Raw genomic sequence first — 57,671 nt, 5'->3', positions numbered from 1 at the left:
GCTCATTATGGTCAGTTCAACCACGGTATACCCAACCAAGCCGGGTGTGTTGAACGAACTGGATGCATCGCTAGCCCTTTCAACCTCAGATAACGAGCACGCGTCTTTATTTTCCGATAACGCGCGAATCATGCTGCAAGCTGAACAGTCAGTGATTGATTCAGGTATCGACTACACCATTCTTCGTTTTAGTGGGTTAATAGGCCCAAGCCGTCACCCATCACGCTTTGCAAGCAAGTTAAAACAAGTCAGCACCCAAGCTCCAGCCAATATGCTGCACCTTGACGACGCGATTGACGCTGTCGATTTCGCTATCAGTCAACTGCACAACGAAGTGGTTAACGTGACAACACCAAACACAGTAAGTAAGGCGGAATTTTATGCCGCAGCACTGAAAAGCGCCAACAGCAGTGAGCCTCTACCCGCTGTTGTTGATACCCCAGACAAACTGATCTCTTCAAAAAAGATTCTCGACTTAGGTTATTCGTTTAAGTTTGAATCCACATTGGACGCTCTTCATGACTAAACAACCATCAAATAAGCTGCACCGTTCGATCGATACGCTTTGGAATTTCATGTCTATGGGTCATGCGGTCGAGCCTTCAGACTGTATTTTTGTGTTGTGCAGCAACGATACAAGAGTCGCGGAATATGCGGCCGAGCTTTATCACAAAAAAATCGCCCCATACATCGTTTTTTCCGGTGGTGTTGGACGCTTCACTGAAGGCAATTTTGAACGTTCAGAAGCAGAAACCTTTGCCGCGATAGCGCGAGACTGTGGCGTGCCAGATTTAGATATTGTCATTGAAAAACAAGCGTCTAATACTGGAGAAAATGTCCGTTTCACATACGAGTTGCTTAGTGAGCGAGGCCTATCACCAAAGAGGATGACCTTAGTGCAAAAGCCGTTTATGGAGAAACGAACCTACGCTACCTTTAGCAAACAGTGGCCTGAAGAAACGACAGAAGTCACGGTGACTTCAAAATGGCAGGATTGGGTTGATTACTTTAACGAAGAGTTGCCGTTAGACATGGTGTTAGGTGCATTAATTTCTGATTATGAACGAATCAAATCCTATCCAGATAAAGGGTTTCAGATTGAAATGCCAATACCCGACGACGTTGATCACGCTTATCAAGCGTTGAAGAAGCTCGGATTCGAATAAATCAAAAGCTCTGATTGGAATAAAGAAACAGCACTGGCTCAATAAACAAAAACGGTGACACTTGGTCACCGTTTTTCGTTTTAGCTAGCTGAACTATAAATCGACTTATTTACCTAACGCTTCTTTGTAGTGCAGGCGGCAAACAGAAACGTATTTGTCGTTACCACCAATAGCCACTTGGTCGCCTTCAGCAATCGCGACACCGTGCTCATCGGTACGGATTACCATGTTCGCTTTACGGCCACAGTGACAAATTGTTTTAAGCTCAACAAGTTTATCTGCCCAAGACAGTAAGTAACGGCTACCTTCAAACAGTTCACCCAAGAAATCGGTACGTAAGCCGTAACAAAGTACAGGGATGTGCAGTTTATCAACCACTTCTGTTAATTGGTACACCTGCTCCTTCGATAAAAATTGGCACTCATCGATCAAAACACAATGACGCTTTTCTTCCTCATTAAGCTTTTTGATCGCATCAAACATGTTGGTGTCATTTTTAAACAGCTGAGCTTCAGATTGCAGACCAATTCGTGAGCTCACTTTACCGATACCATAACGGTCGTCCAACGCTGCCGTAAAGATCACTGGCGTCATGCCACGTTCTTGGTAGTTGAATGAAGATTGAAGAAGCGTTGTTGATTTACCCGCATTCATTGCCGAGTAATAAAAATACATCTGAGCCACAGAAATATTCCTGTTAATTAAAAGTTGAAGATAGAAAGGTGAAAATAGAGAATTCGTGCTAGAAAAAAGGGCTGAAAATCAGCCCTTTTTATAAGATTTACTTACGACGCCAAGTCGTACCTTCTGGGCCATCTTCCAGAACAATACCCAACTCGTTTAGCTTGTCACGTGCAAGATCGGCGTTTGCCCAATCCTTTGAAGCACGAGAGTCGTTACGCAGTTTGATCAACGCTTCGATTTCAGCCACTTCATCGTCATTACCTGCCGCATCACCTTGTAGGAAGGCTTCTGGCTCTTGGTGAAGAATACCGATGATGTCTGCTAGTTCACGCATCAATGCACCAAGTCCACTCGCTTTTTCGATGCTTTCAGGCTTGATACGGTTGATTTCACGAGCCATTTCAAACAGTACTGAATAAGCTTCAGGCGTGTTGAAATCGTCGTTCATCGCTGTAGAGAATCGAGTCACGTACTCTTCGCCACCAGCAGGAGCTGCTGTAAGGTCTAGGCCACGAAGTGACGTGTATAGACGCTCTAGTGATGCGCGAGCTTGGTTTAGGTTATCTTCGCTGTAATTTAGCTGGCTACGGTAGTGACCAGACATAAGGAAGTAACGTACCGTTTCAGCATCGTAATGTGCTAGCACATCACGAATAGTGAAGAAGTTACCAAGTGACTTAGACATCTTCTCTTTGTCTACCATCACCATACCGCTGTGCATCCAAGTATTTACATACTGAGTGCCGTGAGCGCAGCAAGACTGTGCGATTTCGTTCTCGTGGTGAGGGAACTGTAGATCTGAACCACCACCGTGGATATCAAAGTGGTTACCAAGAATAGATGAATTCATTGCTGAACATTCGATGTGCCAACCTGGACGACCCGGACCCCATGGCGATTCCCATGTAGGTTCACCAGGCTTAGACATCTTCCAAAGAACGAAGTCTAATGGGCTACGTTTTGCAGATTCAATATCAACTCGAGCACCCGCTTGAAGCTGATCAAGGTCTTGCTTAGAAAGCTTGCCGTATTCGTCGAATTTCTTTACTTCGAACATCACGTCGCCGTTGCTTGCAACGTAAGCGAAACCACGTTCAATCAGCTTTTCAACAAGCTCGATGATTTCAGTGATGTATTCTGTAGCACGAGGCTCAACGTCAGGACGTTTCATGTTCAATGCATCAAAGTCTGCGTGCATTTCACCGATTAAACGCTCAGTCAGAGAGTCACAAGACTCACCGTTTTCGTTAGCGCGTTTGATGATTTTATCATCGATATCTGTGATGTTACGAACGAAGTTCAAATCGTAGCCAAGGTAACGAAGGTAGCGAGTTACTACGTCGAAAGAAACGAACGTACGACCATGACCAATATGACAGAGATCGTATATGGTTACCCCACAGACATACATACCGACTTTGCCAGCTGTAATTGGTTTGAATTCCTCTTTCTGTCTTGTGAGCGTGTTATATATCTTCAGCATGATCTCTATCTATTTTATGGATTAATCAAAAATAAGCTCGCAGTATAACAAGTCATACCTTAATAGGTAATACCTTTCACCACCAAATCGGCTAAACTCCTTGTTATCTATTGACGATTTCGTATTTTGAAACTCAATCAAACTAGGCTAGAATCGCTTTTCATATTAAAAAGACAGTAAGGTAACAATCATGATCATCCTTCACACAAATTTTGGTGACATCAAAGTTCAACTTAATGAAGAAAAAGCACCAGAAACAAGCGCAAACTTTCTACAGTATTGCCGTGACGGTTTCTACGACAACACACTATTCCACCGTGTTATCGATGGTTTCATGATTCAAGGCGGCGGCATGACTTCTGGCCTTAAAGAAAAAGCGACTCGTGCAACGATCAAGAACGAAGCAAACAACGGTCTTGCGAACAAAGTTGGTACGCTAGCAATGGCTCGTACTATGGAACCGCATTCAGCGAGCTCTCAGTTCTTCATCAACGTTAACGACAACTCTTTCCTAAACTTCCGTAGCGAAAGCCTAGACGGTTGGGGTTACTGTGTATTCGCAGAAGTTGTTGAAGGCATGGACATCGTAAACAAGATTAAAGGTGTTAGCACTGGTTCTATGGGTATGCACCAAGACGTACCTCTAGAAGAAGTGATCATCACTGGTACTACAATCGAAGCTTAATTCATCGCTTTCGGTTAGTATTGATGAGCCGATAAAATCAGGATATAGGGAGCGAATCGCTCCCTTTTTTTAGACCTATGAAAACATATTTTATATCAGACTTGCACCTTGCTCCGTCACGACAAGACATCACAGACTGCTTCTTAACCTTTATGAGGAAGGAAGCCATCGAAGCAGATGCACTATACGTGCTAGGCGACCTTTTCGAATTCTGGATTGGTGACGACGACAAGAGTGAGTTCGCGACTTCTATTCGCCAAGCGTTTATCGATTTGGTGAAAACAGGCGTACCTTGTTACTTCACTCAAGGGAACCGTGATTTCCTTGTCGGTAAAAAATTTGCCAAGCAAACGGGCGTTCAACTTCTCGACGAAGTATCGACAATCGATATCTACGGGCAAAAAGCAGTGGTGTTGCATGGTGATACGCTATGTACTGAAGATGTAAAGTACCTCGCCTTTCGCGAAAAAGTGCATCAGCCATGGTTACAATGGGTATTCAATCGAATTCCATTTTTCATCAAGAAGAAAATTGTTTCGAAGGTTCAATCTGATATCAAAGATGACAAGCAGACCAAGTCTCTCGACATCATGGATGTGACACAGCAAGAAGTTGAAGATGTGATGGAACGAAACAATGTCGCTCTGATGATCCACGGTCATACTCATCGTCCAGACATCCACACATTCAGTGCCAATAATTGCACTAAAACCCGTATCGTACTTGGCGATTGGTATACGCAAGGTTCCGTGCTGGTGTTCACGCCGCAAAGTTTTGAACTACAGAATCGAGCGTTTAGCAATAGCTTTTAACGTCACTCTTAAACTTTCAGTTTGATTATTATTGTCGGTCAGACTTTCTTAGAAAGTGTATGGTAATTTCTACTGAATTAGCTATTATCTCTCTACCAGAAATAAACCGAACACAGTACCAAGTTGAAATATTCATACGTAGCGCGTCAACCAATACTCGATACAGGCAAGAAAACCATAGGTTACGAGTTGCTATTCAGGGACGGTCCTAAGAACACTTTCCCTGAAGTAGAGCCGGAGCTCGCTACTAGCCGTTTGCTTTCCGATCACTTCTTATCAACTCACTATAATACGTTGGGTGATAAGCTTGGGTTCGTAAACTTCCCTTACGCAAGCCTAATCAACTTAGTCCCTACTCTGTTCCCCAAAGAAAGCCTCGTTGTAGAGGTTCTTGAAGACTGCGAACCAACAGACGAATTACTTGAAGCAATCAAAACAATCTATGACGCGGGTTACACGATCGCGTTAGACGATTTTGTGCCAAGTAAAGCTTGGAAACGCTTCTTACCCTTCGTTTCGATTATCAAGTTTGATATCCGTTTGACTCCAATTGCCAAAGCGGCGATGTTTATGAACTCTCTCAAAGGGCTAGATATCACGTTCCTTGCCGAAAAAGTAGAGACATACGAAGAATACCAAGAAGCGAAGAAAGCCGGCTTTACCTACTTTCAAGGTTACTTCTTTAGCAAACCAGAGATGATCCAAACCCGTGCGCTCAATCCTGCATTTCTGACTACCGTTCAACTGTTAAAAGAGATTGCACACGACCCTATCGATTTTGGTGAAGTAGAGCGTTTAATTACGCTTGATGTGACCATGTCGTATAAGCTGCTTACGTACGTAAACTCCGCAGGAGGATCAGCAACGACAATTCGTTCATTCCGCCAAGCGCTTATTTACCTAGGTGAACAGAAGCTACGTAAGTTCGTTTCACTAGTGGCTATCGCATCCGCGAAAGAAGATAAGCCCGACTCTCTTTATGGTTTAGCGGTAATACGCGCACGTCAGTGTGAACTCTTAGTCGAAAAGATGAATGTTAAGGTTGAGCCAGGACAAGCCTTTTTGACTGGTATGTTCTCTCTATTGGACTCACTCTTTGACCAACCATTGAAACAAGTACTCGATTCAGTGCCGATAGACGTAGAGATCAAACAAGCCTTAATTCAACGTAAAGGCGTGTTAGGTGCTGTATTGGCAATGGTCGTTGCTTATGAACAAGCTCGTTGGGATGAAGCGACTCGTATTCGCCAGCTTCTCAAACTGAGTGAAGCTCAACTTGGTCAAGCTTATGACGAAGCGACAACTTGGGCCCAAGAGCTATTGGCTCCAGCCCTGAAATAACATACTTCGTACTATAGCTTTAATAGTTTCAATAGAAACTAAGCTTTGGTGAGCGATCGTTTCTTGGTAAACTCCCACGTATTCATTTATGGCCTCTTAATAGAGGCCATTTTTACAGGACCTGACTATGTCTTTATGCCCATGCGGTAGCAACAATACTTACCAACAGTGCTGTGAATCAGCGCACCTTAACCACAGTGCCGTTGAAACACCAGAGCAATTAATGCGCTCTCGTTATTCAGCACACGTGCTGGGTTTGGTTGACTATGTTGTTGCGACTTACCACCCTAGCTGCAATGCAGAAGCACAAAGAAAAGGCATTGCCGAATCTATCGACAGTGACTGGGCAGGTTTAGAAGTCATCGATACCGCGGCAGGCTCGCACCAAGACGAAGGCTTTGTTGAATTTAAAGCTTACTTCAATGAAGACGGCGCGCAGTACTGTATGCAAGAGCGCTCGCGTTTCGTTCGTGAAGATGGTCTTTGGTACTACATTGATGGCACCTTCCCCGATCAAGAAAACGAACAAGAAGAAGCTGTACAACCAGAGATAGACCCTCGCTTAAACCAAACCGTTGAGAGCTTTAAGATCGGCCGCAACGACCCATGCATTTGTGGCAGTGGTAAGAAATATAAAAAGTGCTGCGGGTAACTCGTACATCTAGGAAGTCAGATTAATAGAAGAGATTCCTGATGTCGCTTAGGCTCCTCGGAATGACGAAGCCTAAAAGTGAAAATATATACTCAGGAGTTGAACGCTAAAAAGCCCCGTAAACGACAACGCTTACGGGGCTTTATCTATCTGTTACGTGGTTCGATTAATCCAAAGAGAGCTTACTTATGGCGCTCTTTTAATTTGTTCACCACATCGTTCATCGATAAGCCTTGGTCTTGAAGAAGAACCATTAGGTGGTAAATCAAATCTGCTGATTCACACACTAATTCCGCCTTATCGCCCGACGTCGCCGCAAGCGCGACTTCAACGCCTTCTTCGCCCACTTTTTGCGAAATACGCTTGGTGCCACGGGCATATAGGCTGGCAGTATAAGAAGACTCAGGGTCTGCGTCCTTGCGGGCAGCCAATAGCTGCTCAAGCTGATGAAGCCACACCATCTGAGACTCTTCTTGCTTGTCTCCATCCCAACACGTTGTTGTACCTGTGTGGCATGTTGGGCCAATGGGATTAACCTTAATCAGTAAAGTGTCGCTGTCACAGTCCAAGGCGATGTTTTGTAGTTGCAATACGTTGCCTGACGTTTCACCTTTCGTCCAAAGGCGCTCTTTTGTGCGAGAGAAAAACGTCACATTGCCAGTTTCACCTGTTTTCTCAAGTGCTGCTGGGTTCATGTATCCCATCATTAAAACTTGGCTCGATTGGTAATCTTGAACAATAGCTGGCACTAAGCCATCTACTTTTTCCCAGTTAATACGCTCTGACAATGCGCCTACTTCTGTTTTTGATAAGCTTGCGGTTTCAAAACTCATAGTCGCACCTCTACATCTTGTTGTTTTAAATACTGTTTAAGTTCACCAATATTGATGACTTGCTTGTGGAATACCGAAGCTGCTAACGCCCCATCCACGTTGGTCTTCTTATAGGCTTCAGCAAAGTGTTCCATTGCACCCGCGCCACCAGAGGCAATCAACGGCACATTACACACTTCACGCACCATGTTTAGCTGATCGATGTCATAGCCGTTACGAACGCCATCTTGGTTCATCATGTTTAACACAATCTCACCTGCGCCACGTTTCTGTACTTCCTGCACCCAATCTTTGGTTTCCCATTTGGTTGCTTTAGTACGCGCCTCATCGCCAGTGAATTGGTAAACCTGATATTTACCGGTTTCTTTATCGAAGTATGAATCGATACCGACAACGATACACTGCACGCCAAACTTATCAGCAAGGTCAGTGATCAGTTGTGGATTAGCCAATGCCGGTGAGTTAATAGACACTTTATCCGCACCAAACTCAAGAATGCGCGCTGCATCTTCTGCAGATTTAATACCACCAGCCACACAGAAAGGAATATCGATCACTTCTGCTACGCGTTTTACCCAGCTCTTATCAACCACGCGACCGTCACTTGATGCGGTGATGTCATAAAATACCAGCTCATCGGCGCCCTCTTCTGCATAGCGTTGTGCTAGCGGAACGATGTCACCAATAATTTCATGGTTACGGAACTGAACGCCCTTAACCACTTGTCCATCACGGACATCCAAACAAGGGATTATTCGCTTTGCCAACATGCAAATGCCTCCTCTGCGGTAAACTTGCCATCAAGTAGCGCGCGACCCACAATCACACCAGCCACACCGCTACCTTTTAGAGCTTCGATGTCTGCTAGGCTGCCAATGCCGCCCGATGATTGGAATTGCACTTGTGGGTACTGCTTACAAAGATCAACATAGAGCTCTACGTTTGATCCTTCTAGCGTACCGTCACGTGAAATATCGGTACACAGAACGTGTTTAAGGCCAACCGTGAGGTAGTCTTCAATTAGCGCTTCAATGGTCACGCCTGAATCTTCTTGCCAACCTGAAATCGCGACTTTACGTGTACCGCTTTCGTCAATGTTGATGTCCAGAGCAAGCACGATTTTTTCCGCGCCGTATTTCTCCATCCAGCCTTTCACCAACTCAGGTTGTTTTACTGCTGTAGAACCAACCACAACACGCTGTGCACCCGCTTCTAGCAGATCAACGACATCTTGTTCGTTACGCACGCCACCACCAATCTGGATATTGGCAGGCGTGCTAGCCAGTAGCTTAGCAATCAAGTTTAACTGACGAGCCGTTGTGTCTTTTGCACCCGTTAAGTCAACGAGGTGAAGCCAACCAGCACCAGCTTGGTGGTACAGGTTAAACTGCTCTGCTGGGTCTACTTTGTATTCTGTTACTTGCCCGTAATCACCTTGGAATAAGCGAACTACTTGGCCTTCAATTAAATCTAACGCGGGAATAATCATTTACATTCCTTATATGGCAACGTTAGCCGCTGCCTAATCCTTATTACAATTCCAAGAAGTTCTGAATCAGCTTAGAGCCAGCTTTTGACGAACGCTCCGGGTGGAACTGAACACCATAATAATTGCCACTTTGCACCGCTGCAGTGAACGGATTACCGTAATCACATTGTGCGATTGTGTAGTCACCCACTGGCATTGCGAAGCTGTGAACGAAATAGAAGTACTCGCCTTCTTCAATGTCTTTAAACAAAGGGTGATTCGGTGTTGCCGTTACAGTGTTCCAACCCATGTGTGGTAATGGCAAGTCGCCCGTTTCAAGTAAACGAACTTCACCATCACACAAACCTAAGCATTCAACTAACTCGTCAGCCTTTTGGCCTTTCTCTTGAGACAGTTTGCCTAACAGTTGCATACCTAAACAGATACCTAGCAGAGGCTTCTCTACTTGCTTCACAAGGCTAACAAGGTCGCGCTCTTGTAGGTTCTTCATTGCCTCACTTGCTGTGCCTACACCCGGTAGGAAAAGCTTGTCGGCGGCAAGGACGACTTCTGGTTCTTTTGAAATCTCAACTGCGTAACCCAAACGTTCAATGGCAAATTTCACCGAAGAAACGTTGGCACACCCAGTATCAATAATGACGACTTTTTGATCTTTCATTGTTTTTCCTTGCTAACGTTAGCCTTACAAGACGCCTTTGCTGCTTGGTAACTCATTACCTTCAACTTTGATTGCTTGGCGAAGAGTACGACCAAACGCTTTAAACAGGCTCTCAATGATGTGGTGATCATTATTACCATTAGAAGAAAGGTGTAGCGTACAAGCTAGTGTGTCGGTTAGAGATCGGAAGAAGTGAACCACCATCTCGGTTGAAAAATCACCCACTTGCTCACGGCTGAACTTAGCATCGAATTTCAGGTATGGACGACCAGAAAGGTCTAGCGCACACTGAGCCAAACACTCGTCCATTGGCAGGCTAAAACCAAAACGGCCGATACCACGCTTGTCACCTAGTGCATCTTTCAATGCTTGGCCTAAAGCCAGAGCGGTATCTTCTACTGTGTGGTGATCATCAATGTGCAGGTCGCCCTTCACAGTCAGGTTCATTTGGAAGCCACCGTGTGTCGCGATTTGGTCAAGCATGTGGTCGAAAAAGCCCATGCCTGTATCGATCTTGTTGCCACCAGTTTCATCAAGGTTTACTGCCACCTTGATATCTGTTTCTTTAGTAGTACGAACTACCTCGGCAATACGCGCATTAACCGTCAGATCTTTAACGATTTGTGGCCAGTTAAGCGTGCCTTCAGTTTCCGCATCTGGGCCATATTGGATACCGCGGATAGCCATGTTTTCAGCCAGTTGAAGATCCGTCATTCGATCGCCAATCACAACAGAGTGTTGGAAGTCGACTTTACCGCCTTGTAGATACTCTTTAACCATACCCAGTTTAGGCTTGCGGCAAGAGCAATTGTCTTCGTCAAAGTGAGGGCAAATAAGGACTTCATCAAACTTAACACCCTGAGATTCAAAGAACTCCATCATCATATTGTGCGGAGCATCGAACTCTTCTTGTGGGTAGCTATCTGTGCCTAGACCATCTTGATTCGTTACCATCACCAAGCGGTAACCAGCATCTTGCAGTGCAAGTAGGCTAGGAATCACTAGCGGTTCGAATTTTAGCTTGTCTAAACGGTCTACTTGAAAGTCAACTGGCGGCTCAACAATTAAGGTGCCGTCACGGTCTATAAAAAGTATTTTCTGTTGTTTACTCACTTGAACTTCCTTTTAATTTTAAATCTGGTGGCCTAGCTAAAATCAAACGCTAACCCAAAATATTGGTTTCACTTGCCAGCCTGCAATTAATCAACTCAAACTGGCAAATGTTATTACTGGTAAGCCTTTCGTTACTGATAAAAGTTACGAATGAATCCAAGTGTCTTTTCGCACTCTTCGCGGTTACCAATACTAATACGAACACAGTCTTCAATTGGTGAATTACGCAAGATGATGCCCGTATCCCAAGCCGCTTTAAACAACTCATCGCCGTTCGGGAATTTAACCAGTAAGTAGTTACCCCAACCATCAAATACCGTCACTTGAGGCATGCTTAATAGACCCGCTTGCAAATACGCTCGGTTAGCACTTAAATCCAGAACTTGGAACTTAGCTCGCGCTAGTCCTTGTTCTGAAAGTGCTTGAACGGCTATGTCAGCAACAGGGATTGGCACAGGATAAGGAGCAATCACTTTCAACAGCACATCGATAAGCTCTTTATTCGCTAGCGTAAAACCACAACGTAAACCCGCTAAAGCAAAAGCCTTCGACAAGGTGCGCAGGATCGCTAGGTTTGGATATTGCTCAAGCAAATCAACGGTTGACGCTTCTGGACAAAAATCGATATACGCTTCATCCATCACCACAATCGCTTTGTCTTGTGTCATTTCAAGCAGCTTGATGATGTCTTTACGATCAACCAAATTACCGGTTGGGTTATTTGGACTACAAACAAAGACCACTTTTACGTTGTCGAGTTGAGCTTCAATCGCTGGAAGATCCAATTGCCATTCAGAAGTCAGAGGCACAACTTTACGCTCAACACCAATCGTCTCTGCACTGATTGCGTACATACCGTAAGTGGGTGGGCAGTAAAGAATAGCGTCTTCGTTCGGCTCACAGAAAGCACGAATCAGTAATTCAATGCCTTCGTCAGCACCACGCGTTGTCAGTGTTTGCTCTGATTTCACACCAGCGTATTGGGCGTAAGCGTCAATCAGCTCTTTTGGCTGACACTCGCTGTAGCGGTTAAGACGAGACAAGTTCAGGTTGTACTCATTATCAAACGGAGATTCATTGGCGTTCAACCATACATCTCCGCTCCCACCAATGCGTCTTGCAGACAAGTAAGGTGTCAGAGCCTGAACTTGTTTTCTTGCTAACTTTTCCATGCCCTACCCTTATTTTGCTTTATTTAACTTTTCAATTCGAATGGTCACAGCGCGTTTGTGTGCATCCAAGCCTTCGGCTTCCGCCATTGTTACTACTGTTGGCGCTAGGCCTTTCAAACCATCAGCCGTTAGCTCTTGAACCGTCATTCGCTTAGAGAAATCAGCCAAACCTAGACTCGAATAAGTCTTGGTATAGCCGTAAGTCGGAAGAACGTGGTTTGTGCCTGATGCGTAGTCACCTGCAGATTCTGGAGACCAGTCACCAAGGAAAATTGAGCCTGCATTATCGAGTAATGGCAGCAATTCACGTGGATTCTTAGTTTGAACAATCAAGTGCTCAGGACCGTAGAAGTTCGAAATCGCAATCGCTTGAGTGATAGATTCAGCAATGATGATTAGGCTTGAAGCCAATGCTTGCTGAGCGATGTTCGCACGAGACAGTTCTTTCAGTTGCTTCTGAACCGCTTCTGTTACTTGGTCTGCAACCACTGGAGATGGTGTTACCAGTACAACCTGAGAATCAGGACCGTGCTCCGCTTGGCTCAACAAATCCGCAGCAATAAAGTCTGCATCTGCAGTTTCATCGGCAATCACTAACACTTCAGACGGGCCCGCAGGCATGTCAATCGCTGCGCCGCGGAAGTCATTGCTTACTTGACGTTTCGCTTCCGTTACATAGGCATTACCCGGGCCGAAGATCTTGTCGACCTTAGCCACGCTCTCGGTACCGTAAGCCATTGCAGCCACCGCTTGACCACCACCAACGTTGTATACCTCGTCGATCTTACAAAGCTTGGCGACATACAAGATTTCATCAGCGATTGGCGGAGGTGAACAAAGCACAACCTTACGACAACCTGCGATTTGAGCTGGAACACCTAACATAAGAACCGTTGACGGAAGTGGCGCACTGCCACCTGGAATATAAAGGCCAACAGTATTAATGGCGCGCGTCACTTGCTCACACACAACACCAGGCTGTGTCTCAACCTTAATTGGCTGTGGCTTTTGAGCTTCGTGAAACTTAGCAATATTGCTATAAGCTTGCTCTAACGCTTGTTTCATCTCTGGTGTTAGACGAGCACACGCCTCTTCGATCTCACCCGAGCTGACACGGATAGACTCTGGAGTCACACCATCAAACTTTGCAGTCAGCTCTCTAAGCGCGGCATCGCCTTCATTTCGTACTTTTGCAATCACATCAGAAACAGTCGCTGTGATGTTTGCACCTTCAGTAATAGCTGGACGCTCTAATACCGAGTCTTGCTGTGATTCACTTAAAGATTGCCAAACAACGGTTCTCATCGTCACTACCCCATCATTTTTTCGATTGGTAATACTAGAATCGAGCTAGCACCCAACTCTTTCAGCTGTTCCATTGTTTCCCAGAACAAGTTCTCTGTACTTACTAGGTGAACGGCAACTTTGTCTTTGTCTGTAGATAGTGGAAGAACAGTCGGATCTTCAGCACCGGGTAATAGTGCTTTGATTTGCTCTAGCTGAGATGTTGGCGCGTGAAGCATGATGTACTTCGACTCTTTCGCTTGTTGAACACCCTGCATACGAGTCAGTAGTTTTTCAATCAATGCGGTTTTGTCTGCGTCGAACTCACCAACACGTTGAATCAGTGTTGCTTTAGATTGGAAGATAGCTTCTGCTTCTTTTAGGCCGTTTGCTTCTAGCGTTGCACCTGTAGAAACTAAATCTGCGATAGCGTCTGCTAGACCTGCACGAGGGGCAACTTCAACCGAACCTGTTAGCATACAAGTGCTGAATTCAACACCCTGCTCATCCATGTAGGCTTTTAGTAGTTGTGGGTAAGTTGTCGCAATACGTTTGCCCGCGAGATCTTGTGGGCCGTTGTATACTTCATCTTTGTTGATTGCGATAGAAAGGCGGCAACCACCGAAATCTAAACGACGTAGTGTGCGAAACTCTGATGGCTCTTTTAGAGCAACACGGTCTAGGCGAACTTCTTCTAGTTCATTTTCACCGATAAAACCAAGGTCAACCACACCATCCATGATAAGACCTGGGATGTCATCATCACGAACTAATAACAAGTCGATTGGCATATTTAATGAATGAACAACTAGGCGCTCACCCATGATGTTAAATTTAACACCACATTTTTTAAGTAGATCTTGGCACTCTTTACTTAAGCGACCTTTCTTTTGAATTGCGATTCTTAGGCGTTGTGTCTGCATTGCTGTATCCCTGTGCAAATATTTGAATTTATTGATTATTTAAAAGCGCTAAAACTAAAAAACCCTCGGAAGACTTTGTCATCCCGAGGGTTTAAATCTAAATTCTTTGACTTAACCTCCGGGAGAATTCTTGCTCCCGGGTATACGTAAATCTCCCCGAAAGACTAGATAGGGTGATGATGGTGATGAATGTTCATTACTAATTTACGCATACTTATAAGCTCTTCAGTTGTTTGCTGTCTTGTCTCCACACTAACTAAGCTGAGATCCTTTTTCAACCATTTATTCGAACTTTTTTCACGAAACTTAAAATTAAATTAACAAGCACAAAAAAGGGAGGCTAACGCCTCCCTGATAGTTTACTGATTAGCTTTCAGTTTTAGCTTTTGCACGTCGCCATTTTACAGCGAGAGAAGTAAGCCAATGCAAAACATACAGCGACAAACGTTAGAGACGCTGCGCCAAATGCGATGCCAATTGAAGATGTCATACCTAGGGTAATGAAACCAATGCACGATACGAACGCCACAGACAGCGCGTATGGAAGCTGAGTCGATACGTGGTCAATATGGTTACAACGAGCACCAGTAGAAGACAGAATCGTTGTGTCTGAAATTGGAGAGCAGTGGTCACCAAATACAGAGCCCGCAAGAACCGCACTTAGCATCGGCAAAATTAGCGTGATGTCAGATGCTGCAGCCATGTCACCCGCAATAGGTAGCATGATACCGAACGTACCCCAAGATGTACCTGTCGAGAAAGCCATCAAACCAGCAAGAAGGAACAAGATAACTGGTAGCCAGTGGTAATCAATATTGCCCGTTGCTAAAGATGATAGGTACGAACCTGTTTTCATGTCGCCGATGACAGAGCCGATAGTCCAAGCGAACACAAGAATTAGGATAGCGCCAAACATAGAGCTTGCACCGATCCACATTGTTCTTGCGATGTCTGCCATAGACAGCTTTTGCTTAAATACAGTCGCTAGCGCCACAAGTAGACCGATGATGCCACCGTAAACAAGAGACTTACCTACATCCGTGTTTTCAAACGCACCTAGAAGGTTAAATGCTTGACCGTCAGCAGTAAGCGCTTGCCCACCTGTGTAAAGCATCGCGGCAACGGTCGCTACGATTAGCGATACGATTGGCATAACCAGATCAGAAACAGAACCATTCTCGCTCTCTTCGATATCTAGTTCTTCATTTAGATCATGCGCTTGCTTTTGATCGTTGTCGCCTTCAAAGCCACGGCCTTGAGATGCTTCGATCTCATGCTCACGCATTTTACCAACGTCTAGGCCGAACCATGCAACGGCAAACACCATTAACAGAGCGAATACAGCGTAGAAGTTCATTGGGATAAGACGAACGTAAGCACCCAGTGCAGAATACTCTGTCACACCGTGTGTCACTAAGATGCCACCAATGATAGTGATGATGTAAGCACCCCAGCTAGAAGCAGGCATGATCACACACATAGGAGCAGCCGTTGAATCTAGGATATAAGCAAGCTTAGCGCGAGATACGTAAAAACGGTCTGTTACAGGACGAGAGATGGCACCAACCGCTAGGCTGTTAAAGTAGTCATCAACAAAGATGAATACACCTAAGAAAGCAGCAAGTAGTTTTGAACCACGTTTGCTCTTAACGCGAGACTGTGCCCATTCAGCAAATGCGCGAGTACCGCCAGACAGTGTTAATAGTGCAGTTGTCATTCCAAGAATAATTAGGAATGCAATGATGCTCATATTCCAAGTGTTGATGCCACCATCTTCGATGAAAACACCCGATGCTTTAGTAAACACGTAGCTAGCTGCGTTACCTACTGAGTAATCAGCAAGTAGAATCGCACCCATAACAATACCGACACCCAAAGAAACCAATACACGTCGGGTAACAATAGCAAGAGTCAATGCAACCAAAGGAGGAAGCAGTGATAAAGGCGATGTTGCAAAATCTATTAAATTCATGATCTTCAAAAACCAGTTTTTTATTTGGCTAGAGATCTACTGCAGACAAACTTGATACGGCTGACCAAGTTCATGTTGAACTAAGCGAAAGGGAAGTGAACACTTCACCCAACCCTACAGTAGCGCTCCATAGTTTAAAATTAAGACTATGGCAGTGTTGTACCTATTGAGCACAACCCCAGCAAATTGCTTAGATATACAATTTACTTCGGCAATTACACCTTTCATTCCCGCTCATTGGCATCACCCCAACGGAAGTTACTTTTTATAATTGCACCTCTACGTGCGATAACATTATTAACCGTGTAAACCAGAGTTTAACAACAGATTAACCAAAGCCTCGCATCAGGTAGCCGCAATTGTACTCATGAAGAGCAACAATGCAACATATCATTCCGAGAAAAATAGCTTTTTGTTAATGAAGTAATCAATAACAGAATAGTCAACTCTGGTGAACTACTCCACCAGTCACATATCATTTTTTAAGAGAATCTTAATAATTATTATAAATTCGATAGGAATACAACGTTGAGTTTTCAACTATTCATCTCACTTTTATATTTTAATATGTAATAGAAGAAATACTATTTGTTTTATTCTTGGGCTCTGTTTATTATTAGGAGGATTATTTAGTTTACCTTGATGGAAAATATCATGTCTGAATTAACAAAAACTCTATTAAATATCCGTAGCCTTCGTGCGTTCTCACGTGAATTAACTCTTGAGCAACTTGAAGAAGCGCTAGACAAGCTAACTATTGTTGTACAAGAGCGTCAAGAGTCAGAAGCTGAAGAGCGTGCGGCTAAAGCAGAACAAGAAGCTAAACTTTCTGCTATTGCTGAACAAATTGCAAAAGACGGAATTGATGTTGCCGATCTTATTGCTGCACTTTCTGGTGAAGCAAAATCTAAAACAACAAAAGCTAAACGTGCTCCTCGCCCAGCGAAATACAAATATGTAGATGCGAACGGCGACGAGAAAACTTGGACAGGTCAAGGCCGTACGCCTTCAGCTATCCAAGAACAGCTAGATGCTGGTAAATCTCTAGAAGAATTTGCTATCTAAGTTAAGCGTTCAGTTTACTGAGTGGGTAATCAATTACACACTTAGCAATAGAATTAATATTTAAGTCGACCAAAGTATTATTTACGGCTTCAATATATTCAGAAACAAAAAAGGCTCCTTTCGGAGCCTTTTTTATATTTTGTTACCCTTTAATGTTCTTTATAAACATAGATGCGCATTTGATAAACTCATACGCATCGGATAAACAAAGTGTCTTATCTTTCCCAGTACGCTTCTTCTAGGCTATCTTCTCTTTCAGGAAGACCACGAGATAAACGTGGAGAGTGTTGAACTAACACTTCATAGCTAGCACGGTTTGAATATTTACAAACTTGTGAGAATGAAGAATAGGTCAAAAATGAATGTTGGTGCTTACTTGAGTTTGGCACGTTTTCTTTGTGGTACTTATTCGCAGCCATATCATGTAATAAAGCCGATAAAGCAGCATCACCTGCACCATTCGTATTTTTGATTTTTTCCGGACCACCCATGTATGGCGCAATATGCGAATACACTTTAGTTGGGTTTTCACATAACTCTTTATGCGCAGGACGGCTAAATTCAAAACGGTTGAATTCAGCAATTGAACCAGGAAGTAAAGGCAGTGACGTTTCACGCTTAGCTGCATCTTCCGTATAGCCAGCCATAAATAGACCAACAGGTCCCGCAGTGCATAGAACAAGGTCTACCCACTCTAACGCTTTATCTGATGCAGCCAGTGGATCGCTTTCACCCGTTAATGCTTCAGCTTCGTCTTCATTCATTGCAACAACCGTTACGTGTTGCTCAAGGAAATCTTTCCAGAATTCTGGATCATCTTGAATAACGAACTTAGTACCCAATGTAAGAACTACTGGCACATCGTATTTCTTCGCGTACTCGATCGCTTTCATTGTTGCTTCAGGCATAGGGTCACCTGGTTTACAACGAACTAAATAAGCCGTTAAAACTAAAGCAGAAGCACTTTTGAAGATTTTTTCAGGAATGCTTTCTGGTTTTAATTGGTTCATTTGTCCTTCGCTAATTGCGAAAGTACGTTCACCGTCTTCTGTAATTAATGCAAAACAGCGACCGATTGCGCCATCTACCCCTTGTAAATGGTTCAGATCCATTCTGCTTGATGTATTACATAAATAACGGTAACCGTAGCTACCAATCTTAATATCTTGGCTCATGACACCCAGTAGAGTAGAACGGTCATCCGCTAGCACTGAATAGTTGTGTAATGTGTTGCCAATTGTGCCACCAGCGTATTCATTGGTAATCAGGCACTGTTCTTTTAATTCTTGATATAAAGATTCAGCGGCTGCGTCACCAATAACCAGTGAATGTCCCTTGCTCAAACCATACTTCTCAATAAGTTCAGAACTCACCTTTGCTTCAATATCCACCAATGTTTGGTCAATACCGATAATATGAGTGCGTGACATTCTTTTACTGCTTTGAGCTTGGCTCACTAGAGGATCACGAGCGTGAACCGGAAAGTAGTGCTTTGATTTACGTTGTCCAGGGAATTTCATAGGGCTAGTCTAAGTCAAGGGGAAATAGGTGGCGGATTCTACCGCGCTATATTTAACGCGGCAATCTTTCAAACTATAGCAAACGTTTGCTGAAGGTTTTTTTTATTCGCCTTCCATAAAGCTTAAATCAGGCAGCATGCCCAAATGCTCGGCGTAACGTTTCTGATTAAACTCCGCGCCGTTTTTCATAACGTCAAATACTTCAATTGCCAATGCACATGCCATAGCCGCAATTGCCTCTTCACGAGGAGTACCAGTCATCATTAAACGCATCAACGTCTCTTTCACTTTCACTGGTTCGCCATCTTCAAGCTGGTTCTCGATAATCTCAATCAGCTCTTCTTCTTGCATAAATTCATTTTGTTCAGACATTTTTTTATCTCAGGTCTTGGATTTCGAGCGACTATGCCACATATACTTCTGACATCCTAGCGACTCACCTCGCTCTCATGCGATTCTCTAACAAAGTCAGCGCACTATTTGTGCAAATGAAACTGTGATTCCGGTCTCGGATCTGTCACGGCGTTTCTCTTTCTGTTAGAATCTGCGACCAAGTAATAGTAACGGTGTTTAGACATGTCAGATATCAGCTCTGGAAACAGCGAAAAGAAAGTAATTGTCGGTATGTCCGGCGGTGTAGATTCGTCAGTATCGGCGTATCTTCTTCAGCAACAAGGCTATCAGGTAGAAGGCCTTTTCATGAAAAACTGGGAAGAAGACGATAATGAAGAATACTGCACGGCAGCTGAAGACCTTGCTGATGCTCAAGCGGTATGTGACAAACTGGGTATCCACCTTCACACTATCAACTTTGCTGCAGAATACTGGGACAACGTATTCGAATACTTCCTTGAAGAGTACAAAGCAGGCCGTACGCCTAACCCAGATATCCTTTGTAACAAAGAAATCAAATTCAAAGCATTCTTAGAGTTTGCTGATGAAGTACTAGACGCAGATTACATCGCGATGGGTCACTACGTTCGTCGTACTTTCCCCACTCAAGAAGAGCTAAATGCTGGCGTTAAACCAGAAATGCTACGTGGCCTAGACAGCAACAAAGACCAGAGCTATTTCCTATACACGCTAAGCTCAGATCAAGTAGCACGCAGCCTATTCCCTGTTGGTGAACTAGAGAAGCCTGAAGTGCGACGCATTGCTGAAGAGCAAGACTTGATCACTGCGAAGAAAAAAGACTCTACAGGTATCTGCTTTATCGGTGAGCGAAAATTCACTGAATTCCTAGGCAAATACCTACCAGCACAACCAGGTAACATCGAAACGCCAGAAGGCCAAGTAATTGGTCAACACCAAGGCTTGATGTACCACACACTAGGTCAACGTAAAGGCCTACATATCGGCGGCACCAAAGGCGGCGGCGGTAATGAAGAACCATGGTTTGTTGGTGAAAAAGACCTTAAGCGTAATGTACTTATCGCAGTACAAGGTAAAGACCACCCTCTTCTGAAATCAGAAGGTTTGATCGCATCTCAACTTCATTGGGTAAATCGCACACCAATTACTGAAGTTATGACATGCACGGTAAAAACACGTTACCGTCAAACAGATATTCCTTGTACAATCATCCCAATTGATGATGAGAACATTAAGGTTATTTTTGATGAGCCACAAATTGCCGTGACCCCAGGTCAATCTGCAGTGTTCTACCAAGGCGAAGTATGTCTTGGTGGTGGTATCATCGAAAAGCGCATCTAATCAATCAAACGATAAACGATAGAAGACAACTAGGAGTTACTACGTGGCTAATACACTTTATGACCGTACGATTGCTTTCGCCGGAATTTGCCAAGCTGTGGCTTTGGTTCAACAAGTAGCGAAAGACGGCCATTGTGATAAAGATGCCTTCGAAGCTTCACTCAGTGCCATTTTAAATACCAACCCTGCGAATACCGTGGGCGTATTTGGACGTGAAGCGAACCTAAAGCTTGGCCTTGAGTGCTTAGTAAAAGGTATCGATAGTACTCCAGCAGGTAGCGATATCACGCGTTACATCATCAGCTTGATGGCGCTTGAGCGTAAGCTATCTTCTCGCAACGATTCTATGTCTCAGCTTGGTGATCGCATTCAAACTGCAGAGCGCCAAACTGAACACTTTGATCTGTTTGACGAGCAAATGATCAGCAACCTTGCGAGCATCTACCTTGATGTTGTCAGCCCTATCGGCCCACGCATTCAGGTTTCTGGTACACCGTCTGTACTTCAACAGACATCGAGCCAACATAAGGTTCGCGCACTGCTTCTATCAGGGATTCGAAGCGCTGTGTTATGGCGTCAAGTTGGCGGCAAACGTCGCCACCTTATCTTCGGTCGCAAGAAGATGATCGAGCAGGCTCAAATCCTGCTAGCTCGAATGTAATTTATTAGCTCGCGCCTCGTCGCGAGCTTGTTTTTTGTACCAACACAACTCTCACGCAAACGATTGCGCAATGTGCGTGACAATTGAGATTGTTACTGGTATAAACCTCTCAAAATTTAGAAAACTCAATTCAGGAGAACACCATGGAACTGTCAGCATTGACTGCTGTTTCACCAGTAGACGGCCGTTACGGAAGTAAGACTATTGCATTACGCAGCATCTTTAGTGAGTTTGGACTACTAAAGTACCGCTCTATCGTTGAAATTCGTTGGTTACAAAAGCTTGCAGCAACTGATGCAATCAAAGAAGTACCAGCGTTCAGTGCAGAAGCTAACCAGTTTCTTGATGAACTAGCCGCTAACTTCAGCGAAGAAGACGCTCTGCGTATCAAAGAGATCGAGCGCACGACAAACCACGACGTAAAAGCGGTTGAGTACTTCTTGAAAGAGAAAGTTGCGGGCGTTCCTGAGCTTCACGCAGTTAACGAATTCATTCACTTTGCATGTACTTCTGAAGACATCAACAACACCTCTCACGCGCTTATGCTTAAAGAAGCTCGTGACACAGTGATTCTTCCAGAAATTCGTAACGTAATCGATGCTATCAAAGCACTTGCGAACGAGTACCGTGATATTCCTCTTCTTTCTCGTACACACGGTCAGCCAGCTTCTCCTTCGACTATGGGTAAAGAGATGGCGAACGTTGCGTACCGTATGGAACGTCAATTCAAGCAAATCGAAAGCGTTGAGATTCTAGCGAAAATCAACGGCGCTGTAGGTAACTACAACGCTCACCTTTCTGCATACCCTGAAGTTGAATGGCACCAATTCAGCGAAGAGTTCATCACTGAATCTCTTGGCGTAACTTGGAACCCGTACACAACTCAAATCGAACCTCACGATTACATCGCTGAGCTATTCGACGCTGTTGCTCGTTTCAATACAATTCTTCTAGACTTCGACCGTGACGTTTGGGGCTACATCGCTCTTGGTCACTTCAAGCAGAAGACTATTGCTGGCGAAATCGGTTCTTCTACAATGCCGCATAAAGTAAACCCAATTGACTTCGAAAACTCTGAAGGCAACCTTGGCCTAGCTAACGCAGTATTTAGCCACCTTGCACAAAAGCTTCCAGTTTCTCGCTGGCAACGTGACCTAACAGACTCTACGGTTCTTCGTAACCTAGGTGTTGGTGTTGGCTACGCAATCATTGCATACACTTCAACTCTGAAAGGTATTAGCAAGCTAGAAGTTAACCGTGAAGCGCTACTTGCTGAACTAGACAAGAACTGGGAAGTACTAGCAGAACCAGTACAAACAGTAATGCGTCGTTACGGCATCGAGAAGCCATACGAGAAGCTTAAAGAGCTAACTCGTGGTAAGCGTGTAGACGGCGAAGGCATGCGTGCATTCATCGACGGTCTAGAGATTCCTGAAGACGAGAAAGTTCGTCTGAAAGAGATGACTCCAGCAAACTACATCGGTCAAGCAATCGAGCTGACTGACAAGCTGTAATATTCGAATTTCGAATCGCAGAATAGATCAAGGCTTCCCATGTGGAAGCCTTTTTATTGCGCGGAACTAAATCTATCGCCAAAAGAATCGTCAACATAGAACACCAAGCCTTCTTCAATTGATCTACTCGTCCCTTACTCATTCATTATTCACCTAGCGACAACTGCACCTCATGTCTCAACACTTGTTATCTTAAACGCCAAGATCAAAAAAGGCCTCCCGAAGGAAGCCTTTAGATTTACCTTGTCGATTAGCGATGGCTAATCGTATTAGACATTACATGTTACGTAGAGACGCAATACGCTTGTCTAGCGGTGGGTGGCTCATTAATAGCTCAGTTAGAGACTTCTTACCGTTGATACCAAACGCCATCATAGAACCTTCTAGTTGTGGCTCGTGGCTCACTTTTAGACGCTCTAGCGCTGCAATCATCTTCTCTTTACCTACCAAGTGCGCAGCACCTGCATCGGCATGGAATTCACGATGACGGCTGTACCACATCGTAATGAAGCTTGCCAAGAAACCAAATACCAATTCCAGCACCATAGACACACCGAAGTACACCATCATGTTGCTGCCACCCTCTTCTTCGTTATCATTCGACGCAACAATGTTCGCGATGAAACGAGAAAGGAAGATAACGAACGTGTTCACGACACCTTGCATTAGGGTCATTGTCACCATGTCGCCGTTTGCGATGTGGCTAACTTCGTGCGCTAATACCGCTTCAGCTTCGTCACGTGTCATGTTATGTAGCAGGCCTGTTGATACTGCTACCAATGAATCGTCACGCTTAGCACCTGTAGCAAATGCGTTGATGTCTGGCGAATCGTAGATCGCCACTGTTGGCATACCAATACCAACTTGTTGAGCTTGACGGCTTACCGTCTCCATCAACCAATGTTCTGTTTCATTACGTGGGCTTTCAATGACCATGCCGCCTACAGAGCGTAGCGCCATTTTCTTCGACATCATTAATGAAATGAATGAGCCGCCAAAACCAAATACCGCAGCCATCACCAATAAGCCTGATAGGCTACCGGGTTGCATACCTGTGACTGCGTATACAATATTAAGAACAACACTTAGTACCAATACAACCGCTAGGTTGGTTGCAAGGAACAACATTACTCGCTTCATTACTTATCTCCGCATGAAAGCTGTTTTTATAAAACTTATTGTTATAGACAAGGCAGACAGCAATAGATTCCAACCTTGAAGACTTATACTTACTTATACATATAGTCTTAGATTAAGAAAACAAGGTTAAGCATTAAATTGCAACATTTGATTACGAGATTATAGCTGAGTTAATCACGGTCTATTAGACCTAAGTCGTATGGTGTCGATATAACAATCCGTTTACAGTGACTTCAGATGATTTATTGGCTAGTCCATGTACAAAAAGGGAACGATCATGGTTGAAGGTACTAACACTCAAATGGCTATCGATTTACTGTGCTGTCACCTAGGGATTACTGAAGAAGAAGCGAAAAAGCAGATCGGTATTCTTACGCCAGAAGCAGCGCAAGCAAACATCACAGAGACACAGCAAGCACTAATGGGACTCACTAAAGAGCACTAATCCCTCGCTTGACTCTATAAAGGCTTAAATAGCAAAAGGGCTGCAATCGCAGCCCTTTTCTTGTTCTATGCCCTAATAACCAATTACAGTGCTAGCAATGGTTGAACATCGATGTACTTACCAATGTTCTTAGACTTAGCTTTTGGTACGTAAGGGATCTCACCTAGCTTTGGCGCACCTAGTTTGTCTTCAAGCATCGCAATAATATCAGCGTAGTGCTCAGTGCCTGGATTAATGCGGTTTGCTACCCAACCAACTAAGTTTAGTCCGTCAGCACGAATCGCTTCTGCCGTTAACAGAGCATGGCTTAAACAACCCAGCTTAATACCCACGGTCAATACAACTGGAAGCTGTTCTTTTTTAACCCAGCTAGACAAGTATTCATCATCTGAAACCGGTACACGCCAGCCACCCGCACCTTCAACTAGGACGATGTCAGAGTTTTGCTTATGCTCGTCTAGCTTCGCTGATAATACCGCTTCATCAATCACGACACCGTCATGCTTGGCTGCGATGTGAGGTGATGATGGTAGTAACAATGCGTACGGGTTAACGTCTTCGTAAGCAATGTCTTGTGTCGCCGCTTCTTGAAGATGCAGTGCATCACTGTTACGTAACCCTTCAGGGTATTGCTCACACCCTGCAGCAACTGGCTTGTAGCCAATTGTTGATAAATCTTGTGCGGCCAAAGCTTGAAGAATCGCTTTTGAAACCACAGTTTTTCCCACTTCGGTATCCGTACCTGCAATGAATAATGCATCAATCATAATTGAATAACCCCTAAACAAACTTGATATGTTGCTGGTAAGAAACCTTGATGGTTTTTGAACTCTCGATATTCCCGTTCAACAAGCTGCAACATACGGCGGCTTGTTAAACCTTGTGAGCGACCACTTACGTGATTAGCGCCGATACCTTTAAGGTCGCGCATCAGTTCAAACGCAGTGTCGTACCAAACGGTGATGGTGGGCAAGTCTAGTTGATGAGCAGTACAGCTAGATTGCGCTAACGCAATTTTTACCTGATTGATTGTAATAAAATGGTTAACGTGTTGATGTGCGTCAATTTTGGACCATGACTTTTCCAGTTCAAACAGTGACCCATCAAGCAAAGTTGAGAAAATCACACGTCCACCAGCCGTTGTAACACGCTTCATCTCTTTCAAAGGCGACGATAAATCATCACACCATTGCAACGCAAGGCTAGAGAAAACGATGTCAAAACACCCATCTTCAAACGGTAATTGTTCAGCATCGGCTTGTTGATATAAAGAGACAGATGCACCACAACGCTTCTCTGCGGTTTCTAACATTCCAACAGAAAGATCAGCGCAAACCACTTCAGCGCCTCGTTTCACCATCTGTTCGGAGAAATAGCCAGTGCCACAGCCTAAATCGAGCACCTTAAAGCCTGACAGATCGCTGGGTAACTTATCCAGCAGTCTGTGGCCGACATCTCGCTGGAATTCAGCGTGTTTGTCATAGGTTGTTGCTGCTTTACCAAAGGCTTCGGCAATCGCACTTTTGTCTTGGCCGACGTAATTATCCACTACTGCTTCTTGTGACATTTACTGAGCCTCTTTAGTTGATTCAAAGCTTGGATGGATACCCGATTTAACGCCTGAGTCGATGTTTCGTTCAATGGCTTGATGCAACGACCTGGTTAACTGGAGAATCTGTTTTTGGCTATGTTTAGCCGTTAACGTGATTCGTAATCGAGCGGTTCCAGCAGGAACGGTTGGTGGCCTTATTGCGGTCACCCAAACTTGGTTTTGCTTTAACTCTTCAGCAATAGATAGTGCAGACTGGGCTTCGCCGATTAAAAACGGCTTGATCGGCGTCTGAGTATCCACAAAACCTTTCAAGCCGCTCATTTGCTCTGCATAGAGAGAGCCTAACTCCGCCAGCTTTTCTCGGCGCCACTCTTGATTTTGAATCATCTGACAGGCATGAGACAAAGCCACCGCTTGTGAAGGTGGCATTGCCGTAGAGTAAACGTGATGACGAGCAAATTGAGTTAAGTAATCACCCACCTCTGACGAGCACAAAATCGCAGCACCAGAGAGGCCAAATGCTTTACCAAAGGTCACCACCAAGATATCAGGTGAGACTTGTGCCGCACTGCAGCTCCCAGCCCCTTTATCACCTAATACGCCGATACCGTGGGCATCATCAACTGCCAACCAATTGTCGTATCGATTAGTCAGGTTAAATATCTGGCTAAGAGGCGCTTGGTCGCCATCCATGCTAAACACACCTTCAGTAACGACTAATGATTGTGGAGAGCGGCTTAGTAAAGACTCGAGGTGCTGAGTATCGTTGTGCTTGAAACGTTTCATTGTTGCAGGACAAAGCATCCCCGCTTCCATCAAAGAGGCGTGGTTAAGTTTGTCTTGCAGCAGAGAGTCGTCTTTTTCGAGCAGAGAAAACAACAAGGCTTGGTTCGCACTGAAACCAGAACTAAAGAGAATTGCACGTTCAAAACCCAACCATTCACAAAGTTGAGCTTCTAAATTTCGATGAGCAGGAGTAAACCCCGTGACCAATGGCGATGCCGCACTACCAGCACCATACTGAGAAAGTCCCGCTTGCCACGCCTCCACCAATTCAGGATCGCTCGCCAAGCCTAGGTAATCATTACTCGAAAAATTAATGAAGCTAGAACCTTCGCTAGTAAGCAAAGGACCATTACTGTTTTCTAACACCTTAAGTTGGCGAGTTAACCCTTGCTCACGGCGATGAGCAAGAGCTCTTTTGATACGAGATTTAAACAGTGGCATCGTAGAACATGTCATCTTTCGTTGGACGAGCAGCAACGCGCTCCACCACTTGATCTAACAGTTCGTTTTCTTGAATTTCATCAGGCTTCTGAGCCACTTGTTGGCTGTTGATCCCTAACTTCTTAAATAACTGCATGTCCGTGTCTTCATCTGGATTTGGCGTAGTCAGTAGCTTACAGCCGTAGAAAATAGAGTTCGCGCCAGCCATAAAACACATCGCCTGCATCTGTTCATTCATGTTTTCACGACCGGCAGATAAGCGAACCGCAGACATTGGCATCATGATACGAGCAATCGCAATCAACTTAATGAAGTCAAAAGATTCAACATCATCGACGTTTTCCATCGGTGTGCCTTTCACTTTCACGAGCATGTTGATTGGCACACTCTCTGGGTGTACAGGAAGGTTCGCTAGCTCTACCAGCAAGCCTGCACGGTCATTAGTACTTTCGCCCATACCGATGATGCCACCAGAACAGATCTTCATCCCGGCATCACGTACGTGAGATAGCGTATCTAAACGATCTTGGTAAGTACGGGTGGTAATAATACTACCGTAGAATTCTGGCGACGTATCAAGGTTATGGTTGTAGTAGTCCAAACCTGCGTCTGCAAGCTCACCTGCTTGATCAGGCGTTAACATACCTAGTGTCATACAAGTTTCTAGGCCCATGCCCTTCACACCTTTGATCATGTCAGTTAGGTGAGGCATATCGCGTTCTTTCGGGTTTTTCCATGCAGCGCCCATACAGAAACGAGTTGAGCCCGCATTTTTGGCTTTTTGCGCCGCATCCAAAACACGCTCAACTTCCATTAAGCGTTCTTTGTCGACATCCGTTCGGTAGTGAGCACTTTGAGGACAGTACTTACAATCTTCAGGGCAAGCACCAGTCTTTATCGATAACAGCGTACTCACCTGCACGTGGTTGTGCTCTTGGTACTGTCTATGAACCACTTGAGCTTCAAACATTAAATCCATAAACGGTTTTTCAAGCAGCGCTGTTACTTCAGCAACTGTCCAGTCATGACGAACTTCCACGTGTCGATCCTTTTTATTATTTGATGTTGCATCTCCATCACTAGAGATTGCATTTATGCTTGGCTAGTCTACCGACAAGCTTTAGACTGTCAACACATTGATAATATCAAAAGTTTACATTTGGTTATTTTTTAATCAACACCAGGAATGGAAATTACTATGGATCTCGCCTTTGATCGCCAGCATATCTGGCATCCCTACACATCAACGTTGACACCTCTGACCTGCTACCCGGTCACAAATGCAGAAGGTGTTTACCTAGAATTAGAAGGCGGAAAACGAATTATTGATGGCATGTCATCTTGGTGGTCAACCATTCATGGCTACAACCACCCAGAACTAAACGCTGCGGCTCACAGTCAAATTGATAAAGTTTCACACGTTATGTTTGGTGGTATCACCCATCAGCCCGCTATCGATTTGTGTAAAAAGCTTTTGAATCTCGCACCAAGTAATCTTGAACATGTATTCTTGGCTGATTCAGGTTCAGTCGCGGTAGAAGTAAGCCTTAAAATGGCGCTTCAATACTGGCATGCCAAGGGGCAACCTCGTTCGAAATTCCTCACACTCAGAGATGGCTACCACGGTGATACCTTTGCAGCGATGTCAGTGACCGATCCTGACAACTCAATGCATAGCCTCTATAAAGGTTTTCTGCCGGAACACATTTTCGCTGATTCACCAAAAACTGGCTTTTGGGATGAGTGGAACGCCAAAGACATTGATAGCTTTCGCGAAAAGTTGACCGTACACCATGAAGAAATCGCTGCCGTGATCCTAGAGCCAATTGTTCAAGGCGCTGGCGGTATGCGCATCTACCACCCTGAGTTCCTAAAACAGGTTCGATTGCTGTGTGATGAATTCAACGTATTGCTGATTTTAGATGAGATTGCGACCGGGTTTGGCCGCACTGGGAAATTGTTCGCGTGTGAGCATGCCGATGTTCAACCGGACATTCTATGCTTGGGTAAAGCGCTGACTGGCGGCTACATGACCCTTTCTGCAACGCTGGCGAGCAAAGAGGTCGCAGATACGGTATGTGGTGGTGAAGCGGGTTGCTTTATGCACGGACCAACCTTTATGGGTAACCCATTGGCTTGCGCGGTCGGCGCGGCAAGTTTATCGATCATAGAGCAAGGCCATTGGCAAAATCAGACTCAACAGATCGAACAACTCTTCTCTGAATTACTGCCACCTTTGCGAGAGCATGATCTGGTTAAAGACGTACGCTGGCTAGGAGCGATTGGCGTTGTTGAAACACATACACCTGTCGATATGGAAACCATTCAAGCTCATTTTGTTGAGCAAGGTGTTTGGATTCGCCCATTTGGTAAATTGATTTATATGATGCCTCCCTTTATTAGTAAGCCAGAACATATCGAGCAGCTTGTTTCAGCCATTGAAAGTGTATTACAGGATAATAACTGCTTTAAGTAACGGAGTTTACTCTTATCTTCCTTTGTTAGTGAATCTCATAAATTAAAAGGCCTTACGTGAAAGTAAGGCCTTAGTATATTTTCGGTGATAGTTAACAATTTAACGTAATTGGCTATCTTTACTTGCTCGACGGTTAAACAATGAATGTCGATGTGCGTCATGCTCTAATATTGACTGACATTCAATACAGAAACGTACGCCTTTAATCGCAAGACGTCTTTGTTCTGGTATCTCATCACCGCATTCATCGCAATAACGCAAGCTTTCTCCGCCTTGAATGTTACCTCTTACTCGAGAGATCTCATCATCAATGGTATTTTGAATTTGCTGGCTGACACTATCGTCACCAGCCCATCCTACGGCCATAAGCCCTCCTCAGTATTTGAACGAGAAAATCTATACCTACCGCGGTAAGAGCATATTATAGCCACATTTAAGGATTGTAATAATTATCAAAATTAAGAAAACACTATTACGCACAGGTAACAAAAGTTATTTATTTCTCGCCACCGCACTATTCTATAGGCAATAAAAAACCCAGCCTGCTGGCTGGGTTTTATGAGCAATCTGATGCTTAATCAGTCTAATTAACCGATGTGCGTTACGCCGCCCATGTATGGCTGAAGCACTGCTGGGATAGCAATACGGCCATCAGCTTCTTGGTTGTTCTCAAGAATAGCAACCATAGTACGACCAACAGCAAGACCAGAACCGTTTAGTGTGTGTACAAGTTCAGGTTTCTTCTCGCCTTTACGACGGAAACGAGCTTGCATACGACGTGCTTGGAAATCCCACATGTTTGAACAAGAAGAGATTTCACGGTAAGTCTCTTGCGCTGGAACCCATACTTCTAAGTCGTAAGTTTTCGCAGAACCGAAGCCCATGTCACCTGTACATAGAATCACTTTACGGTAAGGAAGCTCTAGAAGTTGAAGTACTTTCTCAGCGTGACCAGTTAGCTCTTCAAGCGCTGCCATTGAGTCTTCTGGCTTAGTGATTTGTACTAATTCAACTTTGTCGAATTGGTGCATACGGATAAGACCACGAGTGTCACGACCGTAAGAACCCGCTTCAGAACGGAAACACGGCGTGTGAGCCGTCATCTTAAGTGGCAGTTCAGCTTCATCAGTAATTGTGTCACGAACCATGTTCGTTACCGGAACTTCCGCAGTAGGGATAAGCGATAGAGTCTTAAGAGGCACATCACTTACTTGCTCAGTTAGCGGGCTTGTGTGGAACAAGTCTTCGCCGAACTTAGGAAGTTGACCAGTACCGTAAAGGCTATCGTGGTTCACTAGGTACGGTACGTACATTTCTGTGTAGCCGTGCTCATCTGTGTGAAGGTCCAACATGAACTGAGCAATAGCACGGTGTAGACGCGCAAACTTGCCTTTCATCACGATGAAACGAGAACCAGAGATTTTAACTGCGCTAGCAAAATCAAGACCGCCAGACATTTCGCCAAGATCTACATGATCTTTCACTTCAAAGTCGTAAGCCTTAGGTTGACCCCAACGAGAAACTTCTACGTTGTCGTCTTCATCTTTACCATCTGGCACTTCTGCATCAGGTAGGTTAGGAATAGACATTGTGATCGTTTCTAGCTCAGATTGAAGATCAGCCAATGCTACTTTAGCTTGGTCTAGTTCTGCGCCTAAGTTGCCTACTTCTGCAAGGATACGCTCAGCTTCTTCATGGTCGCCTTTTGCTTTCGCTTGACCAATGGACTTCGATCGAGAGTTACGTAACGCTTGTAGCTCTTCAGTTTTCATCTGAAGGGACTTACGTTTTTCTTCAAGTTCACGAATTGTCTCTACATCAAGGGTGAAGCCTCGACGTGCTAATTTTGCCGCTGTTTCATCCAGCTCAGCTCGAAGTAATTTAGAATCCAGCATTGCTAATCCTATGCTTTAGTTATTTGAATATTCAGTAGTTTGCTACTGAATCACTGCTAAACCTCTAAAACTGGTGCTATTTCGACCAACTTTTAACGATTTAATTGAATTTTTATGACTAGGTAACGATATCCAAAAAAGACTACTTTTCATAGCGTTTTTGTGGGCTTTTTGCGTCCAAATCCGCCAGATAATCTAGCTTCTCGCCAATTTTGGTCTCTAAGCCTCGTTTTGTTGGGAAATAGTATTGCTTCTCTCCCATTTCAGGAGGCAGATACTTTTCGCCAGCCGCGTAGGCTCCAGGTTCGTCATGAGCATAACGGTATTCTTGCCCGTAGCCCATGTCCTTCATCAAAGTTGTGGGTGCATTCCGCAAATGATGAGGGACTTCATACTCAGGCAGATTGTGCGCGTCTGTTAACGCTTGCTTCCAAGCTGTATAAACGGCGTTACTCTTTGGTGCACACGCGAGATAAACAACCGCCTGTGCAATCGCACGCTCCCCTTCAGCAGGGCCAATACGTGTAAAACAATCCCAAGCCGACATCGCGACTTGCATTGCGCGAGGGTCAGCATTGCCAATATCTTCAGAAGCAATCGCCAGCAAGCGTCTAACGATATACAGAGGATCGCAACCTGCCGCAATCATGCGTGCCGACCAATATAAAGCGGCATCAGGGTTTGAACCACGAATTGACTTATGAACTGCAGATATTAGGTCGTACCAAATGTCGCCTTTATTATCAAAACGAGCGACCTTCTCACCGGCCACTTCAGCCAGCAACTGCAAGGTTATCGCTTTCTCGCCTTTATCGTTGTCTTCTGCCATGTCATACAGCAGTTCAAGATAGTTAAGCGACATACGCGCGTCGCCGTTAACCAGTTCTGCAAGGCGATCTAAAACATTATCAGCAAAATCAGCAGGCACATCACCTAACCCGCGTTGCTTATCTTCAATCGCTTGGCGGATAACGAGGGAAATATCCTCGGTATTGAGAGAAGTCAGTTTGTAAACACGCGCACGTGACAGCAAAGCGTTGTTCAATTCAAAAGAAGGATTTTCTGTGGTCGCGCCAATAAAGGTGACCGTGCCATCTTCAATATGAGGTAGAAAGGCATCTTGCTGACTTTTGTTAAAGCGATGCACCTCGTCCACAAACAAGATTGTTCTGCGCCCTGCTTGTTTGTTTTCTCGGGCTTTCTCAATGGCGATACGAATGTCTTTCACGCCCGATGTTACCGCTGATACGCGCTCAACTTCAGCATTCGCATAATTTGCTGCCACTTCTGCGAGTGTCGTTTTACCGGTGCCCGGAGGGCCCCATAGAATCATGGAATGGATATGGCCCGCTTCCAATGCTCTGCGAAGGGGTTTCCCTGGGCCCAATATATGCTGCTGACCGATGTACTGTTCGACAGTTTCCGGTCTCATACGAGCAGCAAGGGGACGAAAATCTTCGTCCCCTGCAAAATCTAAGCTGTAATTACTCAATTGCAATCTCTTGATTCGTTGATGGCATTAATGCCTATCGACTTACTACCAAACGATCTGCTTGTTTAGATCAGTTTCTTTGGTCGTCGACCTCGACACCGTCCGGTGCCACAAAAGTAAAGCGGTCTGCTGCTGGTTTACCTAAGTCAACATTGCTAAAGGTAAACTCACCTTTTTGGCCATCTTGTTCAATCACATTAAAGCCCTGAACAATGCCCTTTTCAGTGATATTAATCTGGAAGTCACCCTGATTTGAATCGACCGCGGTTGGCGTTAGCGTAAATTGATTACCCGTTTGCGCCACATTGTAGTTATCCCAATCGCTTTCTTGGTTGCGTGTAAGCAAAACAAAAGGTGTTTGTGATGTCGCTTGCTCTTGCCAGTAAATACTTACTTGCTCGATGAAGGGGCTGTAGTACCACAAGCTTTGGCCATCAGATACCAACAAGTTTTCATCTGGGAAAGTGGTTTCCCAACGGAATAAGCTTGGGCGTGCAATCTCTACGGTACCCTCGCCTTCCATCACCACATCACCATCAGGGCTGGTCACGACTTGTTTAAAGTCAGCACTGAAACCTGCGTTCAATGCCAAACGGCTACTCAACTCTTCTTTCGGAGAAGCAAACACTGAGAAGCTCATAAATAAAAGTGCAAATACTTTTTTCATCAATAATCCTGTTAAAACATAAGTCGGTCATATTCTCGATTTGACCGACTTAATGGACATAAGTTCATAGGGCGTGTTGACCTAATCTTTTGGTGGCGCTGGCGCTAAGACTTCTCGGTTACCGTTGTGGCCCGGCGCACTTACGATACCTTGCGCTTCAAGTTGCTCAACAATACGTGCTGCGCGGTTATAACCGATCTTGAATCGACGCTGTACGCCAGAAACTGAACCGCGACGTGAGTGAACAACGTGTTCTACTACTTGATCAAACAGAGGATCGACTTCTTCATCACCTTCCATCTTCTCGCCCGGAAGCAAGGTTTCAGGAGTTTGTTCACCGTTGGTGATTTCATCAATATAGTTTGGCTTACCACGCGCTTTCCAGTTATTCACGACTGCGTGTACATCGTCATCAGACGCAAAGGCACCATGAACACGAGTTGTATGACTAGAACCCGGCGGCAAGTAAAGCATATCACCCATGCCCAATAGTGATTCGGCACCACCTTGGTCAAGGATAGTTCGTGAATCCGTTTTGGTTGATACCGTAAAGGCCACACGAGTTGGAATGTTCGCTTTGATAAGGCCGGTAATAACATCCACCGAAGGACGCTGCGTCGCTAGGATCAAGTGAACACCCGCCGCACGAGCTTTTTGTGCCAAACGTGCAATCAGTTCTTCAACCTTCTTACCGACCACCATGATTAGGTCGGCAAATTCATCAACGATAACCACAATGTAAGGCAGCTTCTCAAGCAATGGCGCTTCAGGGTCCATGCTGTCGCCCGGCTTCCACAGTGGATCGTGAATTGGATGACCCGCTTCCGCAGCCATCTTAAGCTTATCGTTGTAACCTTTAATATTACGAACGCCTAACGCTGACATCAGCTTATAACGGCGTTCCATCTCGCCTACACACCAACGAAGGGCGTTCGACGCATCTTTCATGTCGGTTACCACTTCAGACAATAGATGAGGGATGCCTTCGTAAACCGATAACTCAAGCATTTTCGGGTCGATCATGATGAATCGAACATCTTCCGGTGATGCTTTGTAAAGCATACTCAGAATCATTACGTTCACACCTACCGACTTACCAGAACCGGTTGTACCAGCAACCAGAACGTGAGGCATTTTCGATAGATCAGCAATGACCGCTTCACCTGCGATGTCTTGTCCTAGAACCACTGTCGTCGGCGATTTCGCTTCTTGGAACTGAGGGCTAGCAACCACATCTGAGAAGAATACCGTTTGACGACTCATGTTCGGCAGCTCTAAGCCAACATAAGGTTTACCCGGAATCACCTCTACAACACGTACAGCCAATGCAGAGAGCGAACGAGCCAAGTCCATAGAAAGGCCCGAAATACGGCTCACTTTCACGCCTGGAGCCAGATCAAGTTCGAATCGAGTGATTACTGGACCTGGGAAAATATCAACCACATCAGCTTTGATCTTATAGTCCGCTAGCTTAGATTCAACAAGGCGAGCAATCGCCTCTAATGCATCACGGTCAATAAAGGTTTCACGCTTTTCAGGGTGGAATAACAATTCAAGCGTTGGTAATGGCTCAGCAGGTTTCGGTAAATTAACATCTTGTTGAACCAAGAACGGGTTCTGCGCCGCTGCCATATTCGCTTGTGCTTCAGAAACAATGCTTTGGAATGCGGCGACATCTTGATCTTGATGCGAAGGTTCTTCTTCCGTTACCTCTTCCCAAGGAAGATCAACAGCTGGTTCTTGGCTTTGCTCTGTTGGTTGTTCAGGTTCTGAATGTTCTTCTTGGTAAGAGAAAGGTTCAAACTGCTCGTCGGTTAATGCTGCGTCAGCTAACTCAGCTTCAGTCTGTTCAGATTCAAGATCTGAAGCCTGTTCGTAGCTTTGATCTTCCGTTACATCAAACGGTGAAGGTTGTGCAGAGAAATCGTCTTCCACTGTTGCTTCTGGCTCGCCTATAGGTGAAGCGTATAAAGATTCAGGCTGAACATCTTCAGCACCGAATTCGCCATTTACTTGTGGTGAGCTATCTAACTCTGGTTCAGCACTTTCAAGTTCAGCATGAGTAGGGCTAACTTCTGATTGTTCGTTCTGCATGTATTGTTGGTACGCAACCTGAGACTCATGCGCGTCGACCTGATCTTGTTCCGCTAGATCATCTTCATACATGGCCGCATTTTCTAGCTGCTCTATCGTTGCATTCAACTGCTTCGAGCGCTCAATACCTTCTTCTAATGGCTCTTCTGGCGTTTGGTAAATAGGAGCAGTAGGGATCGGTTGCTCTGGCTCAATTGCAGCTTGAAGCTGAACCTGAGGTTGTTCATGAACAGCAACATCTTGCTTCGCAGCAGCTTCGACTGGCATGTGAATATTGTAATGACGCTTCGGCGATGCAGCATTGTCTAGCGCACTTGCCGCCACACCTGAAGAATCATTAGTCGCGGAAAAGCTCATCGCAGGATCTAGCGGGTCATGCTCTGTTGATTCTTTGTTGTCTTCTAAAGCAGGAACATCACGGTAAGTCGGCTCTTGATGACGCTCTTCGATTAAATCGCGGTCTGCTGATTCTCTTAACTGAGGCTCTAGTAGCTCTTGATCTTGGCCACGAGCCTTATTAACAGCAGATGTGAAGAATTTGATGGCACATTCACCCAGCCATTCCACAATGCTTAACCAAGAAATACCGGTTAATAGAGTAAAGCCAGCACCCCATAAGAAAAGAAGGACTAGCGTACTACCAAGAACATTCAACGTCGGAAGTGCAAGGCTGGTTAAGACGTCGCCCACTACGCCACCTGATGAAAAGTACCAGATGTCGTCAAAGTTGATATCCGCTAGACCACAACTAGTAAGGATTAAGATAGTCAGGCCGAGTAAGCGAGTGCCCCACAGCATGAAGTCGATCTGCTCGTCTTCATTACGTTTGCGGAATAATACCCACGCAGCAACCGTCACTAAGATAGGCAAAGGGTAAGCCAAAGAACCAAATACGAAGAAAAGCGTATCCGCCAACCAAGCACCTAGGTAGCCACCCGCATTTTGAATGTCACCACCCCACGCCGTTTGCGACCATGATGGGTCTGCAGGACTAAAAGTTAATAACGCAACGGCAAGTAGAATAGAGAAGAGAACACCGAGAATCAGACTGCACTCTTTGAGACGTTGAGAACCACTCAAACGAGGAGACTGGGGCTCTTCACTCGTTTTAATGATTGTTTCTACTTTATTACTGCTCTGCTTGAACATAAACCAACTTAATAATTAAACGGGATAAAAACATCTCGAGCGGCCGAAGCCGCTCGTTTCAATGAAACTACTGTTGATTTAACCATATCAAACAGAAAAACCCAATTCCAGAAAGCAAGAAAGCGGAACAAATGTCCGCTTTCTTTCATTTCACCAATTGTGACTAACGAGTTTTAATCACAAGTTGATTGGTTTGTTTCACTTCTTCCATTACTACGTAAGTTCGAGTGTCGTTTACGCCCGGTAGACGAAGTAACGTATCACCCAGTAGCTTACGGTAAGCACCCATATCAGATACACGTGTTTTTAGAAGATAGTCAAAATCACCCGACACTAAATGACACTCTTGGATGTCATCCAGTTTCTGCACAGCGGTGTTGAATTGTTCGAACACATCTGGCGCACCACGGTTCAACGTAATTTCAACAAACACTAAAAGTGAAGCATCAAGGTACTGTGGGTTCAGCAACGCTGTGTACCCAGTAATGTAACCTTGACGTTCTAAACGACGAACACGTTCAAGACATGGAGTCGGAGAAAGTCCTACTCGTTTTGAGAGTTCAACGTTTGAGATACGACCGTCTTTTTGCAACTCATTAAGAATGTTGCGGTCAATACGATCTAGTTCCTTGGACGGCTTCTTATAATTGTCTGCCATTTTTTATTCCACCTTATTACTTCCTTGCAAAAAAATATACTACAACTTTTTAATATTCAGTATCAAATTTTATCTGAACCTATCTATACTAGATATTAATTCGACAGAATTACCCTACACATAGATAAAACAACCAAAATAAAATGAGGAGTCAGGATGATCATTGGCGTACCTAAGGAAATCAAGAACCACGAATACCGCGTTGGTATGACCCCAGCTAGCGTGAGAGAACTAATCTCACACGGCCACCAAGTTTTTGTAGAAACCAATGCCGGTACTGGTATCGGTTTTTCAGACGATGATTACATCGCTGTAGGCGCATCCATTCTTCCTACTGCTGCTGACGTTTTCGCGAAAGCAGAGATGATTGTAAAGGTTAAAGAACCTCAAGCTGTCGAGCGAGCTATGCTTCGCGAAGGGCAAATATTATTTACCTATTTACACCTTGCACCAGATTTTCCACAAACTGAAGAGCTTATCAAGAGCAAAGCTGTCTGCGTAGCCTATGAGACTGTAACAGATAATATGGGTCGCTTGCCACTATTAGCACCAATGTCTGAAGTAGCTGGTCGTATGTCTATTCAAGCAGGTGCACAAACATTAGAGAAATCTAACGGTGGTTGTGGTCTTCTTCTTGGTGGCGTTCCAGGTGTTGAACCAGCAAAAGTTGTTGTTGTTGGCGGTGGTGTTGTAGGTGCTAACGCAGCACGTATGGCTGTTGGCCTTCGCGCTGATGTTACAATTCTTGACCGTAACGTAGATACTCTTCGTCGTCTTGATGAAGAATTCCAAGGTCGCGCAAAAGTGGTTTATTCTACTGAAGACGCTATCGAGAAGCATGTTCTAGAAGCAGACCTAGTGATTGGTGCAGTACTAATCCCTGGTGCAGCAGCGCCTAAACTGGTTACAAAAGAGCACATCGCTAAGATGAAGCCAGGTTCAGCTGTTGTTGACGTTGCAATCGACCAAGGCGGTTGTTTCGAGACATCTCACGCAACCACTCATGCAGACCCAACTTACATTGTTGATGACGTAGTTCACTACTGTGTTGCAAACATGCCAGGTGCTGTAGCGCGTACTTCAACTTACGCACTAAACAATGCAACACTTCCTTACATTGTTAAGTTAGCGAACAAAGGCTACCGCGAAGCACTTCTGTCTGATGAAGGCTTCCTAGAAGGTCTAAACGTCATTCACGGTAAAGTAACTTGTAAAGAAGTTGCAGAGAGCTTTGACCTTGAATACGTAGATCCAGCTGAAGCAATCGCAATGTTTAACTAATGATGTAGTGGTTAACTGAACGTAATAATTTTCTCGTTGAAGCGTTCAGTTGATTAATACACATTAAACAAAAAGCCAGTACGACATTATGTCGCGCTGGCTTTTTTGCGTTTATGACTTTATTTGTATCTATAGCTTTATTTTGCATTAATGGATTTAGGTCGAAAAAACACGTAATAGTACGGTTTACCACTAGTGCTCGATTTTAATCCCATGAATCAATAGGTTTCTTGGCGTAATACTGCGTTCGCAGAACTCTTCAATCGAGGCTTCATAACCTTGCTCTTTTAGATAGATAGCGCGATCTAAAGCTAGCCATACCTCTAAAGGTCTTCTAAAGACTTGTTGAACCAAACTCAGCTTTTCCATTTCCCAGAAAAGCACTTCGCCTTGAACCAAATAAGAGTCAAAATCGATATCTGAACCAAGCGACATCTCTTTCACATCAGATGCCCAGCGGCAGAATGATTCAAAACCCTCAGCTAACTCTGATTTTTTGATGCTCGGTACAGGAATGTATTCTTCAATATGAAGTTCAGCCTTAAGTAACTGGCTGAAGCCTAGACGATAGCTCATCTCTAGTTGGCGATGTCTCTTTACTCTTTCACCACCAGTTACGGTTTCTTGAAGCGGGATTCTTAAGTCGCTCTTACTTAACGTTAATGCTGATCTTTTCGCGACAGAAGACATCGCTTGGTAGTTTTCGCTTCGAATAAGATGATAACAACAAGGGGAAATCGTGACCGCGGGTAGCCCATGTGACACTGACTTTTTAACCAGCTCAACATGAAGATCGCCACAAGCATGAAGGGCTACGGCATGTTGGTTTGAGTTAAATACGTCATCGGCATCGTCAGAAAACGCATCACCTTGAACAAAGTTCATCTCTAATTTCTGGTCATCCGCAATCTTTTGTCCGCTTTCGCATAACGATTGCTGCCATTCAAAGCTAGTGACTTTTTGATCAGATTGTTGAGATAGAATTCGACCAAGAAAGCCTTTACCAGAACACCACTCGAGCCACTCTTTGCCATGGTGATGATCTAATACAGCCTCGCCCATCGCGATAACTTGATATAGCTTTCGGCCAGGAATACCCTCAGCAGTACCACGAGGGAGGTCTAAACCAACCAAAGCTGTGTTATCGAACTGGATATTCTGAGTGGCAGTATCTAATTCAGGGAGGAAGCGAGTCAGTTCCTCAACCAAAAGCTTGGGCTGCTCTTTTAAAGTTTGAATGCTTTCATTATTTAAGCTTTCTAACCAATCAACGAGTGGACGATTGACCTCTTTCCACGGCTGCTGTTGAGTTTGGCATAGGTGAAAAGGCTCTGAACGCCAGTAAATCTGGTGCTCTAGCAAAAATGAATCGAGTATTTTAAATCGTGAATGCATGCTTCCCCCTATGATGCGTGGATTGTAGGGGGAAGAGGTCAAAATGGAAAGGGGCGATAACGAGAACTAAAACGAAAGCTAAAGCCCAAAAGAAAAACGGCCTGCAAATACAGGCCGAATAAAAATCTAGATTTACACGATGAGATTAACGAACAGGTAGCTCAATATCTTTAAACATCTCTTCGATCTCTTCATTCGATTTCAAAGAAATAGCTTGCTCAACCACTGGGCGAGTTAGGTGCGGCGCAAAACGCTCCATAAAGTCAAACATGTAAGAACGCAGGAAGGTACCTTTTCTAAAGCCAATGCTGGTTGTGCTTGCACCAAATAGATGGCTCGCATCAATCGCAACCAAGTCAGTATCTTGCTCGTGGTCAATCGCCATACTTGCGATGACACCAACACCAATGCCCATACGAACGTAGGTTTTGATGACGTCTGCATCGGTTGCGGTAAACACAACGCGCGGTGTTAGACCAACTTTGTTGAACGCCGTATCAAGCTCAGAACGTCCAGTGAAACCAAATACGTAGGTCACTAGGGAATAAGCCGCAAGATCTTCAATCGTGATATTGCGCTTCTGTGCCAGAGGGTGATCTTTGGTCACGACGATCGAACGGTTCCAGTGATAACAAGGCAGCATAATTGCGTCTTGGTATAGGTGCAGCGCTTCCGTTGCAATCGCAAAATTCGCTGTCCCCTTAGCGACTGCTTCTGACATTTGGCTTGGTGTGCCTTGGTGCATGTGAAGCGATACTTTTGGATAGCGCGCCGTGAAACCTTTAATCACATCAGGCAGTGCATAACGAGCTTGAGTATGAGTGGTTGAGATATTCAACGTGCCCATCTCGGGATGAGTGTGCTCGCCGGCTACGGCTTTAATACTTTCAACACGAGCCAAAATCTCTTGAGAGATACGAATGATATCTTCACCCGCTTGGGTAACCTGTGTTAAATGCTTACCACTACGCTCGAAAATCTGAATACCTAGCTCATCTTCAAGTAATCTAACTTGCTTACTAATGCCAGGCTGAGATGTATACAAACTCTCTGCTGTCGCTGAAACATTTAGGTTATGGTTTACAACCTCAACAATGTACTTCAGTTGCTGTAACTTCATATCTAACCTCGTAATCCTTTACTCATTTCTGTGCTAACTTATTTGCAAAGAGAGCGTGATAGTCTCGTGTAATATAATTATTAGTTATAACGCTTCGAGCACAGAAATGACAGAAAAATTGAATTTTTATAGCTTAACAAACAAAAACATCACTAACGCTTTGCAACCAAGTCCTCATTCTCATACATTAGTTGGTAAATTTTGATTGCCGATTTCGCTCAACAAGAGATAATCAGAAATTGCAATTTACGAGTGCCGATACACAATGGAATCGTGTATCCTCTCTAGTTAGCTATAGAAAACAATAAGCAGACACAAATATATGAATATTGGTTTAATAATCGCCTTAGTAGCCGTTCTTTTGGTGTTGGTTTTAGGCTACAACATCATGCTTCAATACAAAGTTAAGGTAGAAACAGCGAAGAAACAGGAAGCATCTCGTTATCTAACCATTATTGACGGAACAGAAGAGCTGATTGGCAATGCTCACCATATGCCGTTTAGCCAAGATCTTCTTATATGCTTAAACAATCGAATTCTTGATGCATTAGAAAACATGTATCAACTCGATCCAAAAAATAAGCAGCTTGCCCAACGCATTGAAAGCGTAAAACAACAGATCACGCAACTTAAAGAGAACTACCAAGGTGGTGAAAGCACTACTTTCCGCGTGCCAAGCAGTGACAAGCAAGCAATCATGATGCTTAAGCTAGTTAAGCGCCTACGTGACACGGTACGTAACGAGCACAATAAAGGCCGCTTCGAGACTCAAGCTTATGTGGTTGAAAACGCTCGTCTAGAGACGATTCAAATTCGCATCAACATCGAAAATGTTATCAAGCGTGCAAACGACTCGATTTCTCGCGGACAACCAGGAACGGCAATTCAGTTACTGCGTAAAGGTATTGACGCACTAGCCACCAAGAACGATTCATATTCAACTCAAGCAAAAGAAAAGCTTCAGCAGATGCTTAACGAGCTTGATCAGAAGCGCCAAGATAAAAACGCGCAAGATTTACAACAGATCGAATCTAAAGAGCGTGATGACGACATGGATGCCCTCTTTGGTCAGAAGAAGAAATGGTAACAGTCTAACTCAACACTTAAAGGCCGCCTTATTTACACAAATAGGCGGCCTTTTTTGTGCCTGTCGAATTTCCTTTCTCTGTATAGGGAGATCTCTTGAGCTGTGATAAAATCTCGCATTATCAACAAACTTGCCCTGACCATGTATCAAGAATTATTAGATCCAATCCACTCTTTTCTTAAAGCTGAAACGCCAGATTCATGGATCGATGAAGCCAAAAAGCCTGAAAATCTGCACATCATTCTGCGCGACCACATGCTTTGTGAACTTAAGGCGGCACAGAGTGCTTTGTTCCTTATCCGCAAGTACGCCGTTGATAAAGAAAGTGCAAAGCAACTGAATGAATGGATTTTGCCATACGAGCAATTTGCTTACCGTCGTATCGGAGACTTAGAGTCTCTGCGTGGTAAAAGCAACGTATCCAAGCAAATCACAGCGAAAGAAGGCTGTAATTACGGTGCTGACCTGATCGATAAGATGGTACTACTGATCAAAGAAGAGCTGCATCACTTCTACCAAGTCATGGAGTTGATGGAGAAGAAAGGCGTGACTTACCAACCGATCGAGGCGGGTCGTTATGCTAAAGGCTTGATCAAACAAGTTAAGACTTACGAACCTGATGCTTTAGTTGATAAGCTTATCATCGGCGCGTTTATTGAAGCACGCTCTTGTGAACGTTTTGCAAAACTGGCCCCTTTCTTAGAAGAAGACATGGAGAAGTTTTACGTATCCCTACTTCGTTCAGAAGCTCGTCACTACCAAGATTACCTTGAGTTAGCAGAGCAAATCGCAGGTAAAGATATCTCGGAACGTATCGCCCACTTCGCTCAAGTAGAAGCGGATCTGATCACCTCAGACGACAGCGACTTTAAATTCCACAGTGGCGCACCAGTATAATCCGCTAAGAAAGCACGCTCCAATCCAAACAAAGAAGGCTAGCTATTTGCTGGCCTTCTTATTTGTTTCGCGCTAGCTATAAGAGAGAGTTAAGCTAGCGTGCCGTTGATCTCAGCAAGCACAGCTGCAGGGTCTACAGCTTGAGTAATTGGACGACCGATAACCAAGTAGTCAGAACCTGATTCAATCGCTTTAGAAGGCGTCATGATGCGCTTCTGATCACCAACATCAGCGCCAACAGGGCGGATACCTGGAGTCACTAGTTTAAACTCCTGACCAAGCGCACCTTTCAATAAAGAAGCTTCTTGTGCTGAACACACCACACCGTCGAGACCAGAGTTTTTTGTAAGAGAAGCTAAACGCATCACTTGTTGCTGTGGTTCTAGATCCAACCCGATACCCGCTAGATCCGATTGCTCCATGCTCGTCAGTACTGTTACGCCAATCAGCAATGGACGATCTTTACCGTAAGGCTCCAAAATTTCGCGAGAAGCCGTCATCATGCGCTCACCGCCACTTGCGTGTACATTTACCATCCATACGCCTAGTTCAGCGGCTGCACGAACGGCTTTTGAACATGTGTTCGGGATATCGTGGAACTTTAGGTCCAAGAATACTGAAAAACCACGCTTGTGTAATTCACGAACAAACTCAGGACCAAACAGGGTGAACATCTCTTTACCCACTTTAAGGCGGCAAGATGCTGGGTCAATACGATCAACAAAGGCTAACGCATCCGCTTGGTTGTCATAATCCAAGGCTACAATGATTTTTTGGTCGTTCATTTCATCTCCTAACGCAGTTAACTTTCTTAAAAAATATCTATCTACCCTTGCAGGCGATATGTAACAGTCATAAAAATGCAGCCCGAAAGCTGCAATTAATAATTTGGTCTTTTAATGACCACAAATCTATTCACCATCCAACCCACGAATAGGCTTGATCGTTCCCCACCCCTTACATGAAGGGCAGTGCCAATACATTGAGTGTGTTGAGAATCCACACTGACGACAACGATAATGAGGCTTAACCTTAAGCTGTTCACCAACCATAGATTGAAGCGTAGTTAAACTTTCTTTTGCTCGACCTTCTTCGGCTTCTGCTAGGTGATAATCGATTAATCGATAAAAACCTTTCATAGTTGGGTTTTTGACAAGCTGCTTGGTCAGTAACTCTTGAGCAGAACCAATGTCTTCATGATGCGCGACCAACTGAGCAAGCATCAATTCAGCGGATACACCGGCTTTATTCTGGATACACGCTTTAAGGAACTCGACCAGTAGCGCTTCTTGCCCAAGTTTGTGGTAACACTCAGCAAGGGTTGGCAACACCTCACTAATAAAATCGATATCTTGTTCGAGTACCGACTCCAGACAATCAATTGTCTTTTGGTAATCTTCATTCGCTAAGTGGAACTTACCTAAAGCAATACTGGCACGGACACATTTAGGGTCTTCAGAAAGCGCCTTCTTGAAGTGCTGAAGTGCTTTTGAGCGATTGCCATCAGCTTGTTCCTGCATCGCAAGTTCACACCAAAAATGCGCTACTGTCGCACGCATCTTCATTTTCTTCTTACCAAGCTTAACGAGGATATTTCCGTAATGGATAGCCTTATTCCACTCTCGAGTTTGCTGATAAATAGCAACTAACTGCTGCAAAGCACCCTCTTTGTGGTCGGGTTCTTCTACAAGCTGTTCAAAGATTTTTTCGGCGCGATCAAGAAAACCAGAGACCATGTAGTCTTTAGCTAATTGTTGCAGTGCGAGATTTTTCTGGTCGAGAGTAAGCCCCGAACGGGAGATAAGATTTTGGTGAATACGAATAGCGCGGTCGACTTCGCCTCTTGAGCGGAACAAGTTGCCCAAAGCCAAATGAGTATCAATAGTTTCATTGTCTACTTGAAGTAGTTCAATGAAGTGATCAACCGCTTTGTCAGATTGGTCTGACAGTAATAGGTTCAAACCCGTCACGTATTGACGGGAGATCTGGTGTGATTGCTTTTGTTTTTCTTGCTGAGCATTACGATTACCCATATACCAACCATAAGCGGCTGCGATGGGCAAAAGTAAGAACAGTAACTCTAACATCAAATATAGCCTTTAAGCTTTAGTATCAGCAGCGACCTGCTTTGATTGCTTATTGAGTTGCTTCTTCAAGCGATGAATTTTTAGCTGAGACCGCATGTGCATATTGCCAAAGACTAACCAAGCAAGGCCGAAGCCTGAAACGAACACAACGCCTAGTAAACTTGATAGATGGAAGTCACCTTGCGCTAGCAGATAGTTGAAATTCACAGTTGTTTGGTTTTGAGAGCCTAAAGCCAGTGCAATTAGGAAAAGTGCGATAACGGCGACTATTTTTATAATTTTCATAGTTCATCACTCATTGGTTAGTTAGCTGTACGATTATGCAGGAAAATTACTAATCAGACCACCATATTATGGTCATAAAAAAGCGGCATACATTATAGTATGCCGCTTTTCTTAATTCCGATAAGTAGGCTACAGTCCTGAGTTTACTCGTTCACGTAGCTCTTTACCTGGTTTAAAGTGAGGAACGTATTTGCCTTCCAACTCAACCTTGTCACCAGTTTTAGGATTACGTCCAACACGAGGCTCACGGTAATGCAGAGAAAAGCTGCCAAAGCCGCGAATTTCGATTCGATCACCACTTTCTAGTGTTGAAGCCATGTGCTCTAAAATGTCTTTTACAGCGTCTTCAATTTCTTTTGCAGAAAGATGCGTTTGCTCAGCGCATAGTCTTTCAATCAATTCAGACTTAGTCATAGTTACCCTCGTTGGTTTTCTTTTTAGAAATTATAGACCTATCGGAAAAATAAGCAAAAAAAAAGGAGCCTTACGGCTCCTTTCTTGGCTAGATAGCTATAATTCTCTTAATGAGAAGCTATTATTCGCCTTTAGCAGCTTTGAATGCGTCTGCCATTGCGTTACCGAACGCGCCTTCTTCAGACTTGTTCAGTGAAGCCATTGCTTCTTGCTCATCAGCTTCATCTTTAGCTTTGATAGATAGGTTGATTACGCGGTTCTTACGGTCTACACCAGTGAACTTCGCTTCAACGCTGTCGCCAACGCTTAGGATTAGAGATGCATCTTCGATACGGTCGCGAGAAACTTCAGAAGCGCGGATGTAACCTTCAACGCCTTCGATTAGCTCGATAGTAGCGCCTTTCGCGTCAACTGCAGTAACAGTACCGTTTACAAGAACACCTTTCTTGTTGTCAGCAACGTATGCGTTGAACGGGTCGTTTTCCATTTGCTTAACGCCAAGAGAAATACGCTCACGCTCTGCATCTACTGCTAGAACAACAGCAGAGATTTCGTCGCCTTTCTTGTATTCACGTACAGCTTCTTCGCCTGCAGCGTTCCAAGAAATGTCAGATAGGTGTACTAGACCGTCGATACCGCCTTCTAGACCGATGAAGATACCAAAGTCAGTGATAGACTTGATCTTACCAGTAACTTTGTCGCCCTTAGCTTGCATTTCTGCAAATGACTGCCATGGGTTAGCTTTACACTGTTTCAGACCTAGAGAGATACGACGACGCTCTTCGTCGATATCAAGAACCATAACCTCAACTTCGTCGCCAACATTAACAACTTTAGAAGGGTGGATGTTCTTGTTAGTCCAATCCATTTCAGAAACGTGTACTAGACCTTCAACGCCTTCTTCGATTTCAACGAAGCAGCCGTAGTCAGTTAGGTTTGTAACACGACCAGAAAGCTTGTGACCTTCTGGGTAACGCTTAGCGATTGCTACCCATGGATCTTCGCCTAGTTGCTTAAGACCTAGTGAAACACGAGTGCGCTCACGATCGAACTTAAGAACTTTAACTAGGATTTCGTCACCAACGTTAACGATCTCTGATGGGTGCTTAACGCGCTTCCAAGCCATATCTGTGATATGTAGAAGACCGTCAACACCGCCAAGGTCAACGAATGCACCGTAGTCAGTAAGGTTCTTAACGATACCTTTAACTTCAGTACCTTCTTGTAGAGTTTCAAGAAGTTCGTCACGCTCAACACTGTTTTCAGATTCGATAACAGCACGACGAGAAACAACAACGTTGTTACGCTTCTGGTCTAGCTTGATTACTTTGAACTCTAGCTCTTTGTTTTCTAGGTGAGCAGTGTCACGGATAGGACGTACGTCTACTAGAGAACCTGGAAGGAAAGCACGGATACCGTTAAGTTCAACAGTGAAACCGCCTTTAACTTTACCGTTGATGATACCAACAACAGTTTCAGCTTCTTCGCAAGCTTTCTCAAGTACGATCCAAGCTTCGTGACGCTTAGCTTTCTCACGAGAAAGTTGAGTCTCACCGAAACCATCTTCAACAGCGTCTAGAGCTACGTCTACTTCAGCACCAACTTCAACTTCAAGTTCGCCAGCAGCGTTCTTGAATTGTTCAGCAGGGATAGCAGATTCAGACTTAAGACCAGCGTCTACAAGAACGAAACCGTTCTCGATAGCTACTACAGTACCTTTAACGATGCTGCCTTGTTGGAATTCAGTTTCAGATAGAAACTCTTCAAAGAGTTGAGCAAAAGATTCAGTCATTATTTAATCTTCAATAATTAAACGTCCATGGGTATCCTACCGCATGGGGTTGATAAATTCGCCGGTCATCATCCTTGCGACCAACGTTCGTACTAGCTCGGCGAAATTACCCAGCCAGTTTCGATTCAATATAGTGTAGTGCTTTTTCTACTACCTGCTCAATATTCATTGAGGTGGAGTCAAGCACTAGAGCATCCTCTGCAGGGCGAAGTGGCGCCACTGGGCGATTACGATCTCGATCATCTCGCTCTTGGATCTCGCTCAAAAGGTCGTCAAATTTAACATCTAACCCCTTCTGTTGCAACTGTTTAAGGCGGCGACTCGCACGCTCTTCAGCACTTGCATCTAAAAATATTTTCGCTTCAGCTTCAGGAAACACAACCGTTCCCATGTCACGGCCATCTGCAACCAAACCAGGCGCGGCGCTGAATGCACGTTGACGACGAAGCAGTGCTTCACGAACGCGAGGTAAAGCAGCAACTTTTGAAGCCGCCATGCCCGTCTCTTCTTTACGAAGTTCACCAGACACATCTTCACCTTCTAGTATAACCTTAACTAAGTCGCCTTCAGCAATAAACTGCACGTCTAAGTGTGTAGCAAGCGGTACTAAAGCATCTTCTGATTCAGTATCCACACCATGGTGAATTGCCGCTAAAGCCAATACGCGATAGATCGCGCCTGAGTCTAGAAGATGAAAGCCTAGCTTATCTGCTAGCAACATACACAGGGTACCTTTACCTGCACCACTTGGTCCATCAACCGTAATCACTGGGCTTTGAGAAGGCATCTTTTACTCCACGTTTTGTCGTAAGTTTTATTCTGTACTAGCGATTCGCCACTACTTTATAGGCGGCATATTATAGAGAAAAATTGAAAGTCGAGCGAGGTAAATCTCAGATAATTCCGTGTTGATGATGCATAAACCAATGCAACCGACTCAATATCCGTTTGCTTAGGTCAATCAGACACGCATCCGCTTTTCGATAGCGTACTTTTCGATAGATAGAAAAAAGCCTCGCAACAAGCAAGGCTCATGATTTTGCATTTTTGTAGAGCAAAGAAGTAGTCGCTCAAAGAAGCTTAGCCAATAATAGCTCGAACCGCTTCAAGGTCTTCAGGCGTATCAACACCAGCAGCTGGTGCTTCAGCCGCAACATCTACATGGATTTTTTCACCGTACCAAAGCACTCGTAATTGCTCTAGGCACTCAATACGCTCAAGAGTACTTGGTTCCCAGTTGATGTAGGTATTGATGAAACCCGCTCGATAAGCATAGATACCAATATGACGCAGCAAAGGAGATTCCGCTGCAGTACCGTTGTTCGCGTAAGCATCGCGATCCCAAGGGATGGTTGCTCGGCTGAAATACAAGGCATAACCGTCTTTATCGGTTACAACTTTAACGGCGTTAGGGTTAAACACTTCATCAGCATGAGTGATTTCCACACCTAACGTTGCCATCGGAGCAGTACTGTTCGCAAGATTGTTCGCAACCTGATTAATGATCGCAGGTGGGATAAGTGGCTCATCACCCTGAACATTCACGATTATATGATCATCAGGAATATTCATAACTTCAATCACTTCAGCTAGGCGCTCAGTGCCTGACTCATGATTCGGTGATGTCATACAAACGGTCGCACCAAATGCTTTAGCCGCTTTTTCAACTCGAGCGTCGTCGGTAGCGATAATAACGTTATCGGCACCCGCCTTCATTGACTGTTCGTATACCCATTGAATCATCGGCTTGCCACCAATGTCAGCAAGTGGCTTTCCTGGTAAACGGCTCGATTGATATCTTGCAGGTATAACAACCGTATAAGACATTACTTACCCTCATCCATAGAAACGGTGCGAGCTTCAGGTTCTAAAAGAACAGGAATACCCTCTTTAATTGGGTAAGCAAGGCGATCAATTTTACAAACAAGCTCTTGCTTATCCTTGTCAAAAGTTAGTTTACCTTTACATACAGGGCAAGCAACGATCTCAAGTAGACGGTGATCCATAGTATTCCATAACCTCTTTTATTCTTTTTAAAATTTGCTGTTGCGAACCTTCATCAAACTGCGCAGAAACTGGAAGATACCACCAGTTGTCTTGAGCATATTCCTCGCATTTTACAGCGTCTTTTTCTGTCATAATCAGATTCATGCCTTTCTTAGCTAAGGCATGAAGTTCATCTTTATCAAAATCTTGGTGGTCGGCGAAGCCCTGTGTGAAAACCACATCACCATCAAGATCGTTTAATGTTTTAAAAAAGCGTGGCGGATGACCTATTCCAGCAAAAGCCACAAGCTTCTGCAGTTCTGCTACCGATATTTTCTGACCAGTTTTTAGATTCACAGCTTGGCTTGGTTGCAAAGACATTGAAAACTCTCGCCCTTGCTCCTTTCCGCCATTATTAATCAAGAAATCTACATCATCCAAACGTGATACTGGCTCTCGTAATGGACCGAGTGGAATCAAACACTCATTACCAAAACGTCTTGCACCATCGATAACTGAAAATTCAATGTCACGTTCAAGCGCATAATGCTGGAGACCATCATCAGTGATGATGACATTAACACCTTCACTCAACAAAGCCTTTACTGCATTCGCCCGTACAGGGTCAACCGCAACAGGACAACCAGTTCGCTTTCGAATCAAACGAGGTTCATCACCCGAATATTCGGCTGGTGTATTTTCATCTAGTACGAGTGGGTAGCTTGGCGCTTTAGCTCCATAACCTCGCGACACCACACCTGGTTTAAAGCCGTTGGCTTGCAACATCTCAACCAACCAAATCACAACTGGTGTTTTACCATTACCACCAGCGGTAATATTACCAACAACAATTACTGGCAATGGTGGACGGTAGGTTTCTTTCTTCCCCGATAGATAAGCGTCACGACGTTGACCGCTGATCATTTTGAACAGCAGACTCAGTGGCCACAATAGCGGCCAGAGAAGATATTTCAAAGGGTGATTGTTAAACCAAATCTTTTCGATCACAACAAGACCTAATCTTATCCACTGAATTGAATTCGGTGTAACTGCGCATAAGCGCCATCATGTGCGATTAGTTCTGCGTGCGCGCCTCTTTCTACAATTTGGCCATCATCAACCACTAAGATCTCATCGGCTTGCTCGATAGTAGATAAACGGTGAGCAATCACCAATACAGTCTTATCTTTTTGTAGTTCTTCCAATGCAGACTGAATCGCTCTCTCTGATTCTGTATCCAATGCAGACGTCGCCTCATCAAGAATCAGCACAGGTGCATCTCTTAATAGAGCGCGTGCAATCGCAATACGCTGTCTTTGACCACCAGAAAGGCTTGCGCCATTTTCACCAACAACGGTATCGATGCCATTTTCCATGCCTTCGATAAACTCACTCGCATGAGCAAGCTTGGCTGCGTGTTCAATCTGTTCGCGAGTATATTGCTCTTCTGCGGCATACGCGATGTTGTTCGCGACCGTATCGTTAAACAGGTGAACATTTTGAGAAACAAGAGCAAAGTGCTCACGCAGGTTTCTCAATTCGTAATCACGAATGTCGTGGCCATCAAGCTCAATTGAACCTGAGTCTACGTCATAGAAACGAGTAAACAGGTTAGCGATGGTACTCTTGCCCGAACCTGAACGGCCGACAAGTGCGACTGTCTTACCTTTCGGAATATTGAAACTCACCTTATCAAGTGCTGGTTTCTCTGCACCATCATAAGTAAACGTCACATCTTTTACTGCAACTTCACCGGTTACGGTTTCAGGTTTCAACGTGCCTTTGTTTTGTTCTGTATCTAGATCCATCAAACCAAATAGCGTGGTACTTGCTGCCATACCGCGTTGGAATTCAGACGTTACGTTAGTTAGCGCTTTTAGTGGACGCAACAAACCAAACATTGCAGAGAACACAACAGTGAATGTACCCGGCGTTAGTTCTGCTTTGATAGAGTCGACACTCGCCAAGAAAAGAACCACCACAATCGCAACCGAAGCGATCATTTGAATGATCGGGTTAGCAGCGGCTTGAGCGGTGATTAACTTCATGCTTTGTTGGCGCATCTGGTTACTTACTTTGTCAAAGCGGTGTTTTTCTAGATCCTGACCACCGTAAGTAAGAACCACCTTGTGGCCTTTTAACATTTGTTCCGCAGAAGAAGCAACGTGGCCCATGCTAGTTTGCATGTTTTTAGAAATCTTTCTAAATCGCTTCGATACAATGCTGATCGCCCACGCAACAAGAGGAGCAACCGCAAATAGAACCAAAGACAACTGCCAGCTGTTCCAGAACATCAATGTTAGCAAGCCAATAATGCTTGCACCTTCACGCACAATGCTGACTAGCGCTTTACTCGTCGCGGCAGACACTTGCTCAGAATCGTAAGTAATTCGAGATAGCAGCGCACCTGTCTGTTCTTTATCGAAGAAAGAAACAGGCATGTGCATGAAATGACTGAAAATTTTGCGACGAATTTCCATAACCACATTGCCAGAAACCCAGCTCAAGCAATAGGTTGAGACGAAACCACTGACACCACGAATGAACATCATGGCAAAGATAATGATTGGAAGCGTGCGTAAAAAGTCAGATTCAGCATTACCAAAGCCTTCATCAAGTAACGGCTTTAGTAAGGAAATCATATAAGTATCAGAGACGGCATTTATAATAAGCGCAATAACCGCAACACCAAGGCCGGCCTTATATAGTCGAATATAAGTCCAAAGTCTTTTAAATGTGACCCAGGTAGTTTCATCTGTTTGTGTTGACATAGAATCGCTTAATTTTCTCACAATAATCTATCTATTCTACTCCCTTACGAAGCATCTGCCTATACCACTGCCTGCCTTGTTGTTCTCTAATCGTATGATATTGCCAACCTTCTTCACTAAGAGTGATGGTTATTTGTCCACTTTCTCCAGTATCAAGCCAGGTACTCCCTGCTTCCTGATAACGTCCCACAACAGATCTGCTCGGCATTCCCCACTGATTGCCTTTGGCCAAAGAAGCTATCGCTAGCTGAGGTGACACGGCCTCAATAAACGGTTTAATCGACGACGAGTCACTACCATGATGCGGAACAAGCATTACATCACTCCTGAGCTGCTCACCTTCACGAGCTAGTAACCACTCACTTACCAGTTCAATATCACCAGTGAGTAACATCGAAAACTCTAAACTGGGTGCCGAGAGCCTGACCACACACGAATGTGGGTTATACGCCCTCTTCACTTGTTTGGGAGGCCACAACACCTCAAAAACAAGATCTTGCCAGGTCCATACTTCTCCTAAAATACATGCTTGAATATTAGACGACTCTTGAATCGTAGATTGTCCTTGTTGACTGATATTCTGACTAGCTCTAACCCACTTAGGGTTGTAATTTTCAAGTAACGCCGGATAGCCACCAGCGTGGTCAGAATCGAAATGACTCACAATCACCCCCTCCAACTCATTAATTCCCCTCTGATTCAAAGTAGGAATCAACAAGGATTCGACAACCGAACCTTCTGGCCATGCATTACCAAGATCGTAAACAATGACTTGATTGTTCTTTTCCAATACCAAAGACAACCCATGTCCGACATCTAATATATCTATGGTTAATTTTCCTTGCTGGGGTTTGCCGAATTCCCACCACAGCACAAACACTGCAATGACCAATATCGATACTGTTGTCTTGAGATATCGACTAACAAAACTCAAAAACAAAATAAGGAATACAGATAGCGCAATCACATGATTATCGACTTGAATCCAAAATGGCTCAGAGAAAGGAAGGCTAAATACGAGAGGCTCAAGCGACAAGTCGACCAACTTCCACAGCTGACTAACCAAACCATTGTCTAGCGCTGTTATACCAACCAAGCCAGACACTGACTCCGATATTAAGCTGAGAAACATTGCCAAAAACAACAGCGGGATCGTCACCATCGATATCCAAGGCAAAAGGAGTAAATTGTAGAAAACAGAGACTAAGCTAACTCCGCTAAAGAACAGCATCGAAAACGGTGTGATCAGGAATGTCAGTATTAGCTGAATCTTGAAGAGCTGTAGTGCTCGGTCGATAAATGTTGAGTTTGAATAGGATGGCTGACTATTCAACGCAATATAAAGAACGGCGCCCAACGCGCCAAATGACAACCAAAAGCTGCTCGACAATGCTGAAAATGGCCAAATCAGCAGAACCACGCACAAGCTTAAACCAACATATCGGAGCAAACTGATATTTTGTCCACGCCATAAAAAGTAACTTGCGATGACACACATCACCAAAGCTCTTAATGTAGGTAGCGTGAATCCAGCAAACCAACTATAGAAATAGGCTAAACCGAGCCCGAATATTGTGGGTAACCAAAGAAATGAAGGTGACAGTAACCTGAATATCTTTCCGACCTGATAACCGATACCAAAGGCAATCCCAATATGGAGCCCCGAGATAGCCATCAAGTGGATCAAGCCACTACTTTTAAGCAAATCCCAACGCTGAGGATTAATTAGAGCTCGATAGCCAAAACTTAAAGCCATAATGAGGTCTTTGTTTTCTAGCTGGCTTAACCTTCCAAGGCTGGTTTCAAACCATTGAGATCGCAAGCTCGTGCTAGAGTGAATCCGATATTTGGTATCGGCTCTGTAAGTTGCATTGGCAACCACGCCGGAACTAAACAAGTACTTTTCTAGATCAAAGCCCGCTTCATTGAGTTTGCCCCATACCGGCTTTATGGACGCAGATAAGTAGACGTCATCTCCAAGCGTTAACTTAAAAGGAGTAAATAATCGTAATTTTATCAATTGAGGAAAGATTAATTTTTCGCCGCCAATTGATCTGGCTACTATTACACTTTCAAAACCGTGGCTATTTTCACTAAAAAGGCTAACAACCGAAGCATTTATGGTAGTATTCTGCCCGGATTGAAATAATCGACTTGTCTGTATTTCAATTGTATTCCCAAGGCAAATAACTAGTATCAATGCTGTTACTGGACCTCTTGCACTCCGGAAAACGCTATACTTTGTTGATGCCATAAGTAACAAAAGCATCAATGATGCCCAAACCCAATGTGGCATCACAGGCCAAAAGCTGGCAGACACAACTGTCGCAGCAAATGAAATCAAGAACCAAGTGTTAAACAAGAGAGTAGCTTCCTCCTATGCCAAGAAAGTTTATCAAACGATTTATGCCTGACCATGAGCTAATCAAGCGTCAGAAAGCATTGAGAGTTTTTGGCAATGTTTTGTACAACCCCAACTTATGGTGCCTTAATCGTCGCTCTGCGGCCGGCGCGTTCGCTGTTGGGTTATTCATGGCGTTTGTCCCTCTACCAAGCCAAATGATTATGTCTGCAGGCCTTGCTGTCGCATGTGGCGTTAACCTACCTTTGGCTGTCGCTCTTGTTTGGATCAGTAACCCAGTTACCATGCCCGTTCTCTTCTACTTTGCTTATAAAGTTGGGGCGTTTGTTATGCATGTGCCACCTCAAGCTTTTCATTTCGAACTGTCTTGGGACTTCATCTTGGCGCAAATGAGCACCATCGGGCCTCCATTCCTGCTAGGGTGTATGATTTGTGGCGTGGCTTCAGCGATGATTGGCTACTTTGGTATCCGCGGCTTATGGCGCTATTCAGTAGTAAGAAGTTGGAAGAAACGACAAGCAAGGTACTGAACAACTTTTCCTTGTTATCCAATCTATCCTTGTATGTGCCTTACTTAAAACACACACAAGTTAAAGTCAGATGAACAACAGAACTCTGCAATATTGGTATGTAACGAAAGTCGTAAAGAACACGAATTGAATTCAATAAAAAAGGATCCCATCAGGGATCCTTTTTTGTTTACGCCGTTTATATATCGCGAATAATTACAGGGCGTATTACTTAGACCATGGCTTCGAGCATTACTTTGAACTAAGCACCGAGGCTGGGTTTAACTTCGCCGCTCGTGATGCTGGGTACCATGTTGCCAGCAAGCTCAACACAATCGCAGTTCCTGAAACGACAATTACATCCATCATATTCAGTTGTGATGGCAAGAAGTCGACAAAGTAGATATCACCGGATAAGAACTGATGATCGACCAACTTTTCAAGCCCTTTGATAAGTGTCGTGAGATTAAGCGCGACTAACACACCTATTGCACTGCCCACCAAACTACCTAACACGCCTGAGAATACGCCCTGCCAAACGAAAATGCGTTTCACAAGGCCGTCCGATGCGCCCATGGTTCTTAATATTGCGATCTCTGATGCTCTGTCTTTTACTGCCATCATTAGCGTCGAGACAATATTGAAACAAGCCACACCAATAACCAATACCATCACTAGATACATGATAGTACGAACCAACTGGATATCTCGGTACAAGAAACCAAACTTCTGTTGCCAACTACGTAAGTACACGTACACATCAAGCTGGTTACCAACTTCACGCACAATCGAGTTTGCGTTCAGCACATCGGTCACTTTTAAAGAAACCCCTGTCACTGCCTCGCCTAGGTTTGCGTAAACTTGAGCATCACCAATAGGGATGAGAGCCAAGCTGTGATCTATCTGTCCGTTAAGCGTCAGTAAGCCAACCACTTTCACTCGAACACGTTTTGGCGCCTGGACCTTCACAGAACCATTCACCGTTGGAATCATCAAAGTCAGATAATCACCGACTTTCGCACCCAACACATTAGCTACACCAGAACCCAAGATAATTTGCTGTTGCCCGGCCTTAAACTCGCTCCAAGCTTGCTTATCAATAAAGCTCGATAAACTCGAGACTTGTTGCTCAAGTTGTGGGTCAACGCCTCGAACTTCGATCGCTTTCAGCTCTTTGCCCTTTTCTGCAAGCGCAGTAATTTTTACATAAGGCGCCGCAGCAATGACTTTATCGTGCTTTACCGACTCCTCAATAACATGTTCCCAACGAGTCACAGGCTTATTCACACCTTCAAACTCACCGTGAGGAATGACAGAAAGTACTCGCGATTCAAGCTCTCGTTCAAAACCATTCATGGCAGATAAACCGATAATGATCACGGCTACGCCAACCGCAATACCAATCGTCGAAGACAAAGAGATAAACGACACCATTTTGTCTCGTTGTTTCGCTCGGCTAAAGCGACCGCCTATCAATAAAGATAAAGAAGAAAACACTTAGCTCTCCTCTTTTTCTACGTTGACCAGTAAACCGTCTTGCATGTGAAGTTGGCGGTCCATTTTTCCAGCCAGCTCACCATCATGAGTGACCACCAAAAAAGCAGTATCGTACTCACGGTTCAGTTCGCGCATTAAGTCGTAAATAGAAAGTGCGGTGTTGTGATCGAGGTTACCGGTTGGCTCATCCGCCAAAACCAAAGCAGGCTTATTCACCAATGCACGAGCAATCGCCACTCGTTGTCTCTCACCACCAGAAAGTTCTGAAGGTCGGTGGTCGACACGATGACTCAATCCAACCTTATCAAGCAAACGCTGCGCTTCTTGTTTTGCTTTAGCTGGCTTTTCACCACCAATCAACAACGGCATTGCTACATTTTCTAACGCTGAAAAATCAGAAAGAAGGTGATGGAATTGATAAACAAAGCCAAGATGCTGGTTGCGAAGCTTGGCCTGCTTATTCGAACTCAAAGATGCTAAGTCCTGACCAAGAAAGCTCACCCTGCCCGCAGAAGCGTCGTCTAATGCGCCTAAGATATGCAGCAAGGTACTTTTGCCCGAGCCAGAGGTACCGATGATTGCTACTAGCTCACCCTTTTCGATTTCAAAGCTGACTCCCTTGAGCACCTCAGTATCTAACGAACCTTCACGGT

Annotated in this window: 55 protein-coding genes, 1 riboswitch and 1 other annotated feature (2 of these 57 only partly in view); of the genes, 16 read left to right on the top strand and 39 right to left on the bottom strand. The window is 44.5% G+C overall.

Features of this window, described 5'->3' with window-relative positions; genetic code table 11:
- Together FTW16_RS16515 and FTW16_RS16510 are read left to right on the top strand one after the other, a co-directional pair.
- Window positions 1–526, top strand: the 3' portion of a protein-coding gene (locus tag FTW16_RS16515) for an NAD(P)H-binding protein (protein ID WP_146491863.1). 329 nt of this gene lie to the left of the window's left edge; only the last 526 of its 855 coding nucleotides appear in the window; its start codon lies off the left edge, out of view; its stop codon occupies window positions 524–526.
- Window positions 519–1,166, top strand: a complete 648-nt coding sequence (locus FTW16_RS16510) for a YdcF family protein (protein ID WP_146491862.1) — start codon at window positions 519–521, stop codon at window positions 1,164–1,166. Before FTW16_RS16515 ends, FTW16_RS16510 begins: the two co-directional genes overlap by 8 nt.
- Before the next feature lie 105 nt (window positions 1,167–1,271).
- Here the strand turns inward: FTW16_RS16510 and FTW16_RS16505 are convergent, their stop codons facing one another.
- Complete coding sequence (locus tag FTW16_RS16505; RefSeq protein WP_017060277.1) at window positions 1,272–1,850, bottom strand: thymidine kinase; 579 nt, start codon at window positions 1,848–1,850, stop codon at window positions 1,272–1,274.
- A 97-nt stretch (window positions 1,851–1,947) separates the two neighbouring features.
- The gene (gene cysS / locus FTW16_RS16500) at window positions 1,948–3,333 is read right to left on the bottom strand and encodes a cysteine--tRNA ligase (protein ID WP_019824320.1); all 1,386 of its coding nucleotides are present in this window, start codon (window positions 3,331–3,333) and stop codon (window positions 1,948–1,950) included.
- A 190-nt stretch (window positions 3,334–3,523) separates the two neighbouring features.
- On the opposite strand from cysS, the gene FTW16_RS16495 reads away from it, so the two are divergent.
- The 4 genes from FTW16_RS16495 to FTW16_RS16480 all read left to right on the top strand — a co-directional run bounded on the left by FTW16_RS16495 (window position 3,524) and on the right by FTW16_RS16480 (window position 6,823).
- Window positions 3,524–4,018 carry a peptidylprolyl isomerase gene (locus FTW16_RS16495; RefSeq protein ID WP_017060275.1) on the top strand — a complete coding sequence of 165 codons (495 nt, stop codon included), beginning with the start codon at window positions 3,524–3,526 and terminating at the stop codon, window positions 4,016–4,018.
- Between the two features lie 77 nt (window positions 4,019–4,095).
- Window positions 4,096–4,830: a UDP-2,3-diacylglucosamine diphosphatase gene (gene lpxH, locus FTW16_RS16490; protein WP_146491861.1), complete on the top strand. Its 735-nt coding sequence runs from the start codon at window positions 4,096–4,098 to the stop codon at window positions 4,828–4,830.
- A gap of 123 nt (window positions 4,831–4,953) precedes the next feature.
- Window positions 4,954–6,171 (top strand): EAL and HDOD domain-containing protein, encoded by a 1,218-nt coding sequence (locus FTW16_RS16485; protein WP_061018955.1) that lies wholly within the window; start codon window positions 4,954–4,956, stop codon window positions 6,169–6,171.
- Window positions 6,172–6,298: 127 nt separating this feature from the next.
- Window positions 6,299–6,823 carry a YchJ family protein gene (locus FTW16_RS16480; protein WP_146491860.1) on the top strand — a complete coding sequence of 175 codons (525 nt, stop codon included), beginning with the start codon at window positions 6,299–6,301 and terminating at the stop codon, window positions 6,821–6,823.
- A 182-nt stretch (window positions 6,824–7,005) separates the two neighbouring features.
- On the opposite strand, the gene hisIE is transcribed toward FTW16_RS16480, so the two are convergent.
- The 9 genes from hisIE to FTW16_RS16435 form a co-directional block, all read right to left on the bottom strand.
- Window positions 7,006–7,656: a bifunctional phosphoribosyl-AMP cyclohydrolase/phosphoribosyl-ATP diphosphatase HisIE gene (gene hisIE, locus FTW16_RS16475; protein ID WP_146491859.1), complete on the bottom strand. Its 651-nt coding sequence runs from the start codon at window positions 7,654–7,656 to the stop codon at window positions 7,006–7,008.
- The gene (gene hisF, locus FTW16_RS16470) at window positions 7,653–8,426 is read right to left on the bottom strand and encodes an imidazole glycerol phosphate synthase subunit HisF (RefSeq protein WP_017060270.1); all 774 of its coding nucleotides are present in this window, start codon (window positions 8,424–8,426) and stop codon (window positions 7,653–7,655) included. Before hisF ends, hisIE begins: the two co-directional genes overlap by 4 nt.
- Entirely contained in the window at window positions 8,408–9,145 is a 738-nt protein-coding gene (hisA, locus tag FTW16_RS16465) for a 1-(5-phosphoribosyl)-5-[(5-phosphoribosylamino)methylideneamino]imidazole-4-carboxamide isomerase (protein ID WP_146491858.1), read from the bottom strand. The genes hisF and hisA overlap by 19 nt, the downstream gene beginning before the upstream one ends.
- A 43-nt stretch (window positions 9,146–9,188) precedes the next feature.
- Window positions 9,189–9,803 carry an imidazole glycerol phosphate synthase subunit HisH gene (gene hisH / locus FTW16_RS16460; protein WP_008223538.1) on the bottom strand — a complete coding sequence of 205 codons (615 nt, stop codon included), beginning with the start codon at window positions 9,801–9,803 and terminating at the stop codon, window positions 9,189–9,191.
- Window positions 9,804–9,827: 24 nt separating this feature from the next.
- Window positions 9,828–10,916 carry a bifunctional histidinol-phosphatase/imidazoleglycerol-phosphate dehydratase HisB gene (gene hisB, locus FTW16_RS16455; RefSeq protein ID WP_146491857.1) on the bottom strand — a complete coding sequence of 363 codons (1,089 nt, stop codon included), beginning with the start codon at window positions 10,914–10,916 and terminating at the stop codon, window positions 9,828–9,830.
- Between the two features lie 131 nt (window positions 10,917–11,047).
- Window positions 11,048–12,088: a histidinol-phosphate transaminase gene (hisC, locus tag FTW16_RS16450; RefSeq protein WP_146491856.1), complete on the bottom strand. Its 1,041-nt coding sequence runs from the start codon at window positions 12,086–12,088 to the stop codon at window positions 11,048–11,050.
- A 9-nt stretch (window positions 12,089–12,097) separates the two neighbouring features.
- Window positions 12,098–13,399 (bottom strand): histidinol dehydrogenase, encoded by a 1,302-nt coding sequence (hisD, locus tag FTW16_RS16445; protein ID WP_146491855.1) that lies wholly within the window; start codon window positions 13,397–13,399, stop codon window positions 12,098–12,100.
- Window positions 13,399–14,295 (bottom strand): ATP phosphoribosyltransferase, encoded by an 897-nt coding sequence (gene hisG, locus FTW16_RS16440; protein WP_048617711.1) that lies wholly within the window; start codon window positions 14,293–14,295, stop codon window positions 13,399–13,401. The genes hisD and hisG overlap by 1 nt, the downstream gene beginning before the upstream one ends.
- A gap of 53 nt (window positions 14,296–14,348) precedes the next feature.
- Window positions 14,349–14,484 (bottom strand) — a sequence feature (His leader region).
- 190 nt (window positions 14,485–14,674) lie between these two features.
- Window positions 14,675–16,267, bottom strand: a complete 1,593-nt coding sequence (locus tag FTW16_RS16435; RefSeq protein WP_146491854.1) for a Na+/H+ antiporter NhaC family protein — start codon at window positions 16,265–16,267, stop codon at window positions 14,675–14,677.
- A 112-nt stretch (window positions 16,268–16,379) separates the two neighbouring features.
- A riboswitch (Lysine riboswitch) is annotated at window positions 16,380–16,557 on the bottom strand.
- Window positions 16,558–16,921: 364 nt separating this feature from the next.
- On the opposite strand from FTW16_RS16435, the gene FTW16_RS16430 reads away from it, so the two are divergent.
- Entirely contained in the window at window positions 16,922–17,332 is a 411-nt protein-coding gene (locus tag FTW16_RS16430; RefSeq protein ID WP_017060262.1) for an H-NS family nucleoid-associated regulatory protein, read from the top strand.
- 215 nt (window positions 17,333–17,547) lie between these two features.
- Here the strand turns inward: FTW16_RS16430 and FTW16_RS16425 are convergent, their stop codons facing one another.
- Together FTW16_RS16425 and FTW16_RS16420 are read right to left on the bottom strand one after the other, a co-directional pair.
- Window positions 17,548–18,852, bottom strand: a complete 1,305-nt coding sequence (locus FTW16_RS16425; RefSeq protein ID WP_146491853.1) for an inosine/guanosine kinase — start codon at window positions 18,850–18,852, stop codon at window positions 17,548–17,550.
- A 102-nt stretch (window positions 18,853–18,954) separates the two neighbouring features.
- A complete protein-coding gene (locus FTW16_RS16420; protein ID WP_010439986.1) occupies window positions 18,955–19,224 on the bottom strand; it encodes a hypothetical protein in 270 nt (89 codons plus the stop codon).
- 204 nt (window positions 19,225–19,428) lie between these two features.
- On the opposite strand from FTW16_RS16420, the gene mnmA reads away from it, so the two are divergent.
- The 3 genes from mnmA (at window position 19,429) to purB (ending at window position 22,740) form a co-directional block, all read left to right on the top strand.
- Window positions 19,429–20,565: a tRNA 2-thiouridine(34) synthase MnmA gene (mnmA, locus tag FTW16_RS16415; RefSeq protein ID WP_146491852.1), complete on the top strand. Its 1,137-nt coding sequence runs from the start codon at window positions 19,429–19,431 to the stop codon at window positions 20,563–20,565.
- Window positions 20,566–20,608: 43 nt separating this feature from the next.
- Window positions 20,609–21,226: a high frequency lysogenization protein HflD gene (hflD, locus tag FTW16_RS16410; protein WP_146491851.1), complete on the top strand. Its 618-nt coding sequence runs from the start codon at window positions 20,609–20,611 to the stop codon at window positions 21,224–21,226.
- A gap of 143 nt (window positions 21,227–21,369) precedes the next feature.
- Window positions 21,370–22,740 carry an adenylosuccinate lyase gene (gene purB, locus FTW16_RS16405; RefSeq protein ID WP_050634687.1) on the top strand — a complete coding sequence of 457 codons (1,371 nt, stop codon included), beginning with the start codon at window positions 21,370–21,372 and terminating at the stop codon, window positions 22,738–22,740.
- 276 nt (window positions 22,741–23,016) lie between these two features.
- On the opposite strand, the gene htpX is transcribed toward purB, so the two are convergent.
- On the bottom strand, window positions 23,017–23,880 hold the full coding sequence (htpX, locus tag FTW16_RS16400; RefSeq protein ID WP_146491850.1) for a protease HtpX: 864 nt from the start codon (window positions 23,878–23,880) through the stop codon (window positions 23,017–23,019).
- Between the two features lie 277 nt (window positions 23,881–24,157).
- On the opposite strand from htpX, the gene FTW16_RS24560 reads away from it, so the two are divergent.
- The gene (locus FTW16_RS24560) at window positions 24,158–24,325 is read left to right on the top strand and encodes a hypothetical protein (protein WP_186728084.1); all 168 of its coding nucleotides are present in this window, start codon (window positions 24,158–24,160) and stop codon (window positions 24,323–24,325) included.
- A gap of 83 nt (window positions 24,326–24,408) precedes the next feature.
- Here FTW16_RS24560 and bioD read toward each other — a convergent pair whose 3' ends face one another.
- From bioD to bioB, 4 genes are read right to left on the bottom strand one after another with little or no spacing between them, the layout of a single operon-like run.
- Window positions 24,409–25,092: a dethiobiotin synthase gene (gene bioD, locus FTW16_RS16395; RefSeq protein WP_146491849.1), complete on the bottom strand. Its 684-nt coding sequence runs from the start codon at window positions 25,090–25,092 to the stop codon at window positions 24,409–24,411.
- Window positions 25,089–25,892 carry a malonyl-ACP O-methyltransferase BioC gene (gene bioC, locus FTW16_RS16390; protein ID WP_146491848.1) on the bottom strand — a complete coding sequence of 268 codons (804 nt, stop codon included), beginning with the start codon at window positions 25,890–25,892 and terminating at the stop codon, window positions 25,089–25,091. Before bioC ends, bioD begins: the two co-directional genes overlap by 4 nt.
- Complete coding sequence (gene bioF, locus FTW16_RS16385; RefSeq protein WP_146491935.1) at window positions 25,893–27,104, bottom strand: 8-amino-7-oxononanoate synthase; 1,212 nt, start codon at window positions 27,102–27,104, stop codon at window positions 25,893–25,895.
- A complete protein-coding gene (bioB, locus tag FTW16_RS16380; protein ID WP_016792500.1) occupies window positions 27,091–28,143 on the bottom strand; it encodes a biotin synthase BioB in 1,053 nt (350 codons plus the stop codon). Before bioB ends, bioF begins: the two co-directional genes overlap by 14 nt.
- A 159-nt stretch (window positions 28,144–28,302) precedes the next feature.
- Between bioB and bioA the strand changes: the two genes are divergently transcribed.
- Entirely contained in the window at window positions 28,303–29,580 is a 1,278-nt protein-coding gene (gene bioA, locus FTW16_RS16375) for an adenosylmethionine--8-amino-7-oxononanoate transaminase (protein ID WP_146491847.1), read from the top strand.
- A gap of 99 nt (window positions 29,581–29,679) precedes the next feature.
- On the opposite strand, the gene FTW16_RS16370 is transcribed toward bioA, so the two are convergent.
- The 6 genes from FTW16_RS16370 to lrp all read right to left on the bottom strand — a co-directional run bounded on the left by FTW16_RS16370 (window position 29,680) and on the right by lrp (window position 37,535).
- Window positions 29,680–29,946 carry a DksA/TraR family C4-type zinc finger protein gene (locus tag FTW16_RS16370; protein WP_146491846.1) on the bottom strand — a complete coding sequence of 89 codons (267 nt, stop codon included), beginning with the start codon at window positions 29,944–29,946 and terminating at the stop codon, window positions 29,680–29,682.
- Window positions 29,947–30,167: 221 nt separating this feature from the next.
- On the bottom strand, window positions 30,168–31,475 hold the full coding sequence (gene serS / locus FTW16_RS16365) for a serine--tRNA ligase (protein ID WP_048658298.1): 1,308 nt from the start codon (window positions 31,473–31,475) through the stop codon (window positions 30,168–30,170).
- A gap of 142 nt (window positions 31,476–31,617) precedes the next feature.
- Window positions 31,618–32,973, bottom strand: coding sequence for a replication-associated recombination protein A (locus tag FTW16_RS16360; protein ID WP_279626287.1), 1,356 nt, complete (start codon window positions 32,971–32,973; stop codon window positions 31,618–31,620).
- Window positions 32,974–33,037: 64 nt separating this feature from the next.
- The gene (gene lolA, locus FTW16_RS16355; RefSeq protein WP_146491845.1) at window positions 33,038–33,634 is read right to left on the bottom strand and encodes an outer membrane lipoprotein chaperone LolA; all 597 of its coding nucleotides are present in this window, start codon (window positions 33,632–33,634) and stop codon (window positions 33,038–33,040) included.
- Between the two features lie 81 nt (window positions 33,635–33,715).
- Window positions 33,716–36,877, bottom strand: coding sequence for a DNA translocase FtsK 4TM domain-containing protein (locus FTW16_RS16350; protein WP_146491844.1), 3,162 nt, complete (start codon window positions 36,875–36,877; stop codon window positions 33,716–33,718).
- A 163-nt stretch (window positions 36,878–37,040) separates the two neighbouring features.
- A complete protein-coding gene (gene lrp / locus FTW16_RS16345) occupies window positions 37,041–37,535 on the bottom strand; it encodes a leucine-responsive transcriptional regulator Lrp (RefSeq protein WP_004734558.1) in 495 nt (164 codons plus the stop codon).
- A 156-nt stretch (window positions 37,536–37,691) separates the two neighbouring features.
- Here lrp and ald point away from each other — a divergent pair, with 156 nt between their 5' ends.
- On the top strand, window positions 37,692–38,816 hold the full coding sequence (ald, locus tag FTW16_RS16340; RefSeq protein WP_017060246.1) for an alanine dehydrogenase: 1,125 nt from the start codon (window positions 37,692–37,694) through the stop codon (window positions 38,814–38,816).
- A 192-nt stretch (window positions 38,817–39,008) separates the two neighbouring features.
- On the opposite strand, the gene FTW16_RS16335 is transcribed toward ald, so the two are convergent.
- Window positions 39,009–40,211: a methyltransferase gene (locus tag FTW16_RS16335; protein ID WP_146491843.1), complete on the bottom strand. Its 1,203-nt coding sequence runs from the start codon at window positions 40,209–40,211 to the stop codon at window positions 39,009–39,011.
- Window positions 40,212–40,356: 145 nt separating this feature from the next.
- Window positions 40,357–41,331: an HTH-type transcriptional regulator CysB gene (cysB, locus tag FTW16_RS16330; protein ID WP_017060244.1), complete on the bottom strand. Its 975-nt coding sequence runs from the start codon at window positions 41,329–41,331 to the stop codon at window positions 40,357–40,359.
- Window positions 41,332–41,653: 322 nt separating this feature from the next.
- Between cysB and FTW16_RS16325 the strand changes: the two genes are divergently transcribed.
- A complete protein-coding gene (locus FTW16_RS16325) occupies window positions 41,654–42,418 on the top strand; it encodes a DNA repair protein (RefSeq protein ID WP_146491842.1) in 765 nt (254 codons plus the stop codon).
- Window positions 42,419–42,520: 102 nt separating this feature from the next.
- The gene (gene miaE, locus FTW16_RS16320) at window positions 42,521–43,315 is read left to right on the top strand and encodes a tRNA isopentenyl-2-thiomethyl-A-37 hydroxylase MiaE (RefSeq protein WP_315897547.1); all 795 of its coding nucleotides are present in this window, start codon (window positions 42,521–42,523) and stop codon (window positions 43,313–43,315) included.
- An 89-nt stretch (window positions 43,316–43,404) separates the two neighbouring features.
- Here the strand turns inward: miaE and pyrF are convergent, their stop codons facing one another.
- The 11 genes from pyrF to FTW16_RS16265 form a co-directional block, all read right to left on the bottom strand.
- A complete protein-coding gene (gene pyrF, locus FTW16_RS16315; protein ID WP_061031782.1) occupies window positions 43,405–44,100 on the bottom strand; it encodes an orotidine-5'-phosphate decarboxylase in 696 nt (231 codons plus the stop codon).
- A 126-nt stretch (window positions 44,101–44,226) separates the two neighbouring features.
- The gene (lapB, locus tag FTW16_RS16310) at window positions 44,227–45,402 is read right to left on the bottom strand and encodes a lipopolysaccharide assembly protein LapB (protein WP_060982844.1); all 1,176 of its coding nucleotides are present in this window, start codon (window positions 45,400–45,402) and stop codon (window positions 44,227–44,229) included.
- A gap of 12 nt (window positions 45,403–45,414) precedes the next feature.
- Window positions 45,415–45,687 carry a LapA family protein gene (locus tag FTW16_RS16305; protein ID WP_010439925.1) on the bottom strand — a complete coding sequence of 91 codons (273 nt, stop codon included), beginning with the start codon at window positions 45,685–45,687 and terminating at the stop codon, window positions 45,415–45,417.
- 129 nt (window positions 45,688–45,816) lie between these two features.
- A complete protein-coding gene (ihfB, locus tag FTW16_RS16300) occupies window positions 45,817–46,101 on the bottom strand; it encodes an integration host factor subunit beta (RefSeq protein WP_010439923.1) in 285 nt (94 codons plus the stop codon).
- Window positions 46,102–46,222: 121 nt separating this feature from the next.
- Window positions 46,223–47,893 carry a 30S ribosomal protein S1 gene (gene rpsA / locus FTW16_RS16295; RefSeq protein WP_010439921.1) on the bottom strand — a complete coding sequence of 557 codons (1,671 nt, stop codon included), beginning with the start codon at window positions 47,891–47,893 and terminating at the stop codon, window positions 46,223–46,225.
- Window positions 47,894–47,999: 106 nt separating this feature from the next.
- The gene (cmk, locus tag FTW16_RS16290; protein ID WP_017060237.1) at window positions 48,000–48,680 is read right to left on the bottom strand and encodes a (d)CMP kinase; all 681 of its coding nucleotides are present in this window, start codon (window positions 48,678–48,680) and stop codon (window positions 48,000–48,002) included.
- A 293-nt stretch (window positions 48,681–48,973) separates the two neighbouring features.
- The gene (kdsB, locus tag FTW16_RS16285; RefSeq protein WP_146491841.1) at window positions 48,974–49,720 is read right to left on the bottom strand and encodes a 3-deoxy-manno-octulosonate cytidylyltransferase; all 747 of its coding nucleotides are present in this window, start codon (window positions 49,718–49,720) and stop codon (window positions 48,974–48,976) included.
- Window positions 49,720–49,899 carry a Trm112 family protein gene (locus FTW16_RS16280; protein ID WP_004736429.1) on the bottom strand — a complete coding sequence of 60 codons (180 nt, stop codon included), beginning with the start codon at window positions 49,897–49,899 and terminating at the stop codon, window positions 49,720–49,722. Before FTW16_RS16280 ends, kdsB begins: the two co-directional genes overlap by 1 nt.
- Window positions 49,880–50,887 carry a tetraacyldisaccharide 4'-kinase gene (gene lpxK, locus FTW16_RS16275; RefSeq protein ID WP_146491840.1) on the bottom strand — a complete coding sequence of 336 codons (1,008 nt, stop codon included), beginning with the start codon at window positions 50,885–50,887 and terminating at the stop codon, window positions 49,880–49,882. The genes FTW16_RS16280 and lpxK overlap by 20 nt, the downstream gene beginning before the upstream one ends.
- Window positions 50,888–50,901: 14 nt before the next feature.
- Window positions 50,902–52,650 (bottom strand): lipid A ABC transporter ATP-binding protein/permease MsbA, encoded by a 1,749-nt coding sequence (gene msbA, locus FTW16_RS16270; protein WP_146491839.1) that lies wholly within the window; start codon window positions 52,648–52,650, stop codon window positions 50,902–50,904.
- 31 nt (window positions 52,651–52,681) lie between these two features.
- Window positions 52,682–55,012 (bottom strand): DNA internalization-related competence protein ComEC/Rec2, encoded by a 2,331-nt coding sequence (locus FTW16_RS16265; protein WP_146491838.1) that lies wholly within the window; start codon window positions 55,010–55,012, stop codon window positions 52,682–52,684.
- A 17-nt stretch (window positions 55,013–55,029) separates the two neighbouring features.
- Between FTW16_RS16265 and FTW16_RS16260 the strand changes: the two genes are divergently transcribed.
- Window positions 55,030–55,542 carry a DUF2062 domain-containing protein gene (locus tag FTW16_RS16260; protein ID WP_060982848.1) on the top strand — a complete coding sequence of 171 codons (513 nt, stop codon included), beginning with the start codon at window positions 55,030–55,032 and terminating at the stop codon, window positions 55,540–55,542.
- Window positions 55,543–55,773: 231 nt separating this feature from the next.
- Here the strand turns inward: FTW16_RS16260 and lolE are convergent, their stop codons facing one another.
- Both lolE and lolD read right to left on the bottom strand, forming a co-directional pair.
- Window positions 55,774–57,018, bottom strand: coding sequence for a lipoprotein-releasing ABC transporter permease subunit LolE (lolE, locus tag FTW16_RS16255; protein WP_061018948.1), 1,245 nt, complete (start codon window positions 57,016–57,018; stop codon window positions 55,774–55,776).
- Window positions 57,019–57,671: the 3' portion of a lipoprotein-releasing ABC transporter ATP-binding protein LolD gene (gene lolD, locus FTW16_RS16250; protein WP_146491837.1), read on the bottom strand. Its footprint extends 40 nt past the window's final position; 653 of the gene's 693 nt are visible here — the last part of the coding sequence; the start codon falls outside the window, past its right edge; its stop codon occupies window positions 57,019–57,021.

Source organism: Vibrio sp. T20, from assembly GCF_007858795.1.
GTDB classification, from domain to species: Bacteria; Pseudomonadota; Gammaproteobacteria; order Enterobacterales; family Vibrionaceae; genus Vibrio; species Vibrio satsumensis.
The sequence above is the reverse complement of the archived record's forward strand: the minus strand, read 5'-3'. Positions and strand labels throughout refer to the sequence as shown.

What these genes read in the sequence shown, in the direction of transcription:
- rpsA (WP_010439921.1), bottom strand. Translation starts at nt 47,893, where the DNA reads ATGACTGAATCTTTTGCTCAACTCTTTGAAGAGTTTCTATCTGAAACT.
- kdsB (WP_146491841.1), bottom strand. Translation starts at nt 49,720, where the DNA reads ATGTCTTATACGGTTGTTATACCTGCAAGATATCAATCGAGCCGTTTA.
- FTW16_RS16495 (WP_017060275.1), top strand. Translation starts at nt 3,524, where the DNA reads ATGATCATCCTTCACACAAATTTTGGTGACATCAAAGTTCAACTTAAT.
- FTW16_RS16370 (WP_146491846.1), bottom strand. Translation starts at nt 29,946, where the DNA reads ATGGCCGTAGGATGGGCTGGTGACGATAGTGTCAGCCAGCAAATTCAA.
- FTW16_RS16425 (WP_146491853.1), bottom strand. Translation starts at nt 18,852, where the DNA reads ATGAAATTCCCTGGACAACGTAAATCAAAGCACTACTTTCCGGTTCAC.
- bioA (WP_146491847.1), top strand. Translation starts at nt 28,303, where the DNA reads ATGGATCTCGCCTTTGATCGCCAGCATATCTGGCATCCCTACACATCA.
- hisA (WP_146491858.1), bottom strand. Translation starts at nt 9,145, where the DNA reads ATGATTATTCCCGCGTTAGATTTAATTGAAGGCCAAGTAGTTCGCTTA.
- ihfB (WP_010439923.1), bottom strand. Translation starts at nt 46,101, where the DNA reads ATGACTAAGTCTGAATTGATTGAAAGACTATGCGCTGAGCAAACGCAT.
- FTW16_RS16335 (WP_146491843.1), bottom strand. Translation starts at nt 40,211, where the DNA reads ATGCATTCACGATTTAAAATACTCGATTCATTTTTGCTAGAGCACCAG.
- FTW16_RS16325 (WP_146491842.1), top strand. Translation starts at nt 41,654, where the DNA reads ATGAATATTGGTTTAATAATCGCCTTAGTAGCCGTTCTTTTGGTGTTG.
- hisIE (WP_146491859.1), bottom strand. Translation starts at nt 7,656, where the DNA reads ATGAGTTTTGAAACCGCAAGCTTATCAAAAACAGAAGTAGGCGCATTG.
- FTW16_RS16350 (WP_146491844.1), bottom strand. Translation starts at nt 36,877, where the DNA reads ATGTTCAAGCAGAGCAGTAATAAAGTAGAAACAATCATTAAAACGAGT.
- FTW16_RS16280 (WP_004736429.1), bottom strand. Translation starts at nt 49,899, where the DNA reads ATGGATCACCGTCTACTTGAGATCGTTGCTTGCCCTGTATGTAAAGGT.
- FTW16_RS16420 (WP_010439986.1), bottom strand. Translation starts at nt 19,224, where the DNA reads ATGTCTGAACAAAATGAATTTATGCAAGAAGAAGAGCTGATTGAGATT.
- FTW16_RS16435 (WP_146491854.1), bottom strand. Translation starts at nt 16,267, where the DNA reads ATGAATTTAATAGATTTTGCAACATCGCCTTTATCACTGCTTCCTCCT.
- bioF (WP_146491935.1), bottom strand. Translation starts at nt 27,104, where the DNA reads ATGCCACTGTTTAAATCTCGTATCAAAAGAGCTCTTGCTCATCGCCGT.
- FTW16_RS16305 (WP_010439925.1), bottom strand. Translation starts at nt 45,687, where the DNA reads ATGAAAATTATAAAAATAGTCGCCGTTATCGCACTTTTCCTAATTGCA.
- bioC (WP_146491848.1), bottom strand. Translation starts at nt 25,892, where the DNA reads ATGTCACAAGAAGCAGTAGTGGATAATTACGTCGGCCAAGACAAAAGT.
- FTW16_RS16260 (WP_060982848.1), top strand. Translation starts at nt 55,030, where the DNA reads ATGCCAAGAAAGTTTATCAAACGATTTATGCCTGACCATGAGCTAATC.
- serS (WP_048658298.1), bottom strand. Translation starts at nt 31,475, where the DNA reads ATGCTGGATTCTAAATTACTTCGAGCTGAGCTGGATGAAACAGCGGCA.
- cmk (WP_017060237.1), bottom strand. Translation starts at nt 48,680, where the DNA reads ATGCCTTCTCAAAGCCCAGTGATTACGGTTGATGGACCAAGTGGTGCA.
- lrp (WP_004734558.1), bottom strand. Translation starts at nt 37,535, where the DNA reads ATGGCAGACAATTATAAGAAGCCGTCCAAGGAACTAGATCGTATTGAC.
- msbA (WP_146491839.1), bottom strand. Translation starts at nt 52,650, where the DNA reads ATGTCAACACAAACAGATGAAACTACCTGGGTCACATTTAAAAGACTT.
- ald (WP_017060246.1), top strand. Translation starts at nt 37,692, where the DNA reads ATGATCATTGGCGTACCTAAGGAAATCAAGAACCACGAATACCGCGTT.
- hisH (WP_008223538.1), bottom strand. Translation starts at nt 9,803, where the DNA reads ATGAAAGATCAAAAAGTCGTCATTATTGATACTGGGTGTGCCAACGTT.
- mnmA (WP_146491852.1), top strand. Translation starts at nt 19,429, where the DNA reads ATGTCAGATATCAGCTCTGGAAACAGCGAAAAGAAAGTAATTGTCGGT.
- lpxH (WP_146491861.1), top strand. Translation starts at nt 4,096, where the DNA reads ATGAAAACATATTTTATATCAGACTTGCACCTTGCTCCGTCACGACAA.
- cysS (WP_019824320.1), bottom strand. Translation starts at nt 3,333, where the DNA reads ATGCTGAAGATATATAACACGCTCACAAGACAGAAAGAGGAATTCAAA.
- FTW16_RS24560 (WP_186728084.1), top strand. Translation starts at nt 24,158, where the DNA reads ATGGTTGAAGGTACTAACACTCAAATGGCTATCGATTTACTGTGCTGT.
- hisC (WP_146491856.1), bottom strand. Translation starts at nt 12,088, where the DNA reads ATGGAAAAGTTAGCAAGAAAACAAGTTCAGGCTCTGACACCTTACTTG.
- pyrF (WP_061031782.1), bottom strand. Translation starts at nt 44,100, where the DNA reads ATGAACGACCAAAAAATCATTGTAGCCTTGGATTATGACAACCAAGCG.
- purB (WP_050634687.1), top strand. Translation starts at nt 21,370, where the DNA reads ATGGAACTGTCAGCATTGACTGCTGTTTCACCAGTAGACGGCCGTTAC.
- cysB (WP_017060244.1), bottom strand. Translation starts at nt 41,331, where the DNA reads ATGAAGTTACAGCAACTGAAGTACATTGTTGAGGTTGTAAACCATAAC.
- hisG (WP_048617711.1), bottom strand. Translation starts at nt 14,295, where the DNA reads ATGCAGACACAACGCCTAAGAATCGCAATTCAAAAGAAAGGTCGCTTA.
- lolA (WP_146491845.1), bottom strand. Translation starts at nt 33,634, where the DNA reads ATGAAAAAAGTATTTGCACTTTTATTTATGAGCTTCTCAGTGTTTGCT.
- FTW16_RS16430 (WP_017060262.1), top strand. Translation starts at nt 16,922, where the DNA reads ATGTCTGAATTAACAAAAACTCTATTAAATATCCGTAGCCTTCGTGCG.
- lapB (WP_060982844.1), bottom strand. Translation starts at nt 45,402, where the DNA reads ATGTTAGAGTTACTGTTCTTACTTTTGCCCATCGCAGCCGCTTATGGT.
- hisF (WP_017060270.1), bottom strand. Translation starts at nt 8,426, where the DNA reads ATGTTGGCAAAGCGAATAATCCCTTGTTTGGATGTCCGTGATGGACAA.
- htpX (WP_146491850.1), bottom strand. Translation starts at nt 23,880, where the DNA reads ATGAAGCGAGTAATGTTGTTCCTTGCAACCAACCTAGCGGTTGTATTG.
- bioD (WP_146491849.1), bottom strand. Translation starts at nt 25,092, where the DNA reads ATGATTGATGCATTATTCATTGCAGGTACGGATACCGAAGTGGGAAAA.
- FTW16_RS16510 (WP_146491862.1), top strand. Translation starts at nt 519, where the DNA reads ATGACTAAACAACCATCAAATAAGCTGCACCGTTCGATCGATACGCTT.
- FTW16_RS16480 (WP_146491860.1), top strand. Translation starts at nt 6,299, where the DNA reads ATGTCTTTATGCCCATGCGGTAGCAACAATACTTACCAACAGTGCTGT.